A 54,097-nucleotide genomic window follows, 5' to 3' on the forward strand; every position below is an offset into this window, starting at 1 on the left:
CGACAGCTCCCCGACCGCGGCGGACACGCTTTCCTGACGTCCCGCGAGGCGTGGGGCGGGCCGGGGGGGGCGCCCCCGCCCGCCCCGCCGCCCCCCACGCCCCTGTCGTACGCTGTGCGGCTTTGCCGATCAGCCCTTCGGCCAGGCGTCGGCGAGCAACCGGCGGGTGTCGGCCAGAAGTTGCGGCAGCACCTTGGTGCGGCCGATGACCGGCATGAAGTTGCTGTCGCCGCCCCAACGGGGCACCACATGCTGGTGCAGATGGGCCGCGATCCCGGCCCCGGCGACGGTGCCCTGGTTGAGCCCGATGTTGAAACCGTGCGCACCCGAGGCGGTGCGCAGCGCGGTCATGGCGGTCTTGGTGAACTCCGCCAGCTCGATCGTTTCCTCGGCGTCCAGCTCGGTGTAGTCGGCGATGTGCCGGAACGGAACGATCATGAGGTGGCCGCCGGTGTACGGGTACAGATTGAGCACGGCGAAAACGCGCTCCCCCCGGGCGATGATCAAGCCGTCCTCATCGGACTTGTCCGGGATGGAGCAGAACGGACAGCCATCGCCCGCCCCCGGGCCGGTGGGCTTGTTCTCACCCTGGATGTACGCCATCCGGTGGGGCGTCCACAGGCGCTGGAACGCGTCCGGCGTTCCGACTCCGATCTGCTGCTCCGGCTCACTCGTCATGCGGGCCAGCATATTCGTCCGAGGCGGGTGAGGATGCTCCGAGGGGCGGCCCCGGTCGGGGCCGCCCCTCGGAGCCTTGGATCACACCTGGATCCGGCGCTCCACGGCGTCGACGATCTCGGCGATCGCCTCGGCGATCGGGATGCCGTTCTTCTGCGAGCCGTCGCGGTAACGGAAGCTGACCGCCCCGGCCGCCACGTCCTCGTCACCGGCGATGACCATGAACGGGACCTTGGACTTCTGGGCGTTGCGGATCTTCTTCTGCATCCGGTCGGACGACGAGTCGACCTCCACTCGCAGGCCCTTCGCCCTCGCCTGAGTGGCGAACTCCTCCAGGTACGGCACATGGCCGTCGCCGATCGGGATGCCGACCGCCTGGACCGGGGCGAGCCACGCCGGGAAGGCGCCCGCGTAGTGCTCCAGCAGGACCGCGAAGAAGCGCTCGATCGACCCGAAGAGCGCCCGGTGGAGCATGACGGGCTGCTGGCGCGAGCCGTCGGCCGCGGTGTACTCCAGGTTGAACCGGGCGGGCTGGTTGAAGTCGACCTGGATCGTCGACATCTGCCAGGTCCGGCCGATCGCGTCCCGCGCCTGGACCGAGATCTTCGGCCCATAGAAGGCCGCGCCGCCCGGGTCCATAACCAGCTCCAGGCCCTGCTTCTCGGCGGCCTTGCGCAGCTCCTCGGTGGCTTCCTCCCACTGCTGCGGCTCGCCCATGAACTTGTCGGAGTCGTCGCGGGTGGACAGCTCCAGGTAGAAGTCGTTCAGGCCGTAGTCGCGGAGCAGGTCCAGCACGAAGGTGAGCAGATTGTCCAGCTCATCGGCCATCTGCTCCTTGGTGCAGTAGATGTGCGAGTCGTCCTGGGTGAAGCCCCGGGCCCGGGTCAGGCCGTGGACGACGCCGGACTTCTCGTACCGGTAGACCGTGCCGAACTCGAACAGCCGCAGCGGCAGCTCACGGTAGGACCGCCCGCGCGCCCTGAAGATCAGGTTGTGCATCGGGCAGTTCATGGCCTTGAGGTAGTAGTCCTGCCCCTCGAACTCCATGGGCGGGAACATGCCCTCCATGTAGTGCGGCAGGTGGCCCGAGGTCTCGAAGAGCTTGGCCTTGGTGATGTGCGGAGTGTTGACGAACTCGTACCCCGACTCCTCGTGCCGCTTCCGCGAGTAGTCCTCCATCTCCTTGCGGATCACGCCACCGCGCGGGTGGAACACCGCCAGGCCCGAGCCCAGCTCGTCCGGGAAGGAGAACAGGTCCAGCTCGGCGCCCAGCTTGCGGTGGTCGCGCTTCTCGGCCTCCGCCAGGAATTCCAGGTACGCCTTCAGCTCGTCCTTGGTCGGCCAGGCGGTGCCGTAGATCCGTTGGAGCTGCGGGTTCTTCTCGCTGCCCCGCCAGTAGGCGGCGGCGCTGCGCATCAGCTTGAAGGCCGGGATGTTCCGGGTGGTCGGCAGGTGCGGACCACGACACAGATCGCGCCAGCACAGCTCGCCGGACTTCGCGTCGAGGTTGTCGTAGATGGTCAGCTCGCCCGCGCCGACCTCGGCGGAGGCGCCCTCGGCGGCGTCCGCGGCCGACCCCTTGAGCCCGATCAGCTCCAGCTTGTACGGCTCGGCGGCCAGTTCCTCACGGGCGGCCTCGTCGGTGACCGCACGGCGCGAGAACTTCTGGCCCCTCTTCTGGATCTCCTGCATCTTCTTCTCGATGCGCTTGAGATCGTCCGGCTGGAACGGGGTCTCGACGTCGAAGTCGTAGTAGAAGCCGTCCTTGATCGGCGGGCCGATGCCGAGCTTGGCCTCCGGGAACAGCTCCTGCACGGCCTGCGCCATCACATGCGCGGTCGAGTGCCGCAGGATGTCCAGACCGTCCTGGCTGGTGATCTCCACCGGCTCGATCTCTTCGCCGTCGGCGGGCTCGTACGCCAGGTCCTTCAGCTGCCCGCCCACGCGCGCGGCGACGATCGAGCGGTCGCCGGCGAAGAGGTCCGCCGCCGTAGTGCCCGTCGTCACCACGCGCTCTTCCCGCTCGGAATCGCGTTGGATGATCACACGGACGTCTGACACCGGTCTCTCCTGACTGAAGGATCGCTACCCGCGGCGAATGCCGCGCAGCGAGAATCGTACCGAGCCGACCCGCCCCACCGCGAAACGGTTGTCCGCCCGATCCACGACGACGGCGCCGCCCGGCGCGATCAGGGTTCGCCGCACGCCTCCTCGAAGAAGTCGAGGTTCTCGTGGAGCGACTTGAGCAGCCGGTCCCGCTCCGCGTCGTCCACCCGCACCGGGGCGACGCCGCCGGCTCCGCTCAGCCGCCGGAAGCCGCCGCGGCTCTCCAGCCGCCCGCTCACCCGGATCGGCAGCCCGACCAGATGGGCATGGCCCGCGATCCGGTAGTCGTCCTCGTCCAGCACGATCCGCAGCCGCGCCACATCCGCCCCGGCCAGCACCCGCAGCCGCACCGTCCCGGGGCCGCCCGGCCCGGCGCGGCCCAGGCGCACCACGGCGCCGGTGACCCGTACCGGCACGGACGGCTCGTCCCGTACGTAGCGCGCCCCGGCCTCGCGCAGCCCCGGCAGGTCACCGGGCGTGAACTCGACCGGTTCGGGCCGGGTGGAGAACCCCGGAGGCGGACCGGCGGCCGGTGACCACTCCAGGGCCATGCGGGCGCCCTCGGTGCCCTGGACGAGCGTGACGACGGCCTCGGTCAACTCGCGGCTCACCCCCGCCGCCACGGCCGCGTCGAACGCCTCCATACCGCCGGTGGCCCGCTGGTAGTCGACGGCGTCCCGCAGCGCGTACAGGGCGCGCAGCAGGGTGGCGGTGGTGGCCCGGCCGTCCTCGACGGGGACGAAGACGGTCAGCTGATGGCCGCCGGACGCGGCGCCCGCCGGGCCGGTCAGCACGCGCTCCAGGGACGCCTCGGCCGCCCGGCGGTGCCGCGCGCCGTAATAACCGGCCCTGGCCCGGGAGGCGAGCGCCCCGGCCAGCAGGGTGGCCCGGGCGGCAGCGCGCAGCCGCTCCTGCGCGGGCCAGGCGGCGGGGCCGCCCCGGGACTCGGGCACCTCGCGCCACCAGCGGATCTCATCGCTGGGCACGGCGAGGCCGGTGAGCACCTCGCGGGCGGAGGACGCGGAGCTGCGGGCCAGGGCGAGCAGTGCCTCGCCGAGGAGGTCGACGCTGTCGGGGAAGTCGCGGCTCTCGGGCACGAGCAGGCTGGTGCCCGGCAGCTCGCCCGGGGGCGTCCAGCGTGCGTACCGCCCCCGGGCGCCGCCGCGGCGGCGCCAGCCGTGCCGCGCGAGCAGGGCGCCCAGGACGGCGGGGTCCACCTGGTCGGGGCGGGGCACGGGCTCAGGCTCGTCGGGTCGGGGCGCTTCCGGGCGGGGCGTACGGTCGCGGTCCATCAGGGTCTCCCTCCCGCCCCGACCCGGTTCATGATCTCGCAGAGCGCGCGATCGTCGAAGATCCGCGAGGTCGGGATCCGCACGGTGGTCCGACGGCGGCCCGTCACCGGGTGGCCCGCCAGGTTGATCCAGTAGCAGCAGTGCCGCAGCGCCAGACGGTCGTGACCGGCCCGTATCCAGTCGTCCCGGCCGCGCGGCACGATCATCACCACGAGGATCTTGTGCACGGAGACCGGGCTGCGGGCGAGCTTGACCAGATGGTCGTTGTCGAGGGTGAAGGCGAAGGTCGGGCCGGGCGGATGCGGCGCCGGCTGGTACGTGGCCTTCAGCTGCACCTTGATCGTCACCTCGTCGTCCACGGCGTGGCCGGGCGCGCTGTGACTGACGTGCCAGTCGATGCCGTGGTCCGGGAAGGGCTGCGCGAGCGAGCAGCCCGCGGCCGCCGCGACCGCGTGCAGATAGCCGACCTGCAGCGTCTCCATGCAGGCGGTGGTGGCGATATGGCCGCGCGCGGGCGCGGTCCGCTCGGGCAGCAGACCGCTCGCCGACGGGGCCGGGTCGGGCTGCGCGAGCGCCATGTGCGTGACGCCTTCCGGTCGTCGCCGGTGTCCGTACATCTGTGTTGTCTCCCCGTCAGATGGCGTGCAAACAAGGGCGGTTCGGACATCCCCCTCCGGGTATCACCAGGTCGGGGCGGGATCTCGGAGGTCATGGGGCACATATGCACGAGGAGTTGAGACCATGTCGTCCTGGTTCGAGGGGCCGCTCGCCGCGTTCGACACGGAGACGACCGGCATCGACGTCGAGCACGACCGGATCGTGTCGGCCGCTCTCGTCGTCCAGCGCGGCGCGGGAAGTCTGCCGGAGGTGCGGCGCTGGCTGGTGAGCCCTGGCATACCGGTGCCGCGGGCCGCGACCGAGATACACGGGCTGACCGACACCCATCTGCAGCAGAACGGCCGGTGGCCCGCCCCGGTGATGGACGAGGTGGCGCGGGCGCTCGGCGAGCAGACGGCGCGGGGCACCCCGGTGGTGGTGATGAACGCGCCGTTCGATCTGACGCTGTTGGACCGCGAGTTGAAGCGGCATCGCAATGCCACCCTTGCGACCTATCTGTCGCTGCGTTCGCTGTGCGTCCTCGATCCCCGGGTGCTGGACAAGCACCTGGACCGCTATCGCAAGGGGCGCCGCACGCTCACCGATCTGTGCGCGCACTACGACGTGGAGCTGACGGGCGCGCACGACGCGGCGGCGGACGCGATGGCCTCCCTGGAGGTCGTACGGGCGGTGGGCCGGCGTTTCGCGTCACGGCTGGAGAAGCTGACACCCAGTGAGCTGCACGCCCGGCAGACGGTCTGGTACGCGGCCCAGGCCCGCGGCCTCCAGGCCTGGTTCGCGCTCAACGGCTCGGACGAGGTCTGCGATCCGGCGTGGCCGCTGCGTCCGGACCTTCCGGCGGCGGCGTAGCCGACGGAGCGGTCCGCTCAAGCGGGCGTGCGCAGCCGGAAGGGGTGCCCGGCCGGGTCGGAGTAGAGGCGGACGTCGTTCGGGCCGCCGTTGTCCTTGGTGTCCAGCGGCCGTCCCCCCAGGTCGACGACCTGGCGTTCGGCGGCGTCCATGTCGTCGACCAGGAGTTCCAGATGGGCCTGCTGGGAGTCGTCCGGCCGGGGCCAGCTCGGCGGGGCGTAGCCGTGGTCGCGGAGGAAGGACATGCGCGTCCCGCCGGGGGCGACGATGTCGATCCGGTCGAGGCTGGTCACCGGCGTGATCTCGGCTCCGAGCACGGTGGCGTAGAACTCGGCCAGCTCTTCGGGCTCGGCACAGTCCAGGGACAGGACGGCTGTGGTGGCGATGGCCATGGGTTCCTCCGAATCATCCGCGACGGGGCTCGCGGGTACCCATGTCCGGCGGTGACAAGCCCGGAGAACACCGGGGCCGGACCGCCTGCTGGCGGTCCGGCCCCGGGAAGGGTGGGCGATACTGGGTTCGAACCAGTGACCTCTTCGGTGTGAACGAAGCGCTCTCCCGCTGAGCTAATCGCCCGGGTGTTCTTCCGGTTTCTTCCCCGGTGGAACGACCTGAACAATACAGGTCGGGCGAGGTGCGGTTCAAACCGGATTCCGGCCGGGCTCCCCCGCGAGCATCCGGGCCCGCAGTCCCCGGCGCCCGGCGCGCATCATCAGGGCGTGGTTGACGCGGAACAGCGGCCGTCCGAGCACCGCGAAGCGGCGCAGCAGCGGCTTGCGCGCCACGACGTCCTGCTCGAACAGGGCGCGGGTGCCCGCGCCGCGCGCCGTGACCGTCCAGCGGGCCCAGCCCTCCAGGTCGCCGGAGAAGATGATCCGCAGCGTGCCGCGGTCCGGGTCCCGATCCGCCTCGGTGACGGTGAGGCGCAGGTCGTACGGGACGAGGGAACGGAAACGGGCGGTGCCGGTGCGGTCGTCCACGCGCCGCACCTCACGGACCTGGGGCCACCACCGCGGGTAGCCGTCGCCGTCCGCCAGCGCCGCGAAGACGGCGGCGGGCGGTGCGTCGAGGTCCCATCGGCTGTGGAAGCGGTAGTGGCACCAGTCCATGTCCTCAGTGTGCGGCAGTCAGCTCGGGACGGCCGCGGCTACCCGGGGAGTTTGTCGCCGAGCAGGGCCAGGTTCTGGATGGCGGCGAGCCCGTACTGCGCGGTGGCGTTGGTGCTCACCCAGGCCGCCTCGACGCCGGGCACCAGCGCGTCCGGGCCGTCGATCCTGGTCGTCTTCCAGCTGACGGAGGCGTCCGGGTAGCCGTCGCCCTCGTGGAATTCGGTGAACTTCTGCCAGGCGCGGGCGGCCAGCTTCTCGTCCTGCAGCTGTACGGCGGCGTAGGCGTCGAGCCGCGAGTGGCCCTGAAGCAGGATCAGCGAGCCGAAGTCGGTGCCGTAGCGGGCCTTCTGCTCGGCCTTGGTGGCGTTGAAGTAGCGGCAGTAGTCCAGCCATGCCTCCTTGAACTTCGGCATGTCGATCAGGTCGATGACCTCGGCGCACACCTCGACCAGGCCGAAGACGGCGGACAGGTGGGAGACGCTGACCTTGGGCTTGTCGTCGATGGCGTACTTGCCGGTGTCGAGGTCGTACAGCGCGGCGCCCTGGACGAAGCCGTTGGTCTGGGCGGCGATGGTCTCCATGGTGCTGCGCAGCCGGGCCTCGGCCTTCTCGGCCTGGGGGCCGCGCCGCTCCCATTCGGTGAGCCAGGCGCCGGCCAGTCCGCTCCAGTCGGTGCCGAAGCCGATGGACAGGGCGTGCCGGTCGGGCTTGTAGTCGGGGTCGGGGCGGACCTTGCGCTGCGGGTCGAGGACGAGGAAGGACTCGTCGGAGTCGACGAGGGCGTGCATGATGTCGCCGATCCGCTCGTCGGCGGTGAGGTAGTAGAGGTAGCGGCGGTAGACGGCGGTGGAGATGCGCTGCTGCTTGGCGCTGTCGGCGAAGTGCTGGACGCCGTGCCGGGTGCCGAGTCCGGTCCATTTGCCCAGGTGGTAGGCGTCGACCTCGCCGGTGTGCCGGGTCATGGCCTCGGCGAAGCGGTAGATGTCGGCGCGCCCGGAGCGCAGATACGCGAGCCAGAGCCACAGGTCGGTCGAGAGTTCCGAGTTGTCCCAGGCGTAGCCGCCGACGTCGTACCGCCACTGGTGCCGGTCCTCGTCGTACGTGTGCATGATGTCGCCGTAGTCCCAGAACCCGTACCAGCGGCGCTGTTCGACCTGGCCCTTGTGGTAGTCGAAGAGGAAGTCGAGACGGTCCTCGATCTTCGCCTTGGCGGAGGTGGAGCGGTCGACGGGGGCGAAGAGGCCGCCGAAGACCTTGGCGCGGACCAGGTCGGCGGGTCCGGCGACGAGTTGCGGCGGGGTGCGCAGGGCGGCTGCCTGCTGGACGAGGGTGTCGGCGCTCGGGGTGGCGGCGTTGGCCCAGAAGGTCAGCTCGCTGGTGCGGGCGATGCCGTACGGGGTGCCGAACTTCGGCTCGTAGTCCTCGTACGTGATGTTGAGGCCCTCCAGCTGCTCGGCGTAGGTGTCCTGGCCCAGGCCGTCGTGGTAGAAGCGCAGGTCCATGGGCTGGGCCTCGGGCGACCAGAGCCACAGGGTGACCTCGGCCTCGTCGCCCGCAGCGCCGCGGATGTCGAGCTGGGCGGGGAACTTCTCCCAGAAGTCGCGCAGTCCGAAGGAGAGCCCGCCGCTGACCCCGCCGACGTAGCCGAAGCCGGACGCCCGGCCGCCGCCGCCCGCGGGGATCCAGCCGTGGCCGGGCTTGGTGCGCTTGCGCAGGGTGAAGCCGTCGGCGGAGAGCTGGGAGAGGGTGTAGTCGCCCCAGGTGGGGATGAGGTGCAGCCGGCTGGTGACCCGCTGGTCCCAGGTGGCGGGGTCGGCCAGCTTCTCGCCCTTGACCTGGGCCTTGCGGACGCTCGCGCCGGGGTCGCGGCGCAGTCCGGTGATGCCCTTGACGGCCTCGGTGAGGAATCCCTTGCCCTCGCCCGCGATGCGGATGTGGCGGTCGTACGCCTCGTCGCGCATGGGGACCGAGAAGCGGACGCCGAGGCCGCGGATGAAGTCCCCTGACTCATGACCGGCGGTCTGATCGCCGTCGAAGGTGATGGTGTGCACCATGCGGAACGAGTCGGCGCCCGCGTAGAAGTAGAGGCGCACGCTGAAGGGGAGCCAGCTGCGGCCGCCCTTGCGGTGCTTGCCGTCGATGCGGACGACGGCGCGGACGGGGCCCTTCTGCTCGACTTTGGCACCGCTGATCTCGCCGTCGAACCGGTCCCACTTGGCGCTGCCGTGGTCGCCGTCGTCGATGTCGCCCTGGCGGAGCAGGACGAGGCGGCCGTCGCGGGCGATCTCGGTGCTGCCACGGGTGACGGAGCGTACGAGCTTCTCGCCGCCCCGGCCGATCACGGCCCTGATCACGCCGGTGTCGACGGTGATGCGGCCGCCCTTCTCGGTGACGGTGACCTTCTTGGCGGGTGCGGCTGGCTCGCCGGGGTCAAGCCGGTAGGCGGTGCCGTCGCCCAGCCCCTCCCCCGCCGCGTGCGCGGTCCACTTGAGCGAGCCGTCGGGCCAGTAGGCGGTGGCCCAGGTCTGGAGGGGCACGTCCTTGCCGTCGGCCGTGGTGAGCGCGAATGTCCGGTCGGCGGGATGGGCGCCTTGGGGCCAGGGGACGCCGAACGTGCTGCCGGCGGCGGCGCCGAGACCGCCCTCCTCCAGCCAGGTGATCTTCACGGGTTCGTCGGCGGCCTTGTCCTTGTCGGCGGCCCGGTCGGCGGCGGCCGCCTGTGGCGCGGCTTGCGCGAGCATCCAGGAGAACGGGACGGCGGCGCCAGTGGCGGCGGCGGCCTTGAGGAGGTTGCGCCGGGGGATCGGGGGCATGTCGCTCTCACCTTTCGTAGGGGCAGGTGCATGACATGAGTGGTGACGACGGCGGCGAGGTGGGGCCGCCGCCGGGTCAGACGCGGGCGCGGCGCTCGACCGCGACCGCACAGGCCGCGAGGGCGCCCACCGCCGGGGCGGCCAGCGGCAGCAGCTGCCAGGCGGCGACCGTGACCACCGCCAGCCCGCCGGCCAGCAGCAGCGATCCGCCGGGGTCGGCGGCCAGGCCGCGGCGTACGGCGGTACGGGCCACCGCGGCCCACCTCGCGCCGGGCCGCCACGCGGCGGCCGTCCGCAGCCCCAGGACGATCACCACGAGCGTGCCCGCCACGCTCACGGCGATCAGGGCGGGCCCGCCCGGCAGGGCCCCGGTGCGGGCCACGCGCAGATCGAAGGCGAGCAGCGCGAGCGCCGCCCACCACAGCAGCGAGAACCGCCAGCCGCTACGGGTCGCCTCCCGCACGCCGGAGACGAAGTCCCCCAGCGTGGAGCGCTCACCGTCCAGATGACGGCGCAGATGCGCGCATCCGGCGGCGAACGACGGGAGCAGGGTGAGGAGCGGCAACGCGGCGAGCACCACCCAGACCCCGGTCAGCAGGCACTCGGCGAACAGCGAGAAGCGCACCAGCCGCCGCACGGCCTCAGCCCTTCAGTCCGGAGGTCGAGGCGCCCTCGACCAGATAGCGCTGGAAGGCGAGGAAGAACAGCAGCACCGGCAGCAGGGCCACCAGCGACATGGCGACCATGCCGCCGTAGTCGGCGACGCTGTCCTGGTCGATGAAGAGCTTCAACCCCATCGAGACGGTGTACTTGTCGGGCTCGTTGAGATACAGCAGCGGGCCGATGAAGTCGTTCCAGGACCAGATGAAGGTGAAGATCGCGCTGGTGATCAGGGCCGGGCGGCACAGCGGCAGCACGATGCTCCAGTAGATGCGGAAGTGACCGCAGCCGTCCAGCCGCGCCGCCTCGTCCAGCTCGCGGGGCAGGCCCCGCATGAACTGCACCATCAGGAAGACGAAGAAGGCGTCCGCCGCCAGGTACTTGCCGAGCAGCAGCGGGACGTAGGTGTTGATCAGCTCCAGCTTCTGGAACAGGATGTACTGCGGAATGATCAACACCTGGAAGGGCAGCAGCAGGGTGGAGATCATGAGCGTGAACAGCGCGTTCCGCCCGGCGAAGCGGATCCTGGCGAAGGCGTACGCCGCCAGCGAGCAGGAGAACAGCACCCCGATCACCGAGCCGACCGCCAGGAACAGCGAGTTGGCGAAGAACGTCGTGACGGGGACGTCCGCGATGCCGTCGCCGAGCCTCCGGTAGTTCTCGGTGATCGGATCGGTGGGCAGCAGCTGAAGGCTGCCGATGATCTCGTTGCCGGGCTTGAACGAACCGCCGATCACCCACACCACGGGATAGAGGATCACGGCCAGCACGGCGAGCGCGCCCACGTGCCAGGCCACCGAGCGGATCCGCGCCCGGCCCGTGCCGGTCAGGGAGTTCGCGGGCGTCAGGGAGGTCGAGGGAGTGGTCACCGGGCGTCCTCCTCGTAGTGCACCCAGCCGCGCTGGGTCTTGAACAGCACCGCGGTCACCAGGCCGATGCCGAGCATCAGCATCCAGGCCATCGCGGCGGCGTAGCCCATGCGCAGGTTCCGGAAGCCCTGTTCGTACAGGTACCAGCCGTAGACCAGCAGCGAGTCGCCCGGGCCGCCGGTGTTGGTGCCGGAGCCCGCGAGCACGACCGCCGAGGTGAAGACCTGGAAGGAGTGGATGAGTTCCAGGAGCAGGTTGAAGAAGAGCACCGGGGAGATCATCGGCAGGGTGATGGAGCGGAAGCGCCGCCACGCCCCCGCGCCGTCCATCTGGGCCGCCTCGTACAGCTCGCGCGGCACCTGCTTCAGCCCGGCCAGGAAGATCACCATCGGGGCGCCGAACTGCCAGACGGTCAGCGTGATCAGCGTGGGCAGGGCCCAGTCCGGGTCCCCGATCCAGCCGCCGACGTCCCAGCCGAACAGACTCATCGACTTGTCGACGATCGCGTCGTCGTTGAAGATCGCCCGCCAGACGATGCCGATGCTGACGCTCGCGCCGATGAGCGAGGGCGCGTAGAACGCCGAGCGGTAGAAGCCCTGCCCCTTGCGCGGCTTGACCAGCAGCAGCGCCACACCGAGCGCGGCCAGCAGCTTCAGCGGGGTGCCGATCAGGACGTACTTCAGCGTCACCTCGACCGACGTCCACCACCGGTCGTCCCCGAACATCTCCTGGAAATTCTTGAACCCGACCCAGCGGGGCGAGTCGAAGAGGTTGTAGTCGGTGAACGCCAGATAGAGCGAGACCAGCATAGGCCCGAGGGTGAGCAGCAGGATCCCGATGCACCAGGGCGTCAGGAAGAGATAGCCCGCCAGGGTCTCCCGGCGGCCGGACCGCCGCCCGGCCGCCGCGCCAGAGGCATCCGGCGCGGGGCTCTTACCGGCCCCGGGCCGGGGCGCGGCGGCCGGGCGCTCCGTCCCCGTAGCCGCCGCGCGCGTCGTGGTTCGTGTCACGGAAGCTCTCCTCACGAGCCGAGCGCGGATTCCGCCTCGTCGAAGAACTGGTCCACGGCCTTGTCCACCGAGCTCTGGCCCAACGCGACATCGGTGTAGGTGCGCAGGAAGGCGGCCTCGGCGACATCGGTGCCGGCCGGGTGCGGAGTGATCGGCTCCAGCTTGTCGGCCACGCTCTTCTCGTACGCGGCGATCTTGGCGTCGGCGCCGGTCGGCTTGTACGCCTCGTTCTGCGCGGTGGTCGCCGGGATGCCGCGGTTGTAGCCCATGATCTTGCCGACCTGGGGATCGTGCGTCATGAAGTCGATGAGCTGGGCGACTTCCTTGGGGTGCTGGGTGCGGGCGGAGCCGCTGAGCATCAGCGAGGAGAGGTACTGCGCGGTCCTCTTGCCGTCCGTGGTCGGGAGCGGCCCGAGTTCGAGCGGGGTCTTGGTCTCGTCCGCGAAGCGGACCATGAAGTTGTCCCAGGTGAACTCGGCGGCCGACAGGTTGGCGCTGATCGTCGCCTTGGGCTTGGCCTGTTCGGTCTTCTTGCCCGGCACCAGCTCATCGGCCTTGGCGTGCTGCTGCCAGGTGTTCCACCACTGCTTGAGGTCGTCCTTGGTGAAGCCGAGCTTCTTGTCCGCCGTGAAGAACGCCTTGCCGTGCTGACGCAAGTACAGGTCGTACAGGTACATCACACCGGCGTTGTCGCCGGCGCCGTAGAGCGTGCCGTCGGACTTCCGCACCTTTTTGGCGGCGGCGAAGAAGTCGCCCCAGGTCCATCCGTCCTTGACGGTGACTCCCGCCTTCTTGAAGGCGGCCGGGTTGTAGAAGAAACCGAAGGTATTCGCGCCGACCGGCACGCCGTAGAGCTTTCCGTCGATGTCCCCGGATTTCTCCAGGCCGTCCCGGAATCCCTTCAGGCTGAGATTTCCCTCCTTGACCTGCTTGTCGAGATCGAGGAGAAGATTCTTCTCACCGTATTTGCGCAGGAAGGCGTACGAGTTCTGGAAGACGTCCGGCGCATTGCCGCCGGCGGCCTGGGTGTTGAACTTGCTCCAGAAGTCGGCGTATTCGGCGAAGTCCGTCTTCACCTTGATGTTCGGGTGCTTCCCCTCGAAGAGCTTCACCGTCTTCTTGATCATGACGGACCGGTCCTTGGCGCCCCACCAGGCGTAACGGATGGTCACCTTCCCGCCGGACGAGCTGCCGCCGTCGCCGCCACAGCCGGTGGCCAGCAGCCCCAGCGCGACCACCCCCGCCGCGGCCCCCCGTAACCCTCTCGCCCCTGCCGTCCATCGCCGAGCACTCATGACACGCCCCTCCCGGGCAGGTCTGTCCGACTGCCCCCAGAACCAAGCTTGAAACGTTTTAGGCAAGCGCTTGCCGGGACAAGTTAGAGAGCGGCGCCGTGTACGTCAACGGTTCGGACAGGATCGATACGGAAGCGCTTCAGCAGCGAGCAGGCAAACGCCGAGGGCCCGGAGGCATGAAGCCTCCGGGCCCTCGGTCCGGGGTGGGCGATACTGGGTTCGAACCAGTGACCTCTTCGGTGTGAACGAAGCGCTCTCCCGCTGAGCTAATCGCCCGGGCGCACGGCCAACATTAGCGCATGCCGGACCGTGCTCATGACCATCACACCCGGCCGGACGGCCGGGCTCGGCTCACTCCTCGATCTTCCAGGGCATCACGAGGCCGAACTTCCACACGTACACGCTCACCGCCACGGCACAGATCACCAGCCCGATCGTGGTCAGGATGATGTTCCGCTTGCGCACCTTGGGGTCCAGGGCGCGATGGGCGGCCTCGGTGACCTTGCGCTTCGTCCAGCGCAGCACCAGCTGCGCCCAGACGAACTCGGTCGCCCAGATCGCCATCCCGCCGAAGATCACCAGCCATCCGGGACCGGGCAGCGGCAGCATGATGATGCCCGCCACCACGACCGCGAGGCCCACGACGAAGACCCCGACCTGCCAGCTCAGGTGCAGCGTGCGCGACCGCTTGATGAACTGCGGCGCCCGGGAGCCGGGAACCGGCTCCTCCGACGCGCCATCCCCCGTGGCGACCTCGGGTGCCGGTGGTACGGCACCCGCGCGTCGCTCGTCACTCTCCGCATTCATGTGACCCAACCTACCCGATCGGCCGAAGTCACTGTAATGGCGGCGCCGACGGCCCCGCGGCTCCGCCGCTTGAGCTATCGGAAGACCCGCAAAACGGTCAGAGGGGTTTACAACGGCACCGTAGGTGGCATGTCGATTTCGCCGACGTGCGAATCCCCGAGCGCACACTGAGCGAAAGGCCCTGGCGCTTATGAACACCACGGTCAGCTGCGAGCTGCACCTGCGCCTCGTTGTGTCGAGCGAGTCCTCACTGCCTGTACCCGCGGGACTGCGGTATGACACGGCCGACCCTTACGCCGTGCACGCCACCTTCCACACCGGAGCCGAAGAGACGGTCGAATGGGTTTTCGCCCGCGACCTTCTCGCCGAGGGCCTGCACCGGCCCACCGGCACCGGCGACGTCAGAGTGTGGCCATCCCGTAGCCACGGCCAGGGCGTCGTCTGCATCGCCCTGAGCTCCCCGGAGGGAGAGGCTCTGCTCGAGGCCCCGGCGCGGGCCCTGGAGTCGTTCCTGAAGCGGACCGACGCCGCTGTGCCACCCGGCACCGAACACCGCCATTTCGACCTCGACACAGAGCTCTCCCACATCCTGGCGGAGAGCTGAGACCCGACGAGAGCTGAGCGCGGCCGTCCGACTCGGGGAGACGGCGCGAGCCGGAATGCGAGATTCCGGTAGTGAACATTCCGGCAGCCACATCCCGGCAGTGACATCCCAAGAAAATGGCAGAGGCAGGCGGCGGTGCCGCCGCCGTGGCACCGTCCGCGGCGGCGGCACCGCCGTGTCACGCTCCGGGCCCGGCGCCGCTAGAGTCGAGCGCATCGGAGGAGCCGTCGAGGAGCACCGCCGACCCAGCGGGCCAGGGAGCCAATCGTGCTGATCAACCACGACACCCGGTGCGCGCTCGACGCGGTCGTCGACCTGGTGAACACCGCGCCCGGGGGCGCGAGCGAGGACGGCCTCGCGGACGTCGCCGCGCTGCGCCGGTTCGTCGAGCGCAACGACATCAGCGACACCGGCACGCTCGGTGAGCGCGACCTGACCGCCGTGCGGTCCGTACGGGCCCGGTTCGCCGAGGTCTTCGCCACGGCCGGCAGCAGCCCCCGGCACACCGCCGAACTGCTCAACACCATGATCGCGGCGGCCGGGACCACGCCCCGGCTGACCGACCACGACGGCTACGACTGGCATGTGCACTACTTCGCCCCGGGAGCGTCCCTGGCCGACCATCTCGCGGCCGACGGCGGCATGGCGCTGGCGTTCCTCGTGGTGGCGGGCGAACACGAGCGGCTGCGGCGCTGTGAGGCCCCGGACTGCCGCTTCGCCTTCGTGGACCTGTCGCGCAACCGCTCCCGGCGCTACTGCGACAGCCGCACCTGCGGCAACCGGCTGCACGTCGCCGCGTATCGCGCGCGGCGCAAGGAAGCGGCGAGCTGAGCCGCCGCCGTCCGCCGCGTCACCACACGTCACCATCGGTAGAGGTCATGGAGCGCGGTACCGAAGAGCAGCATGCCTATGAAGGCGAGGAAAAGCATCAGCGGCGGCTGGGAGAGGGCGAACAGGCAGCCGCGCGGCTCGTCGCTCGGTGGAACAGGGGGTCCTTCGATAGGGGATTGCTCCCCGGGTGATTGCAGCATCTCGCGGGAGATCATGGCGCAGCCCGAAGCCCCGCTGCGACCGGCGAGCGTTTTTTGATCGGGAGGTTGTCAGATCCCGTGCTTTTTGAGAATGGCCTCGATATCTGAGAAATCTTCTGTACCGGAGCTGCCAGACCCGCCGGAGCGGCCGGGCTTCAGGGCGGGACCCGGGGCCCCCGGGGCGGGCACCCCGTCCCGCTCCGCGGTGGCCGCCGCGCGCCGTTCCTTACGGGTGCCGCCGGCCCGGCGCTCGGCCGCCCGGCTCACCATGAACAGCACCCAGGAGAGCCCGAGCACGCCGAAGCCCGCCCATACGGTCGGGTTGAAGACCAGATCGGCCAGCCAGTCCAGGATCCCGGTCATCGCCAGGCCCACCGGCAGCAGCGCGTAGGCCGCGATCCGCGCCGCCGTCCGGAAGCGCTTGCGGTACGCGGTCAGACCGGCGATGCCCAGACCGGCCGCGGACAGCGCCGCGCAGATGGTGTCGGTCAGCATCGGGTTCCTCCCGCCGATGATTGCGCAGTATGTCCATCGTGCACCCCGCGGGTCGGCGAGGGCCACATCCGGGGCCCGGGATCAGGGTCATCTCCGGGTTGGGGAACGTGGTGCGGAGGAATCCGTGGGGGCTGGAAGACTGGCCCCATGAGCGACACCGATCCCGCCCGCCCCGTACTCGACGTGTGGTGCGAACTCCAGTGCCCCGACTGCCGTACCGCGTTGACGGACGTGCGCGCCCTGCGCGAGCGCTTCAGCGACGCCCTGGAGATCCGGCTGCGGCACTTCCCGCTGGAGCGCCACCGGCACGCCCACGCGGCGGCGCAGGCCGCCGAGGAGGCCGTCACGCAGGGGCGGGGGTGGCCGTACGTCGAAGCGGTGCTGGAGCGCACCGAGGAGCTGGGCTCCCGGGGTGAGCTGCTGCTCGTCGACGTGGCACGGGAACTGGGCCTGGACGCCGAGGAGATGGACACCGCGCTGATCGACGGCCGGCACATCCTGATCGTCGACGCGGACCAGGCCGAGGGCAAGGCGATCGGGGTGACCGGCACCCCGACGTATGTGATCGGCGGGGAGCGGCTGGACGGCGGGAAGAGCCAGGAGGGGCTGCGGGAGCGGATCGAGGAGATCGCGGCCCGCCTGCTGGCCGACGGCGCCTAGCCGACGCGATCTAGAGCAGCTGCTTGATGAGGCGGTATTCCACCGGCTCGTAGCCCAGCGACTCGTACAGCCGCAGCGCGGGAGTGTTCCCGCCGAAGACGTGCAGGCCGAGGCTGTGCGCTCCCGCGTCCAGGCTGTCGCGCTCGGCGGCCAGCATCAGGGTCCGGCCGTGGCCGTGCCCGCGGTGCTCCTCCGCGACCTCGACCGAGAAGACGAACGCCTCGCCCCGTTCCTCGGCGTCCGGCTCCCCGGCGCGCAGCGCCAGCCAGAGGGTGCCCACGTCCGTGCCGTCGTGGGCGAGGACCCGCAGCACCGTGCCGGGGGTGGCGGGGCCGTGCGGCAGCAGCGTCGCGTAGTCGCTCTCCGCCTTGGCCTCGGCCTCGTCCCGGGTGAGCCCGCTGTCCAGCAGGCTGCGGGCGTACTCGGCGCGCCTGCGGGCGTGCCAGGCCGGGTAGTCGGCCTCCACCATGGCCCGCACGGCGCTGCCCGGCGGCAGCCCGGGCGGGTCCGTCAGCGGTTTGATCATGTCCCGGCCGCGCTCGCGGTAGCCGAGTGCGGCCGCGAGCCCCAGGGCGGTCGCCGCCCGGGCGGGGACGCCCACCACCAGCCGGGTGCAGTTCCAGCGGCGCAGCACCTCCTCGGCGGCGAGCGCGGCGACGGTGCCGCGGCCTCGGTGCCGGTCCGCGGCGTCGATGTGGAGGTGCTCGATCCGCCCGACGGTCGGGCCCAGCCGGGCGTCGGTGGTGAGCCGGACGCTGCCGACGGGACGGCCGTTGACGCACACCTCGTACGAGCGCGCGCGCCCGCCGTCGTCGGTGTGCCGCTCGGGCGTGGTGGGCCGCAGCGTGGTGGTCACGATGGTGTTGTACCGGGCGCCGGGGCGCACGTCACCAGGTTTACGGCGGAAGGCTTCCGTTCCGCTTCCCGCGGCCCGTGCGCGTCACGGGTCGACGTCGGAGGCGGCGCGCTCGGTGAAGATCCGCATGGCCTTGGCGGTGACCGGTCCGGGCGCGCCGGGCACGATCCGGTCGTCCACCTGCCGTACGGCCTGTACGTCCCGGGTCGTGGAGGTCAGGAAGACCTCGTCGGCCCGCTCCAGGACGTCGAACGGCAGCTCGGTCTCCCGGGCCCCCACCCACTCCAGGACGAGGGCGCGGGTGATGCCGGCGAGGCAGCCGGAGGCGAGCGGCGGGGTGTGGAGTTCGCCGTCGAGGACGACGAAGACGTTGGTGCCGGTGCCCTCGCAGAGGTCTCCGACGGTGTTCGCGAACAGGGCCTCGGTGGCGTCGTGTTCCCGGGCGCGGGCGAGCGCGATCACGTTTTCGCCGTACGAGGTGGTCTTGAGGCCGGCCAGCGCGCCGCGCTCGTTGCGGACCCAGGGGACGGTGACCACGGTCGTGGTGTCCGCCCTGCGGTGCGTCTCGACGAGCGCGACGACGAGCGTGGGGGCCGCCGTGCCCCGGTCGGAGCCGAGGGGCGAGACCCCTCCGGTGTAGGTGATCCGCAGCCGCCCCAGCGGCATGGGGTTGTCGGCGAGGACCGCCTCGCAGGCCCGCCGCACCTCGTCGAGGTCCGGTTCCGGCAGGCCCAGGCCGTGCGCGGAGCGGGCCAGCCGGTGGAGGTGGCGGGTGAGCGCGAAGGCGCGGCCGTCCACCGCCTTGACCGTCTCGAAGACGCCGTCGCCGACCGTCAGCCCATGGTCGAAGACCGACACCTGGGCGCTGTCGGCTTCGCGCAGGGATCCGTCGAGCCAGATCGTCACCGCATGGTCCTTCCCGTCGGCTGCTGTACTTCCGACGCTACCGCGAGCAGTCGCGCCGCCTTGAGTTCGGTTTCGTCCCATTCACGGTCCGGGTCGGAGCCCCAGGTGATCCCCGCGCCGGTGCCGAACCGCAGCACGGCGGCTCCGGGGGACGGCCGGTCGATCCAGAAGGTGCGTATCCCCACGGCCAGCTCGCCGGTGCCGCGGTCCGCGTCCACCCAGCCGATGCCGCCGCAGTACGGACCGCGGGGCGCGGTCTCCAGCTCCCCGATGATGCGCAGGGCGCTGGACTTGGGCGCCCCGGTCACCGACCCCGGCGGAAACGCCGCCGCGAACAGCTCCGCCCAGCCCGCCCCCGGCGCCAGCTCCCCGCGGACCGTGGAGACGAGGTGCACCAGGCCCGGGTGCGGCTCGACCGCGCAGAGGTCGGGGACCGTCACCGAGCCGGTGGCACAGACCCGCCCCAGGTCGTTGCGGACCAGGTCCACGATCATCACGTTCTCGGCGTGGTCCTTCTCCAGCAGGTCCTCGGCCCGGCGGCCGGTGCCCTTGATCGGCCCGGACTCGACGGTCCGGCCGGAGCGGCGCAGAAACAGCTCGGGCGAGGCCGTGGCGACCTCCACCCCGTGTTCCGGCAGCCGAACGGTGCCCGCGTACGGGGCCGGGTTGCCGCGGGCCAGCAGGGCGGTCAGCGCGTCCACGTCCGCCGCGTACGGGTCGGGCAGCGGTGCGGACAGCACGCGGCACAGATTGGCCTGGTAGACCTCGCCCTCCGCGATGTGACCGCGGACGCGGCGCACCCCCTCCGTGTACCCGGCCCGGTCCAGCGAGGAGGTCCAGTCGGTGGGCCGGGGCCCGCTCCAAGCGCCCGGCGCGGGCGCGGGCACCGGCTCGCGGCGTACGTCGCCGAAGCGTGCACAGACCACACGACCCTCGAAGTCCGCGACAACAGCCCAGAAACCCTCGGTGTCGAGGGCCGAGGGGTCGCTGGTCACATCGCGCAGATCGGTGGCGAGCAGGCCACCGAAGCGGGCGAGAGGGGGCAGGTCGTGCACGCTTGCGAGTCTATGGCGCCTGGTCACGGGGGCCGCGGGAGGGATCGCGGCGGGCGAGCAGGGCAGCACCCTGCGGAAACGGAATTTGAGCTGGCCCCGGAATCCGCTAGAGTTCAACACGTCGCCGGGACGCGGAAGCGCCCCGGGAAACGACACCTGCGGACGTGGCTCAGTTGGTAGAGCATCACCTTGCCAAGGTGAGGGTCGCGAGTTCGAATCTCGTCGTCCGCTCGGAGTGGGGGTTCACGCCCCTGCGTCTGGTGGAGTGGCCGAGAGGCGAGGCAACGGCCTGCAAAGCCGTCTACACGGGTTCAAATCCCGTCTCCACCTCGGACGATTAGCTCAGCGGGAGAGCGCTTCCCTGACACGGAAGAGGTCACTGGTTCAATCCCAGTATCGTCCACTCGGGTCCCTTGTGGTCCCACCCTCCGGGGTCCTCGCGGCCCCACACCCGCGCGATTAGCTCAGCGGGAGAGCGCTTCCCTGACACGGAAGAGGTCACTGGTTCAATCCCAGTATCGCGCACGCAGTTCCCGGGACGATTAGCTCAGCGGGAGAGCGCTTCCCTGACACGGAAGAGGTCACTGGTTCAATCCCAGTATCGTCCACACCGATCGGCGAAGGGCCGGAGCGAGAAGCTCCGGCCCTTCGCCGTATGCCGTGTTGGTCCACCAACGGCGCAAGCCCGGACAGCTCCCCAGCTGTCCGGGCTTCGTGCCGTCCGCCGCACCCCCGTCCCCACGGGGCTGATGGCCAGGAAGTCCCCGGCCCGGGCCGCTCTCCCGGGCCTGGGGCGCTCAGCGCCCCAGCATTCCCGCCACGGACGACGCCTGTGTGACGACGGCTTCCCAGCCGCCGAACGCGATGCTCAGCAGGACGGCCAGCGGCAGCACCATGGCCGCCGCGACCAGGGGATGGCGGGTGCCGGTCTGCGGGCTGCCGAACGCGTCGAGAGCCCTGCGCCCGCGCGCCCTGACGACCGTGCGTCCTACCGTGTCCGCCATCGTCCTTCCTCCGTCACATCTGGAGCGGCGAGCGTCTGACCTCGGGGGACGAGTGCTGCGCCCGCCGCTTGACCTCAACATTAGGCGCGCGCCCCGGTGCCCGGCGTCATGCCCTCGTACCGCTTGCCGGGCCTCCCGGAGGATGACGCCGGACCGGGCCTCGTACTCCCCTGGGTGGAGAAATCCGCCGGGGACTTGGGGTCTTCCCGGAGGGGTCCGCCGGAGCGGGCCCCTCCGGGGCCCTTCGGGGGGTCCTTGCGCAGCTCCTTCCAGGGGTGGAACGGCCCTACTCACGGTCCCCGTCCGCGCCCCGCGGCACCGGCTGCTCCACCAGGGCCAGGACCCGGTTCGCCATGAAGCGGGCCGTCCGCACCACGGACCCGTTTCGGGTGACTTCGCTCACTTCCACCACCCCGCGCCGCACCGCCGTCTCGACGCGCCGCCCCGCCCTCCCGGCCACCACTTCGTACGTCCGTGTCGTGTCGCCCGCGTCCACCACTATCTCCACACGATCACCCTTCACGGCCTCAATCCCCCTTCTGAGACGGTCTTTTGAGATCACGCACGCGCGGACCGGAGCACGGATTGCCACGATTCCGGCCCACTTCTCCAGGATCCCAGGCACCACTGACAATCCATAGGCCGACGCATGCGCGGCCTCTCAGCGCGCGGGGCCGTCAATCCGTAAGCTGTGCACGTCAGACGGACGGCAGTGGATCGGCAGCAGACGGCAGCGGATGGGGCTCCCCACCAAGGGGTAAGGGAAGGGCTCCCCACCGGAGGTAGGGGACGGACATGGCGATGATGCGGCTCCGGCGCGAGGACCCGCGTGTCGTCGGCTCCTTCCGGCTTCACCGGCGGCTCGGTGCGGGCGGTATGGGGGTCGTCTACCTCGGCTCCGACCGGCGCGGGCAGCGGGTGGCGCTGAAGGTCATCCGGCCGGATCTGGCGGAGGACCGGGAGTTCCGGTCGCGGTTCGCCCGCGAGGTTTCCGCCGCGCGGCGGATCCGCGGCGGCTGTACGGCGCGGCTGGTGGCCGCGGACCTGGAGGCCGACCGGCCGTGGTTCGCCACCCAGTACGTGCCCGGCCCCTCCCTGCACGACAAGGTGAACGAGGAGGGCCCGCTGCCGGCCGCGCACGTCGCGTCCATCGGGTCCGCGCTGGCCGAGGGGCTGTTGGCGGTGCACGAGGCGGGGGTCGTCCACCGTGACCTCAAGCCGTCGAACATCCTGCTCTCCCCCAAGGGCCCCCGCATCATCGACTTCGGCATCGCCTGGGCCACCGGCGCCAGCACGCTGACCCACGTCGGCACGGCCGTCGGCTCCCCCGGCTTCCTCGCGCCCGAGCAGGTCCGGGGCGCGACCGTCACCCCGGCGACGGACGTCTTCGCGCTGGGCGCCACACTCTCGTACGCCTCGACGGCGGATTCGCCGTTCGGGCACGGGAGTTCCGAGGTGATGCTGTACCGCGTCGTGCACGAGGAGCCGCAACTGCTCGGGGTGCCGGACGCGCTGGCTCCCCTGCTGCACGCGTGCCTCGCCAAGGACCCGGAGGACCGGCCGACGACGCTGCAGCTCTCGCTGCGGCTCAAGGAGATCGCGGCGCGGGAGGCGCACGGGCACGGGCACGGGGCGTCCCATGGGCATGCCCCGGACGGGCGTCCGGTGGGGCGGCGGGCCGACGCGTACGCCGACCAGCACACGGAGCGCCGCCCCGGCGGGGGTACGCCGCCCCGCGGTACGCCTTCCCGGGGTACGCCTTCCCGCGGGACGCCGCCCCGGGGCCCGGCGGCGGCGCGGGCGTCGTCGCCGCGGTCCGGGGCGCCCGGTGCGGGGGCGGCGCGTACGCCGGGGCGCACCCCCCCGGCGCGGCCCCCGGCCCCGCGCCGCGGCGCCCAGCGCCCCCCGGCCCGTACGGTCCGCACCTCCCCCAACGGCCGCCGCCCCACCGGCCCGGACCGGCTCCGGCTGCTGCGGCAGCGGCTGACGGTCTTCGTGGTGGTAACGCTACTGGTCGCCCTGGGCATCGCGGCGGCCCAGGGCTGCCAGGGTCCGTCCCGCGGCCTGGGCGTCCCGACGGCGCCGGGGGCGCCTGGAGCGGTTGAGGCAGGCCCCGAGAGCGGGCTCTGACCTGGCCGGGGGCGGGGTCGCAGGGGTGGGGTTCCGGACGCTGCCGTGTATTGGTGGCGCCAATCGCCCGACGTCCACACCACGTTTCCGGTCAACGGCGCCGTAAATATACGGTCCGGGACCCTGCCCCGGAGGCCCCGCACCGGCACCACCCACCGGACGCACCGCGCACCGGGGTCCGGGGCGGAGCCCCGGCGGGGGGTTTGGGGGGGGCGGAGCCCCTCTACGACTCGGGGCGGCCCGTTGTTACGGCGTAGAACGCCACGGCCGCCGCCGCGCCCACGTTGAGGGAGTCGACGCCGTGGGCCATGGGGATGCGGATCCACTCGTCGGCGGACATGAGGGCCTGGGTGGAGAGGCCGTCGCCCTCGGCGCCCAGCATGAGGGCGACGCGGTCCAGGCGGTGGGGGGCGGCGTCGTCGAGGGAGGTGGCCTTTTCGTCGGGGGTGAGGGCGAGGATCTTGAAGCCGGCGTGCCGGACCGCTTCGAGACCGCGCGGCCAGGTCTCCAGGCGGGCGTAGGGGACGGAGAAGACGGCGCCCATGGAGACCTTCACGGAGCGGCGGTAGAGGGGGTCGGCGCAGTCCGGGGAGAGGAGGACGGCGTCCATGCCGAGCGCGGCGGCGCTGCGGAAGATGGCGCCGATGTTGGTGTGGTCGTTGACGGACTCCATGATCACGACGCGTCGGGCGCCGGCCAGGAGTTCCTCGGCCTCGGGCAGCGGTTTGCGCTGCATGGAGGCGAGGGCGCCGCGGTGGACGTGGTAGCCCGTCACGCGCTCGGCCAGTTCGGGGCTGACGGCGTAGACGGGGGCGGGGACGTCCTCGATGACGTCGCGCATGACGTCGACCCACTTGGACGACAGCAGCATCGAGCGCATCTCGTAACCAGCGAGGCGGGCCCGCCGGATCACCTTCTCGCCCTCGGCGATGAACAAACCTTCGGCGGGCTCGCGCTTGCGCCGTAGCTCCACATCGGTCAGACCCGTGTAGTCGCGCAGCCGCGGGTCGTCGGGATCATCGACGGTGATGAGATCAGCCACTTAAGTGATACTGCCTTGTCCTGGATGCCGTGCCAATGCGGCGACGGGAGGAAGTTACCGGCGGTTACGCCGGACGGGAGCCGACGGAGACCACGTCGCCGATGACGATGACGGCCGGGGGCCGTACGCCCTCGGCGGCGACCACGTCGCCCACGGTGGCCAGGGTGGCGTCCACGCGGCGCTGGGCGGCGGTGGTGCCCTCCTGGATGACGGCGACGGGGGTGTCGGGGCGTCGGCCGTGGTGGACGAGGGCGGCGGCGATGGCGCCGATCTTCTCGACGGCCATCAGGAGGACGAGCGTGCCGCGCAGGCTGGCGAGCGCGGACCAGTCGACGAGGGAGCGCGGGTCGTCGGGGGCGACATGGCCGCTGACCACGGTGAACTCATGGGCGACCCCGCGGTGGGTGACGGGGATCCCGACGGCGGCGGGAACGCTGATGGAGCTGGAGATGCCGGGGACGACGGTGCAGGGGATGCCGGCCTCGGCGAGCGCCTCGGCCTCTTCCATACCGCGGCCGAAGACGAAGGGGTCGCCGCCCTTGAGCCGGACGACCGCCTTGCCCGCCTTGGCGTGTTCGATCAGCGCGTTGTTGATCGCCTCCTGGGCCATGAAGCGGCCGTACGGGATCTTCGCGGCGTCGATGACCTCGACGTGGGGCGGAAGTTCGTCGAGGAGGTCGCGGGGGCCGAGCCGGTCGGCCACCACGACGTCGGCCTCGGCGAGGAGGCGGCGGCCGCGGACGGTGATCAGGTCCGGGTCGCCGGGGCCGCCGCCCACCAGGGCGACGTGCGGGCCGCGGGTGCGGTGGCGGGGCGCGGCGAGGGTGCCGTCGCGCAGGCCCTCGACCACGGCGTCGCGCACGGCGGCGGAGCGGCGCGGGTCCTGCCCGGTGAGCACGGCGACGGTGACGCCCTCGCTGCGCCCGGTGGCCGGGGTCCAGGCGGAGGCGGCCTCGGCGTCGTCGCTGCGTACGCACCACACCCGGCGCGCCTCGGCCTCGGCGGAGGCGGCGGCGTTGGCGGCCGGGTCGTCGGTGGTGATCAGCGCGTACCAGGCGTCCTCGAAGTCGCCGTCCTGGTAGCGGCGGCGCTCCCAGCGCACCTCCCCCGCCTCGGCCATCGCCTCGACGGAGGGCGTCGCGGAGGGCGAGATCAGCAGGATGTCCGCGCCCGCGGCGATCAGCGCGGGCAGCCGCCGCTGGGCGACCTGGCCCGCCCCGAGGACGACGACGCGCCGCCCCGTGAGGCGCAGTCCGACCGGGTATGCGAAGTTCTCGGACATGGCGGTGCGGCTCTCCTCGTAAAGAATGCCTGCCGCTGCGGCGCTGGAGCGGCTGATCAGGTAGTGGGGCATGGCCCCCGCCGACACCCTACGTGGCGGGGGCGCACGTCAGTTCTTCTCCGTGACTCCCGCGGAGTCGAACGTGGCCACCTCGTGCATCGCCCGTGCGGCGCTCTGCACCACCGGGAGGGCGAGCAGGGCGCCCGTGCCCTCGCCGAGGCGCAGGTCCAGGTCGACCAGGGGGCGCAGGCCCAGCTTGTTGAGGGCCGCCACATGGCCCGGCTCGGCGCTGCGGTGGCCCGCGATGCACGCCGCCAGCACCTCGGGGGCGATGGCGCGGGCGACCAGGGCGGCGGCGCCCGCGCTGACCCCGTCCAGGATGACGGGGGTACGCAGGGAGGCGCCGCCCAGCAGCAGCCCGGCCATCGCGGCGTGCTCCAGGCCGCCGAAGGCGGAGAGGACGCCGATGGGGTCGGCGGGGTCGGGCTGGTGCAGCTCCAGACCGCGCCGTACGACGTCGATCTTGCGCGCGTGCATCTCGTCGTTGATGCCGGTGCCGCGGCCGGTCACCTCGGCCGGGTCGGCGCCGGTGTAGACGGCGACCAGGGCGGCCGACGTGGTGGTGTTGGCGATGCCCATCTCGCCGGTGAGCAGCGCCTTGTTCCCGGCGGCGACCAGGTCGCGGGCGGTCTCGATGCCCACTTCGAGGGCGCGCAGCACCTCTTCGCGGGTGAGGGCGGGGCCGGTGGTGAAGTCGCCGGTGCCCGCCCGGACCTTGCGCGGCAGCAGACCGGGGGTGGCGGGCAGTTCGCTCGTCACGCCCACGTCCACGACGCACACCTCGGCGCCCACCTGGCTCGCGAACGCGTTGCAGACCGCACCGCCGCCCAGGAAGTTGGCGACCATCTGGGACGTGACCTCCTGCGGCCACGCGGTGACGCCCTGGGCGTGCACCCCGTGGTCGCCCGCGAAGATCGCGACCGCGGCGGGCTCCGGAATCGGCGGCGGGCACTGCCGGGACAGCCCGCTGAGCTGCGCGGAGATGATCTCCAGCATGCCGAGCGCCCCGGACGGCTTGGTCATCCGCTTCTGCCGCTCCCACGCCTCGCCGAGCGCCTTGGCGTCCAGCGGACGGATGCCCTGGAGGGTTTCCGTCAGCAGGCTGTGCGGGTCCTCGCCGGGCAGCGCGCGCCGCCCGTACGTCTCCTCGTGGACGACCCAGGAGAGCGGGCGGCGCTTGGACCATCCGGCCCGCAGCAGCTCCGGCTCCTCCGGGAACTCGTCCACGTACCCGACGCACAGGTACGCCACGGCCTCCAGGTGATCGGGCAGCCCGAGCGTACGGACCATCTCGCGCTCGTCGAAGAAGCTGACCCAGCCGACGCCGAGCCCTTCGGCGCGGGCGGCGAGCCACAGGTTCTCCACGGCGAGCGCCGAGGAGTACGGCGCCATCTGCGGCTGGGTGTGCCGCCCGAGGGTGTGGCGGCCGCCGCGGGTCGGGTCGGCGGTGACGACGATGTTGATCGGCGTCTCGAGGATCGCCTCGATCTTCAGTTCCTTGAACTGCTTGGCCCGGCCCTTGGGGAGGGACTTGGCGTACGCGTCGCGCTGGCGCACCGCCAGCTCGTGCATGGTGCGCCGGGTCTCCTCGGAGCGGATGACGACGAAGTCCCACGGCTGGGACTGCCCCACGCTGGGCGCGGTGTGCGCGGCCTCCAGCACGCGCCGCAGCACCTCGTGCGGGATGGGGTCGGGCCGGAAGCCGTTACGGATGTCCCGGCGCTCGCGCATCACGCGGTGGACGGCGGCGCGCTCGGCGTCGTCGTATCCCGCGTCGGCGCGGGGGCCGAAGGGGATGGGTGCGGGCTCGGGGGCCGTGGCGTCGGTCTGTTCGCCCTGTTCGTCGCCTTCGGCGGTTGCCTCCGGCTGAAGGGATGCGTCGTCGTCGGGGGCCGGTTCGGTGGCTTCGTCCTGAGCCTCCGGCGCCTCGGCGGCGGCCGGTTCGGCCTCGTGCTCGGGAGCCGTCTCGGCCTCGGGGGCGTCAGGCGCGGCGGGCTCGCCATCCGGCTCCACGTCACCGGCGGCCACCGCAGCCTCGGTCCCGGCCTCGGCTTCGGCCTCGTCGTGGGGGGCGACTTCTTCGGCCGGGGCTTCTGCCTCGGGCACCTCGGCGGGGTCAGCCTGCGCCTCGGCCCCCGGCTCCGGAGATTCATCGGAGGCAGCCGGGTCGGCAGGGGTCTCCTGCGCCTCGGCGGCTGCCGGATCAGTGGTGTCCGGGGCTTCCGCCACGAACGGCTCGGCGGGGGCCGATTCGGCAGGCGCCTGCGCCTCGGCCTCCGGCACCGGAGCGTCGGCCGGGGCCTGTGCCTCGGCGGGCGCCACCTGGGCATCCGTCGTGGACGGCTCGGCAGGGGCCGACTCGGGCGCGACCTGCGCGTCAGCCTCGGACGCCGGAGCCTCGTCCGGAGCAGCCGGGTCGGCAGGGGCCTGCACCTCGGCGGACTCGGCCTCGTCCTCGGCGACAGCCTCTGGAGCCTCTTCGGGGGCAACGGTCTCGGCCGGGGCATCCGCCGCCGCCTGCGCGTCGGCCTCCGGCACCGGAGCCTCGTCGGGGGCGGCGGTCTCGGCGGCGGCCTGCACCTCTGCCGCAGGCAGCTCAGCGGAAGCGGGGGCAGCCTGGGCGTCGGCCTCCGACGCCGGAGCCTGTGCCTCAGCGGCAGCCGGATCGTCGGCGCCCGGGGCCTCAACCGCGGACGGCTCGGCGGGGGCGTCAGCCTCCGGCACCGGAGCCTCACCGGCGGCAGCCGGGTCGGTGACGCCCGGGGCCTGCACCTCGGCAGGCGCAGCCTCCGCATCCGCAGCAGCCGGATCGCCGGCGGCCGGGGCCTCAACCGCGGACGGCTCGGCGGGGGCGTCAGCCTCCGGCACCGGAGCCTCACCGGCGGCAGCCGGGTCGACCGGAGCCTGTGCCTCAGCAGCCGGATCGGCGGCGGCCGGGGCCTCTTCCACGAACGGCTCGGCGGGGGCCTGCGCGGGCGCGGCCTGCTCGTCAGCCTCAGGCACCGGAGCCTCGCCGGGGGCAGCCGGTTCGGCCGGGACCTGCACCTCGGCGGCAGCCGGGGCGTCGGCCGGGGCGTCGGCGACTATCGCGTGGCCCGGGTCGACCACGACCGGTTCGGCGTCCTCGTGGGGGATCTGGGCCGGGATGACGGCCTGGGGACCCGCGTGGAGCTGGTCCGGGGTGATGCCCGGCTGGATCTGGGCCGGGATGTCGACGGCCGGGTGCCCGGGCTCCGGGGCGGGCGCCCCGCCCTGGGGCGGGATGGTCGCGGCCGGGTCGGCGTACCCCGGGTCGGCATAGCCGGGATCGGCGTACCCCGGGTCCGCGTACCCCAGGTCCATCGCCGCCGGAGGCGCACCCTCCGGCGGCATCGGCTGGTCTCCGAGACCGACCGTTTCTGCTGGTGCGGGCATGGGCGGGGGCGGCTGGGGGTCCCAGGCGTCGCCGGGCGGCGGGGCGTCGCCGATCTGCGGGAGGTCGGCGAGCTGCGGGCCCGGGAGCTGACCGGGGTCCTCGGGCTGGGGCAGGTGCGGCTGGGTGGTGAAGTACTGCGGCCCGGCGGCGTACTCGGGGGCGCTGGCGTAGTCGACGCCACCGGTGTACTCGGGCTCGGGCGGGGCCGCCGACTGGGGCTGCTGGACGGGCGGCGCGCTGTGCCGGCCGGCGGCCGGGCCGCGATCGGCGAGCGAACGGACCACACCGCCGGAGGTGTCGGGAACGGGCGGGCCCATGTGCAGGGGGCGGCGGGGAGGCGCGGGAGGCGTGGGGGGCGCTGAGTGCGCGGCGGGGGCTTGGGGCGGCTGCGGGGCAGCGGGCTGTTCCGCGGCCGGGGGCGGAACCGGGCCGTCCGGGGCCTCGGCCACCGGCTGCGGCTCGGGCATCTGGGCGTCGGCGTACGCGGCCATGCCGGGGTCCAGCACCCCGCCCTCGTACAGCCCCTGGCCCTGCGCCTGCGGGTACGGCGGCTGCATCGGGGCCTGCATCTGGTGCTCGTACTGGGCCTGGTGCTCGTACTGGGCCTGCTGCTCGCTCCAGGCGCCCTGCGCGCCCGGCATCAGCAGCAGGTCGTCCTCCTCGCCGCCGGTGTCGGGGCCGTCGAGGAAGGTGTATCCGGCGCCGGGCGGAACACCGGGCTGCGGCTGTTCGGTGTAACCGGCGTCGGCAGGCGGGCCGTGGACATCCGCCGGGTGCGGTTGTCCGAGTCGTCCGCCTGCGTTCTCCGGCAGTCCCTCACCCGGGACCTGGCCGGTGTCGGTCATGCGTACCCCTCGCCCATCGCTAGTGCTCCTTCCAACCGCCTACCGCCGGGAGCAAGCCCCGTGAGCAAGAACGAGCGTGCGCCGTGCGCGGCACGTAGCACGCCCGAGGCTTGCCTACCGCAACCCGGTAAGAAAGGGGCACATTCCGGCCTTTGGCCGATAAAGCGCCGAACACCGGGCAGCGGTACAGGCAGTACAACGATCCGCCAGCCTACCCCGCGCGACGCTTCCGGAAGGTCACCGGGGCGAAGCTCGGGAGGAACGTCACAGCGACAAAATCACTGGTGCGGGCGGTGTCCGCAGAGGAGAAAGGCGACCGCGCGCTCGCGTTCGGCCCACACCCGGGTGTCCAACTCGACGGATTGCAGCAGCAGGCACTCGACCCCGTAGCCGCCGTCCTCCAGGGCGGCGCCGATGGCCTCCGCCTCGTCGCGGGTGGTGGCGTGGGTGATGATGCGCTCGGGGCGGCGGGCGGCGCACGCGGCGACGACGGGCGCGCCCCCGCCGCCGACGCGGACGACGTCCGGTTCGGGCAGGTCTTCGAGGACCGCGGGCGCGGCGCCGTGGACGACCTGGAGCTGGACGCCGAAGCGGCGGGCGAGGGTTTCGGTGCGTTCGCAGGCGTCCTGGTCGCGGTCGACGGCGATGACGGCGGCGCCGAAGCCGGCCGTTTCGACGGCGGCGGCGCCGCTGCCCGCGCCGATGTCCCAGACCAGGTCGCCGACGCGGGGGCCGATACGGGCGAGTTGGAAGGCACGCAGCTGCTGCGACTCGTTCTCGCCGAGCACGGTCGCGTACGCCGGGGCGGGCAGCGCCCAGCCGCGTACGGAGCCGGGGTAGCCGGGGTCGCGGCCGGCGATCCAGCCGCCGCTCTGGAGAGCACCGCGGGCGGCGCCGGTGGGTGCGCCGCTGCGGACCGCCGCGGCGCCGGAGCCGCCGATGACGATGACGACGTTGGGGTCGCGCCAGGTGTGGTCGGCGGCCTTGTCGGAGGTCAGCACGGTGACCTGCTCGCGTTCGGTGCCCAGGGCCTCGCAGATGACGAAGGTGCGGTGCACCGGGCCGAGGAGCAGGGCCAGTTCGGCGGGGCCGGCGCCCGGGGAGGTGAGGACGGCGACCTTGGTGTGGGCGCGGCAGACGTTGACGGCGCGCCGCAGGTCGCGGCTGTGGGCGACGACGACCTGGGCGTCGTCCCAGGGCATCCCGGCGCGGGCGAAGGCGGCGGCGACGGAGGAGACGGCGGGCACGACCTCGACCTCCAGGCCGTGCTCGGGGGCCCGGAGGGCGCGTACGACGCCGAAGAAGCCGGGGTCGCCGTCGGCCAGGACCACGGCGGAGCCGCGGTGCTGGGCGATGCGGCGGGCGGCGAGGTCCACGCTGCCGAGCCGGATGCGTTCGGCGCCGGGCGGGACTTCGGGCAGCGCCAGGTGGTGGGCGGCGCCGGCCACGAGGGTGGCCGCGCCGAGGGCGGATCGGGCCACGTCCATGAGCGGGGAGCCGTCCCAACCGATCACCGTGACGCGGTCGGCCATCGTCCTCTGTCTCCCAAATGTGTCGCAGGTCGGTCGCGGGTGGTGCGCACGGTCGCGATGCGTGGTGCGCGCGGGCGGTGCCGCGGGTGGCGTGCCACGGCTGGCGTGCCGCGGTGGCCGCGGCGGGTGCGCCGCGCGTGCCGTGGACGCGTATTCCGGCTGTGGGCGGGCCGGCCCGCGGGGTGCTCAGCCCGGAGAGGTTACCCCGCCTGGTCCGGACCGGAGGACCGGGGGCAGGGGCGGAGGTGGTGCATCGGGGGCTCGCGGGAGGCGCGGCGCGCCGGGTTCATCGCCCGTCCGTGCCCGTCAGCGCCTGTCAACGGCCGTCGGCGCGTCAGCGCGTCAGCGCCCGTCGATGTATTCGGAGTACGTGGGGAAGATGCCGAAGCCCTCGGTCTCGTCCCGCTGCTCGGGCGCGCCCTCCAGATCGCCCTCCAGGTCCTCGGGGAGCAGGCTCCAGACGATGAGGTCGGTGCGCAGGTCGGTCCAGCCGCCGTCCTCCATCTGGGTGCGCGCTATGCAGGCGTTGCGGAGTACTCCTTCGCTGATACAGCCGACCTTCTGGGCGACCTGCTGACCGGCGGTGTTGCCCGCGGCGGTACGCAGCTCCATCCGCTCGAACTTCTGGTCCTGGAACAGCCAGCGGGCGACGGCCAGCACCGACTCCACGGCATAGCCCTCGCCACGCGCCCACGGGGCGGTGATATAGCTGATCTCGGTGCCCAGGACCTTCCAGTCGGTGTTGCGCAGATGGACGATTCCGACGAGCCGCTGGGTGAGGAATTCGGCGACCGCGAAGACGATTCCGCGCCCCGTGGTGCGTTCGGCGGGGGCGAGCCGCATCGCCTGGTCGCGCGCGTCGCGGGGGGTGTACGGGTAGGGGGCCCGGCTCCAGGTGATGACGAGTTCGTCGTTCATCATGTCCGTGAGCGCGGGCAGGTCCGCTTCCTCGAACGGGCGCAGCACCAGCCGTTCCGTGCTGATGGAGATGTCCGGGAAAGTGGATGTCATGCGCCGCTCCGTAACCGGGTCGTATCAAAGTCGTGGCGAAGAGCCCAGCATGCAGCATCGCTCCAGCTAAATGCAGCACGGGGTGCGGAAACGGAAGGCTCCGCATCCGATTGTCGCCCGGATGCGGAGCCTTGCGTGTTCAGCCGGTCCTTTTTCGGAATGGTAGGTGTCAGAACGACGCGAGGACGGATCCGTCGTACTTGTCCTTGATGAACTTCTTCACCTGCGGCGAGGTGAGGAGCTTGGCCAGCTTCTTGACCCGCGGGTCGTCCTCGTTGCCCTTCTTCACGGCGAGGAAGTTGCCGTAGGGGCTGTTGTCCGGGGACTCCAGGATCAGCGCCTCCTTGGCGGGGTTGAGCTTTGCCTGGATGGCGTAATTGCCGTTGATGACGGCGGCGTCCACATCGTCCAGGGACCGCGGCAGCTGGGGCGCCTCCAGCTCCTTGAACTTCAGGTCCTTGGGATTGTCCGCGATGTCCTTGGGGGTGGCCTCGGTGCCGGCGCCCTTCTTGAGCTTGATGACGCCGTGCGTGTCCAGCAGCTTGAGCGCCCGGGCCTCGTTCACCGCGTCGTTGGGCACGGCCACGGTGGCGCCCTTCTTGAGGTCGTCGGCCTTCTTCGCCTTGTGCGAGAAGAGGCCGAGCGGCTCCAGGTGCACGGTGACCACGGGCACGATGTCGCCGCCGCGCTTCTTCTCGTAGTCGTCGAGGAACGGCTTGTTCTGGAAGTAGTTGGCGTCCACCGAGCCGTCCTGGGTGGCGGGGTTCAGCGAGTTGTAGTCGGTGAACTCCTTGACCTCCAGCTTGAGCCCCGCCTTCTTCGCCAGGTGGTCCTTGACGTAGTTCAGTATCTCGGCGTGCGGGACGGGGTTCGCGCCGACGAGCAGCGGGCCGTTCTTGTCGGTGCCGCCCTTGCTGGGCGGGGCGCAGGCGGACGCACCGGCGGCGAGCGCGGCGGCGGCGAGCAGGGTGGTGGCGGTCTTGATGACGTTACGCACGAAAAGTGCCTTTCAGGAGATGGGGTGTCAGGAGGTCTTGGCGGCGAGGCCGCGGTGGGAGAGCGCGCGGGCGGCGAGGTCACCCGCGAACTGGATGACGGAGATCACCACCGCGAGGATGGCCACGGTGACCCACATCAGCTGGGTCTCGAACCGCTGGTAGCCGTAGCGGACGGCGAGGTCGCCCAGCCCGCCCGCGCCGACCGTGCCGGCCATCGCCGAGTAGCCGATGAGCGCGACGATCGTCGTGGTCGCGCTGGAGATCAGCGACGGCAGCGACTCGGGCAGCAGGACCTTGCGTACGACGGTCCAGGTGGAGCCGCCCATCGCCTGCACGGCCTCCACCAGCCCGGCGTCGACCTCGCGCACCGCGGTCTCCACGAGCCGGGCGAAGAAGGGGATGGCGCCGATCGCGAGCGGCACGATCGCGGCCGCGGGGCCGATGGTGGTGCCCACGATCGCGCGGGTGAAGGAGATCAGCGCGACCATGAGGATGATGAACGGCATCGAGCGCGCGACGTTGACCACCTGGCCGACGACCTTGTTCACGACCACGTTCGGCAGCACGCCGCCCCGGTCGGTGAGCACCAGCAGCACACCGAGCGGCAGCCCGCCGATGATCGCGATGGCGGCCGACCAGCCGACCATCCAGAGCGTCTCCAGACAGGCCTGCTGCAACAGGGGCTGCATCTCGGACCAGGTCACTTGGCGCCCTCCTTGAGCACGGCGGTCTTCGCCGCATCCACATCGGCCACGTCTGCTACATCAACGTGAAGGCCCTGCTCCCGCAGGAAGCCGATCGGCACGACGTTCTCCTCGAAGGGGCCGGGCAGCTCGATGCGCATTCGGCCGACCTGGTTGCCGCTGACGGTGTCCATCGCGGCGCCGAGGATCGAGATGTCGATGTTGTACGTACGGGACAGCTGGGAGATCACCGGCTTGGTCGCCGCCTCGCCCTGGAACGTCACGTCCACGACCGTGCGGTCCTCGGCCGAGGGCACCCCGCCGACCGGGAACAGCTCCTGCGCCAGCCGGGAGCCGGGGGTGGCCAGCAGGTCGGTGACCTTGCCGGACTCCACGATCCGGCCGTCGCTCATCAGCGCGGCCGAGTCGCAGATCGTCTTGACGACGTCCATCTCGTGCGTGATCAGCAGCACGGTCAGGCCCAGCTGCCGGTTGAGGTCGCGCAGCAGCTGGAGGATCGAGCGGGTGGTCTCGGGGTCGAGCGCGGAGGTCGCCTCGTCGGACAGCAGCACCTTCGGGTCGCCCGCGAGCGCGCGGGCGATGCCGACGCGCTGCTTCTGACCGCCGGACAGCTGCGCCGGGTACGCCTTGGCCTTGTCGGCGAGGCCGACCAGGTCCAGCAGATCCAGGGCCTTGCGGGTGCGCTCCTTGCCGGAGACGCCGAGGATCTCCAGCGGCAGCTCGACGTTGTCGCGCACCGTGCGCGAGGAGAGCAGGTTGAAGTGCTGGAACACCATGCCGATCCGGCTGCGCGCCTGGCGCAGCGCGGACCCGGCACTCCCCCAGCTACCGCTGGGAGGTGCCCCCCGCCCCCGGCCCGCCAGTGCGGTGAGGTCCTGGCCGGCCACGGTGACCGTGCCGGAGGTGGGGCGCTCCAGGAGGTTGACGCAGCGGATGAGGGTGGACTTCCCGGCGCCGCTCTGACCGACGACGCCGTACACCTCACCCTCGCGGACATGCAGATCGACGCCGTCGAGGGCGGTGACCTCGCGGCCTCGTGAGCGGTAGACCTTTGTCAGGTCCGTAGTGGTGATCACAGGGTTTCCGTCACTGTTGAGTGCAGGCGGTTGTGCCGCCGGGCACGGTTCATTCCTTACGGAAGCGGCGCGGGCGGGCCGAGGGCGGGCGCGCGGTGGTGGGGCGCGGCGCGGCTCGGGGTCCGGTGACGCGGGGCAGGCCGGGTCCGCGCGCATGGGCGCGCGGACATGGCTCAGCGGGTCTCGCTTCGGGGCGCGAGGCTCGGGCAGGGGCCCTCAGCGGTCACACATTCGACACCGACAACGAGCACCGGGCGTCGTCATCGCCTCGGTCGCAGGGGTGCGGCAGCTCGTCGTGGTCATGGCCGCCAGTAAACCAGAGACCCTGACGAGCCGATCAACGATGTCCGCATGGCGGACATAAATGACCACCTCGTGGACAGATGTGGATTGTTTCCGTTCAAGGTCACTCCCCCGCGACGATCTCCACTCCCCCGTCGACGGCCCGTGCCGACACGGCCGACAGGTCCTCCACCACGATGTCGGGGTTCAGCTCCGCCAGCTCGTCCCGGCTGGTCGTTGTGGTCAACGCCACGGTCCGCATCCCGGCGGCCCGAGCGGCGGCGAGCCCGGCCGGGGCGTCCTCGAACACCACACAGCGGGCCGGATCGGCGCCCAGCTTCCCGGCGGCCAGCAGGAACGGCTCGGGGTCCGGCTTGCCGCGGGTGATGTCGTCCGCGGTGATCAGCAGCCCCGGGCGTATCCCGGCCTCGGCGAGCCGCGCCTCGGCCAGCGCGCGGCCCGCGGAGGTCACCACGGCCCAGCGCTCCTCGGGCAGCCCGGCCAGCAGATCGAGGGTGCCGGGCAGCAGCCGCACCCCGCCCGGGACGTCCTCGACCTCCAGCTCGTCGATGCGCCGGCGGGCCTCCGCGACGCGGTCGGCGGGGAGCAGATCGCCGATGATGTCGGTCGCCGGGCGGCCGTGCAGCTCGACCCGGGCGAACTCCTCCGTCACGCCGTACTCCGCGGCCCAGCGGGTCCAGCAGCGGACCACGGACTCCATGGAGGAGACGAGGGTTCCGTCGTTGTCGAACAGGAGGGCGTCAGCGGTGATCTTCATGAGGCGCAGCGTACGGGGCCGATCGCAACGCGGTCATTCGGGCCGATTACAGTCGTCCCATGCTTGTCACCCCCTGTGTGCGGGACCGCACCGCGCGGCGGCTCCGCTGGCGGAGGTCCCGTTGATCGACCTGCTCACCGCCGTGCTCGGTGCGGCCGCGCTCGCGCTCGCCGCGTGGTGCGGTTTCGCCGCCTACCGCGACCAGCCCACCAAGGACTGGCACTTCATCGGCATGGCCGTGGTGTCCCTGCTGGCGATCGTCCAGCTGGTCATCGGCATCGTGCGGCTGGCCCGGGGCGACGACCCCGAGCAGGGCGTGGCGATCTTCCTCGCCTATCTGGTCGGCTCGGCGCTGGCCGTGCCGATCGCGGCGTTCATGTCGCTGGCGGAGCGGACCCGCTGGGGCTCGGCGACGGTCGCGGCGGCGGCCGTGGTGCTGGCGGTGCTGGAGGTACGGCTGTACGACATCTGGGGAGGCGTGGGTGGCTGAGTCGGCGGAACGTGGGCGTACGGGGCTCGGGCAGGGGCCGGGGCGGCTGCTGGTGATGCTCTACGGGGTGTTCACGGTGGCCGCGGCGTCGCGCTCGCTCTACCAGCTGATCGCGCAGTTCGACGAGGCGCCGCTCGCGTACATCCTCTCGGCGGTCTCCGCCGTGGTGTACGCCTTCATCACGGTCTCGTTGGTGCGGGGCGGGGAGGGTGCGCGTAAGGCGGCCATGGTGTGCTGCGGGGCGGAGCTGCTGGGTGTGCTGACGGTCGGCACCTGGACCCTGGCCGACCCCTCGGCCTTTCCCGACCAGACGGTGTGGTCGGACTACGGGATGGGCTACCTCTTCATCCCGATCTTCCTGCCGGTGACGGGCCTGCTGTGGCTGCGCCGCGCGCGCAGGGACGGTTGATTCCCCACCCCGCCCCTTCCCGAACCATGGGCAAGCCCTGGACCCGCCGGGGCTCCGCCCCGGACCCCGTTCCGGGGGCTTCGCCCCCCGGCCCCCTCCCGGGCGCGCCGGGAATCCAGCCCGTCCGGCGTTTGAGGACCGGGGTCCGGGGCGGAGCCCCGGTGGGGGGCCCGGGGCGGAGCCCCCGGGTTCGGGAAGGGGCGGGGTAGGGGCTCCGCTCTCCGCAGGCGTTACGCGCTCGCGGCGAAGGCCGACCTGGAGGCGTCCTTCTCCAGGGTGACCACGCTCAGGCGGCGGTTGACCTCTTCGGTGCCGACCTGCGCGTACCCGTACTTGCGGTACAGCCGCAGGTTGCCGTCACTGCGGTGGCCCGTCGCCAGCCGGTAGCGCTTGGCGGCGCGCCCCTCCGCCAGCTGCGCCTCGATCGCCGCGAGCAGGCGCCCGCCGAGCCCGTGCCGCTGCATCCGCGGGTGGACGATGAGCTTGCCGATGGCGGCCGTGCCCTTGTCGTCGACGGCGCCCCGGACCGAGCCGACGACCTCCTCGCCGAGCCGGGCCACCAGCACACAGCCCTCGCCCAGTTCGGCGCGCAGGTCGTCGAGCGTCTGCGTCAGCGGCTCGATGGAGTAGTCCCCGTAGAGCTCGGCCTCACCCTGATAACACAGGTACTGCAGCTTGAGGATCTGCTCGGCGTCGTCCGCGGTCGCCGCGGAGATGGTCACGCTCATGCCCATGTGCGCATGCCTCCCCTTTTCTCGGTCCGCCGGCCGCCTGAGGGTAGGGGCGACCGGGGTTCATTGCCTGGATAGGAGGCGCCACGTGGTTGTGGCCGCCTCCTGGGCGCCGATTGTCTAACGCTCCTTTCCCCACGGTTCAGGAGCCGCAACCTCCGCGGTGAGCATTCTGCGCAGGCAACCCAGACATCGGGAACGTACCGGGCCGAGACTGCCCTGTGAGATACCCAACTCACCCGCGATCTCGCGATATGTCAGATCGGAGCGGGACAGCATCGCCCCGAGCAGCCTCGGACAGCGGCCGGGCAGCCGACGCACCGCGGCGCGCAGCACGCGCCCGGTCTCGGCGGTGAGCGCGGCGTGCTCGGCGGGGCGGGGTTCGGGTCCGCTGGGCGGGCCGTCGCCCACCGGGTCGTACGGAACCTCACGGCGCGCCCGGCGCCGGGCGCCGCGCACCTCGGCCCGGACCGCGTGGCGCAGCCAGCGCGCGGGCTGGGGCGGCGGGCCGCTGTCGCGGGTGCGCTCCAGCAGCCGCAGCCAGACGGCCTGCTCCAGCTCGGCGGGCTCGACGCCCGCGCCGTACGCCTCGGCCGCCGCCTCGGCGGCGAGCAGCGGACGCAGTTGCTCCACAAGCTCCATGCCGGGCGGGACGTGGCGCGCTCGGCGGCGGTTGCCGGGCCGCGGGTCTCTCACCCGACCGGGGAGGTGGGGGGCCGTGCCTTGACGCGGCCCACCGCCTTCCGTCACCTCATTACTTGCGGAAGTCCGCCGCCGCGAGCAGGGCGGTGTCCGGGTTGTCGGAGAAGATCCCGTCGATGCCGGTGTCGAGGTACGCCTTGAAGGCGCCGAAGGCGTCCCCGTACGCGTTGGCGTCGGTGCCGCGCCGGAAGTCGGCCGGCAGGAAGGAGTTCTCGTTGCGCATGGTGTACGGGTGCAGGACGAGCCCGGCCGCGTGCGCGTCCTTGACCACGCTGGTCGGGGTGCCGAGCTTGCCGTCGGACGTGCGCGGGATGATCACCGACAGGTCGGGGCCGATGCCCTGGGCGTAGCTCGCGATCCACTTCAGGCCCTCGGGCTTGACGAGGTCCGCGACCGTCCGCGGGTCGTTCGCCTCGACGAAGTCCCAGGGACGGCTGGTGATGGTGGACAGCAGCACGACCGCCGGGGTGCCGACCAGCTTGCGCAGCCGCTGGATGCTGCTCGGCTCGAAGGACTGGAGGAAGAGCGCGGCGTCCTTCGTGTGGCGTCCGTAACGGCGGAGCAGCTTGGCGACCCGCTCCTCCAGGCCGAGGCCCAGCTTGCGGAAGTAGGTGGGGTGCTTGGTCTCGACGTACAGCCAGACCTTGCGGCCCCGCTTGCGGCCCTCGCGGTCGGCCCACTGGAGCACCTCTTCGAAGGTGGGCACCTCCCAGCGGCCGTCGTAGAGGGTGTTGCGCTGGCGGGTGCCGGGGATGCGCTCCTTGGCGCGCAGCGTCTTCAGCTCGGCCAGCGTGAAGTCCTCGGTGAACCAGCCGGTCAGCTTGGTGCCGTCGACCGTCTTGGTGGTCTTGCGGTCGGCGAACTCCGGGTGGGCGGAGACGTCGGTGGTGGCCGTGATGTCGTTCTCGTGACGGCACACCAGATGCCCGTCCTTGGTGGGGACGAGGTCCTGCTCGACGATGTCCGCGCCCATGTCCAGTGCGAGCTGGTACGAGCCGAGCGTGTGCTCGGGGCGGTAGCCGGACGCGCCGCGGTGGCCGATCACGGTCGGCACCGGCAGCCCGCGCACCGGCCCGTTCGCCGTCGCGGTGCCCGTCTCGGCGGCGGCTGCCGTGCCCGCGCCGCCCAGGGCCACCGCTCCCGCGCCGAGGGCCGCGGCCCCCAGAAGGGCGCGCCGCCCGGGCTTCTGCTCGCGCTGTTCGCGCTCCATGAGCACTCCTCGCTCTGGTGTCCAGCACCGTCAATTCCTGTCAGAGGACGGGCTGATGGTAGGTGGGTACGCCTTATCTACGGGAGACCTGCGGCGAAACGCGTGGGAAACGGGTGTCAACACTGCGTATCAGGTGGGTGAATCCGGTGTGCGTCGCGACATGACCGGCGAGTATTGTCCTCATCGGCGTATGCATGCGGTACCTGGTTGACGGGCCGTACGGCGAGCGCCCCCGACCTTGACCCCGACCGGAGGGCCCGTTGTCCCGTTTCGTGTTCCTGAAGGCAGTACTCGGTCCGCTGATGCGCCTCATGTTCCGTCCACGGGTCGAGGGCGCGGAGCGCATTCCCGGCTCCGGTCCGGTGATCCTCGCCGGGAACCACCTCACCTTCATCGACTCCGTGATCCTGCCGCTCGTCTGTGACCGTCAGGTCTTCTTCATCGGCAAGGACGAGTACGTGACCGGCAAGGGCCTCAAGGGCCGCCTGATGGCCTGGTTCTTCACCGGCGTCGGCATGATCCCGGTCGACCGGGACGGCGGGCACGGCGGCGTCGCCGCGCTGATGACCGGCCGCCGGGTGCTGGAGGAGGGCAGGGTCTTCGGCATCTACCCCGAGGGCACCCGCTCCCCCGACGGCCGCCTCTACCGCGGCCGCACCGGCATCGCCCGGCTCACGTTGATGACCGGCGCGCCGGTGGTGCCGTTCGCGATGATCGGCACCGACCGGCTCCAGCCGGGCGGCAAGGGGCTGCCGCGGCCCGGGCGGGTGGCGGTGCGGTTCGGTGAACCGCTGGAGTTCACCCGCTACGAGGGCATGGACCGCGACCGGTATGTGCTGCGGGCGGTGACCGACGAGGTCATGAGCGAGGTCATGCGGCTGTCCGGTCAGGAGTACGTGGACATCTACGCCACGAAGGCGAAAGCCGCGGCCTGAGGTCCCAGACGAGCGTGAAGCGGGCGGAAGCCGACATCGGAGTGTCAGCTTCCGCCCTCTTTCTTGCTGTTCCGGTCATTGTCCTGTCACCGTCGGTAGGGCGCCCCGGCACACTGGTCTCACGCCGGGGACGGCCACTACCGTGCCGCGGGTGACGACAACGACCGTGCCTTCCCCCGACTTCGTCTCGCTGCGCGGTCGGCGGTTCGCCCTCACCGACTTCGGCGGGCCGGGAACCCCGGTCCTCGCCCTGCACGGGCACTTCGGCCGCGGCCGGATGTACGCGCCGCTGGCCGCCGCCCTGGCCCCCGCGTACCGGGTGATAGCGCTCGACCAGCGCGGACACGGGCTGACCGGGGGCGGGGGGCCGTTCACCCTGGACGAGTACGTCGCCGACGCCGCCGCGCTGCTGGACGAGCTGCGCCCCGGCCCGGTGCCGGTCGTCGCCCACTCCACGGGCGCGGTCGCCGCGTACGCCCTCGCCGCGCGCCACCCGGAGCTGGTGAGCGCCCTCGTCATCGAGGACATCGGCGCCGTAACGGACCGTCCGGTGGTCGCCCACCCCGTGCTCGACGTCACCGGCTGGCCGACCTGGGCCGCCGACCGCGAGTCCCTGCGCACCCAGATCGAGTCCCGGGGCATCCCGGACGCCTCGCACTTCCTCGAGAGCGCGGAGCGGGACCGGGCGACGGGCGGGTGGCGACTGCTGTTCGAACCGGCCCACATGATGGCCTCCCAGGAGGCGATGCGGGGCGACTTCTGGTCGGAGTGGCTCGGGTCCGTGTGTCCGGCATTGCTGATGCACGGCGAACACAGCTCCCTGCTGCCTCCCGGCCACGCCCGGGAGATGGCGCGGCGGCGGCCGCACACCACGCTGCGGGAGTTTGCCGGGTGCGGGCACTGGATCCACGACGAAGCGCCGAAGGAGTACGCGTGGGCGGTGGGCCGCTTCCTTGGCCAGCTGCCGCCGCCGGACGACGCGTAGCGGCTGCGCCGGACCTTCCCCCCACCCCCGCCCCTTCCTCCCGAACCGGGGCTCCGCCCCGGCCCCCGCTGGGGCTCCGCCCCAGACCCGAGTGCGGCCCGGTGGCCGGGTCCGGGCTGGGGCGTTGCCCCCTGGGGTTTCATGGCCGGGTGCGGGCCGGTGGCCGGGTTGTGCCCACCCGTTCCTCCCCCAGCTACCGCTGGGAGGTGCCCCCTCGCGGAACGATTGCCCACAACGGGTCATAATCCAGCCCCTCCGGCGTTTGAGGAGCGGGGTCCGGGGCGGAGCCCCGGCGGGGGCCGGGGGCTTGCCCCCGGTTTCGGGAAGGGGCGGGGTGGGGGACTAGACCCCGGTCAGGACCAGGGGAGGGACGAGCGGCGCCGCCAGTACGCTTCCGGAGGCTCCGCCAGATCGTCGAGCGCAGGCAGACGGAGCGACGCCGCGGCCAGGTTGGAGCGGAGCTGGGCCTCCGTCGCCGCGCCCGACAGGGCCACGGTCACCCACGGGTGCCGCAACACGGCCGCGAGGGCGATGGCGTCCGGCGTGGCGCCGGTCTCCTCCACCGCCCGGCGGAGCGACGGCGGGGCCTGGTCGAGCGCGGCCAGGCGGCCATTGGCCATGGCCTCCTTGACGATCACGGTCCGCCCCGCCGCGTGCGCCTCCGCCAGCGCCGCCCCGGCCGACGGCTCCAGCAGGTTGTACGTGCTCTGCACCGTACGGAACAGCGGAAGCCCATCGGCCTCCACCTCCAGCGCCGCCCGGATCGCGTCACCCTGCGCCGGGCCGCTGGTGGAGATGCCGACCGTGACGCCCTCGGCCGCGAGCCGGGCCAGCCGGGCGTGGAGGGCGGGGTCGGTGAGGGCGGGGCTGTCCGGGGTCACGGAGTGGATCTGGTAGAGGTGCAGGTGGTCGCCGAGGAGCGCTTGGCTCTCCTCGCGCTGGCGCTCGTACGTCGCCACCGAGTGGTCCTTGACCTCATGGGTCTCGGCGTCCATGCGCCAGTCGGCCACATACGTGTAGCCCCACTTGCTGCCGACCACCACGTCCCCCGCCGCGTCCGGCCGGGCGCGCAGCCAGTCGGCGAGGAACTCCTCGGCCCGCCCGTAGGAGCGGGCCGCGTCCAGGTAGCGCACGCCCGCCGCGTAGGCGGCGTCCAGCAGGTCGTGCGAGCGGCGCCGCATCGCCTCGACGGTGCGCTCGGCCGGGAGGTCCCGGTCCCGGCCGAGATTGATGTAGCCGGGGCGGCCGACCGCCGCCAGGCCGAGCCCGATACGGGACACCGGCGTGGCGGTGGCCGCCTCGGTGAGGGAGCCGGACATCAGCGCTTCGCTTCCGCCCACGCGCGCTGCGCGGCCAGGTCCGTCTTGACCTCGGCCAGCTGCGCGGCCACGGCCTCCGGGGCCGTACCGCCGCGCCCGCTGCGCGAGGCCAGCGCGCCCGGCACGTTCAGCACGCCACGCACCTCTGGGGTCAGATGCGGGGAGATCTTCGCGAACTGCTCGTCGGTCAGCTGATCCAGCTCGATCCCGGTCAGCTCGCACTCCTTGACGCAGGCGCCCGCGACCTCGTGCGCCACCCGGAAGGGCACGCCCTGCCGGACCAGCCACTCGGCGATGTCCGTCGCCAGCGAGAACCCGGCGGGGGCCAGCTCCTCCATCCGCTCCCGGTTGACGGTCAGCGTCGCCATCATCCCGGTGAAGGCCGGAAGCAGGACCTCCAGCTGGTCGCAGGAGTCGAAGACCGGCTCCTTGTCCTCCTGGAGGTCGCGGTTGTACGCGAGCGGCAGGGCCTTCAGCGTGGCCAGCAGCCCGGTGAGGTTGCCGATGAGCCGACCCGACTTGCCGCGGGCCAGCTCGGCGATGTCCGGGTTCTTCTTCTGCGGCATGATCGACGAGCCGGTGGAGAAGGCGTCGTGGAGGGTCACGAAGGAGAACTCCTTCGTGTTCCAGATGATGATCTCCTCGGCGATCCGCGACAGGTCGATGCCGATCATCGCGGTGATGAAGCCGAACTCGGCGGCGAAGTCGCGGGCCGCCGTGCCGTCGAGCGAGTTGGCGGCCGAGCCGCCCTCGAAGCCCAGGTCGGCGGCGACGGCCTGAGGGTCGAGGCCGAGCGAGGACCCGGCCAGCGCGCCCGATCCGTACGGCGAGACGGCCGTCCGCTCGTCCCACTGCCGCAGCCGCTCCGCGTTCCGCGACATCGCCTGGACATGGGCGAGGACGTGGTGGGCGAAGAGCACCGGCTGGGCGTGCTGGAGGTGGGTGCGGCCCGGCATCGCGACGTCCGGGTGCGCCTCGGCGAGCCCGACCAGGGCCTCCTGGAGGTCGGCGATCAGGCCGCCGATGATCCGGGCGTGGTCGCGCAGGTACATCCGGAAGAGGGTGGCGATCTGGTCGTTCCGGGACCGCCCGGCGCGCAGCTTGCCGCCGAGGTCGGGGCCGAGCCGCTCCAGCAGTCCGCGCTCCAGCGCGGTGTGCACGTCCTCGTCGGCGATGGTGCCGGTGAAGTCGCCGGAGGCGACGTCGGCCTCCAGCCGGTCGAGCCCGGCCAGCATCCGCTCCAGCTCGTCGGCGGTCAGCAGGTCGGCCGCGTGGAGCACCCGGGCGTGGGCGCGGGAGCCGGCGATGTCGTACGGCGCCAGACGCCAGTCGAAGTGCACCGACGCGCTGAGCTTCTCCAGTGCCTCGGCCGGCCCGTCGGCGAAGCGGCCGCCCCAGAGCCGGACGTCGCCGCTGTTGCCGTTGCTCACGCTGTTGCTCCTCAAGGCTGTGGTGGTGAGTGTTAAACCACCGCCTTCCCGCCACGGGGGCGGGAAGGCGGTGTGGTGCTGTGTGACTACGCAGACTACTGCGGCCTACTGCTGCAGGTCGCGCTTCGCGGCGATCTTGCTGGACATCCCGAACAGCTCGATGAAGCCCTTGGACAGCGACTGGTCGAAGGTGTCGCCCGTGTCGTAGGTCGCCAGGTTGAAGTCGTACAGCGACTGCTCCGACTTCCGGCCGGTGACGACGGCCCGGCCGCCGTGGAGGGTCATCCGGATCTCGCCGGTGACGTGCTCGTTCGCCTCGGCGATGAAGCCGTCAAGCGCCCGCTTGAGGGGCGAGAACCACAGACCGTCGTAGACCAGCTCGCTCCACCGCTGCTCGACCTGCCGCTTGTAGCGGGCCAGCTCGCGCTCGACGGTGACGTTCTCCAGCTCCTGGTGGGCGGTGATCAGCGCGATGGCGCCGGGGGCCTCGTAGATCTCCCGGGACTTGATGCCGACCAGCCGGTCCTCGACCATGTCGATCCGCCCGATGCCCTGCGCGCCGGCCCGCTCGTTGAGCTGCTGGATGGCCTGCAGGACGGTCACGGGCTGGCCGTCGATGGCCACCGGGACGCCGGCCTTGAAGGTGATGATGACCTCGTCGGCGTCCCGCTGGGTGGCCGGGTTCGAGGTGTACTCGTACACGTCCTCGATCGGCGCGTTCCAGATGTCCTCCAGGAAGCCGGTCTCGACGGCCCGCCCGAAGACGTTCTGGTCGATCGAGTACGGGGACTTCTTGGTGGTCGCGATCGGCAGGCTCTTCGCCTCGCAGAATGCGATGGCCTTGTCCCGCGTCATGGCGTAGTCACGGACCGGGGCGATGCACTTCAGGTCGGGCGCGAGGGAGGAGATGCCCGCCTCGAACCGCACCTGGTCGTTGCCCTTGCCGGTGCAGCCGTGGGCGACGGTCGTGGCGCCGTGCTTCTTGGCGGCGGCGACGAGGTGCTTGACGATGGTGGGCCGGGAGAGCGCCGAGACCAGCGGGTAGCGGTCCATGTACAGAGCGTTCGCCTTGATCGCCGGGAGGCAGTACTCGTCGGCGAATTCGTCCTTGGCGTCCGCGACCTCCGCCTCGACCGCCCCACAGGCGAGCGCGCGCTTGCGGATGACGTCCAGGTCCTCACCGCCCTGGCCGACATCCACGGCGACGGCGATGACCTCGGCGCCCGCCTCCTCGGCGATCCAGCCGATGGCGACGGAGGTGTCCAGGCCGCCGGAGTAGGCGAGTACGACGCGCTCGGTCACGGGTATCTCCTTACGGTTCATGCACTGACTGGCATAAGTATGCACTGGCCCGTATGTTTCGTCAACGCGACGGCCCGGACCGCCGCCACCGACCCGTCGGTGTTGATCACGCCGACCTTCAGCTTCTCCTCGGCCAGATCGCCCTCGGCGTTGCCCACCGCGTGGGTGGCGACCTCTTCCTTGGGGGCGATCACGGCCGAGGGAACGGCGAGTCGTCGCCGCGAACCGGCTGGCCGTGCTCCTGTGCCCCTTCTTCGCCGTGGGCCACAACCCGCTGCGGGCCGCCTTCCTCGAACCCGAGATGCGCAGCCTGTACCCGCAGTGGGACGACATGACCGCCCAGGCCGTCTCCGGCCTGCGCGCCGTGATCGACGTCGACGACGCCGACCCGGAGCTGCTGGAGACCATCGGCGAACTCACCGTCGCCAGCGAGCGGTTCAGCACCCTGTGGACCCGCCGCGAGGTCCGCCGCCGCGACACCGGCCACACCCGGCTCAACCACCCGCTCGTCGGCGAACTCGACCTGCGCTACGAGAAGATGGTGCGCCCGCAAGTCCGCCAGCTGATCGTCGTCTACTACGCCGACCAGGGCTCCACCAGCGCCGAGCGCCTGACACTCCTCAGCAGCCTCTGACACCGCACGGCGTCGAGCGTTTCCTCCTCCAGCTCTGGCCGGATCCCTCGGGCGAACCGAGCCCGCTTTAAGACGTGTCACCGTCGTCGCTGCCGCCACCCCGCTATGCCGTGCCGTGCCGTCCGAGTGCCGACGCGCCCGGGCAAGACGACGATCCTGCGGGTCCGGAGCGGATTGATAGCGTGACTGCCATGGCGGATACGGAGGGCACGAACTATCCGGGCATACGCCAGCTGCGGCTCTTCCTGTTACTGGCAGAGGAGTTGCATTTCGGCCACGCGGCACGGCGCGCCTACCTGGCCCAGCCGACGTTCTCACGCCACATCCAGGCGCTGGAGCGTCAGTTGGGAGCGGAGCTGGTCGCCCGCACCACCCGCAGGACGGAACTCACCGACGTCGGACGGACTCTGCTGCCCCGGATACGTGAGGTCGTGGACGCGGCCGAGCGGCTGCACAGCTCGGCGCGGCATCAGGCCGCCGCCGGGCGGATGGTGATCGGCTCCTTCGAGGCCGTCACCTCCATGGCCCCCATCCCCGCCATCATGGACGAACTCCACAGGCTCATACCGGAGGTGGACGTTCAGGTCCTGCGGACCGGCTTCGACTCCCCCGCCGCGATCTTCCGCGGCGATGTGGACGCGTCGTTCGTCTTCCTCCCCGTACCCGAGGGCATCCAGACCTACCCCCTGGCCCACGGTGCGCGGTGCGCGGCGATGTCCAGCAGCGACCCGCTGGCGTCCGAAGGGCCGCTGCGCCTCTCCGACCTGTCCGATCACGAGCACATCGGCTGGAGTCCGGACATCCCCGCGGTGTGGCGCGACTTCTGGTCGGTCGACCCCCGCCCCGAAGGCATCGCCGTGCGCTACACGCCCGACGCGGTGACCGACTACGAGAGCGCGCTGATACTGATCGCACCCTGGGGAAGGGCATCCAGCTCCCGCCGGAGAGCGCCCGCCGACTCTACCCACGCGCAGGCGTCGCCTATGTCGATGTCGTCGACCTCGAGCCGTGGCGGACGGCCCTCGCCTGGCTGCCCAAGAATCGCGACAAGCCGACCGTCGCCGCGCTCAGGCAAGCCACGCGCACAGTCCTGCACCAGCAGTCCGGCTTATGCCCGCCGAACTTTTCCGGGCCTGGTCGGCGCAGGTGCGGTGGTGTCACCATGACTGTGGGCGGGGGTGGCTCATCTGCGGACCGAAGGGGAGTCGGTGGCGGACAAGAAGAACCAGATGCTGGTGTTCGGCGTGGTCGTGGTGGGCGTCCTCTGGATCAACGGCCACAACGACGGCGACGACAAGGGCAACGGGAAGTCGCCCACGCCGCACCAGACGGGGCGGTACCCCGTTCACTTCCAGAAGGACGACGCGAAGAAGGACGCCAAGAAGAAGGGCACCAAGAAGCCGGTGCCGCGCTCCACGGTCTCCTATCCGATCAAGTTCCACCACGGCAAATGAGGTCGATCTCCGCCCACACCGTCTTGCCCGGACCCCGCCGCTCCGCCACGCCCCAGCGCGCGGCGAAGCCCGCGACGAGCAGCAGGCCACGGCCGGTCTCGGAGTCCGGCGGGGGCGCGACCGGTGCGCCATCGACCGGCGGCCGGTCCTCGGTACGGGTGTCCGCCACCTCGACGCGGAGGGTGGTAGCGGTGCGTGTCAGCCGGACCTCGAAGTCCCGGCCCGGGACGCGGCCGTGGGTGACTGCGTTGGCCGCCAGTTCGGCGACGATCGCGGCGATGAGGTCGGACGGCTCGCTGCGGTAGGGAAATCCCCATGCGTCGAGTTGCTGGAGCACGAGCAGCCGGGCGAGCCGGGCGCCACGGCGGGTGGAGCTGAAGCGGTGGGTGAACCGGTCGGAAGTCGTGCGTGGATGCGCTGGGATTGACATGGCGTCACCGTTGCGGTTCGCCGAATGACCAGACCAGATCAGCTTCTCGTACGCTGCGTCACTGTACGAGCACAGGTGGTGGACTGTACGAATAACGGACCGTGACCATGGCCGAGTTGGGCCGATAGTCAGGTTCAGTACGGATGGCACCACCGGAGGTGGCCGCAGATGGCGGACAACGCGGGCAGCAACAACGAGCCGGAGTCCACGGACAGCCTCAAGATGTTCGGGGCGATCGTCAAGGTCTTCCGAGAACGCGCGGGGTACACGCAGGAGCAACTGGCCCCGTTGCTCGGGTACTCGGTCCAGACCCTGGCCTCGATCGAACAGGGGCGGCGGTTCCCCCAGCGGGAGTACGTCGATCGGGCGGAGGACGTGCTCGACGCGTTCGGGGCTCTGCGGGCGGCGGCGAAGTATTTGGCGCGGAAGCCGGGGCTGGCGGCGTGGTTCAAGCAGTGGGCCGCGCTGGAGGAGTTGGCGATCAGCCTGTGTACGTACGAGTGCCGGTTGATTCCTGGTCTGTTGCAGAACGAGGCATACGAAGAAGCGGTGTTTCATAGCACGGTCCCGCCGCTGACGGACGATGAGATCGAGACGCGGCTCGCCGCGCGCCGAGAACGTCAACGCCTGCTCTGGGACAGGCCGAACACCGCGTTCAGCTTCATCTTCGAGCAGGCGTTACTGGAACGGCACACGGGCGGCGCCGAGGTGACGAAGGCGCTTATCGACCACTTACTGAAGTGCTCTGAGCTGCGAAACGTCGAGATTCAGATCATCCCGCTCGTGCAAGAGGCGCACGCGTCGCTCGAAGGTCCCATGCAGCTACTGGAAACCCCTGACAACCAGTGGTTCGGCTACTTGGAAGGTCAGCGAAGCGGTCAGTTGATCACTGGCCCGAAAGAGGTCAGCGTTCTCCAGATGCGGTATGCCAAACTGCGCTCACAGGCTCTTACGCCTGAAGACTCCGTGAGCTTGCTGAGGCAGATCCGAGGAGCGCTATGAGCACCGAGCTTGCCTGGTTCAAGAGCAGCTACTCCACTGGCGACGGCGACAGCTGCGTCGAGGTCGCCCTCTCCTGGCACAAGTCCACGCGCAGCGCAAACGGCAGCGGCTGCGTCGAGGTCGCCGCCTGCCCGGACACCATCCACATCCGGGACTCCAAGGACAAGCAGGGGCCTCAGCTCGCCTTCTCCCCCACCGCATGGACGGCGTTCGTCGCCCACACGACGGCGGATCAGGGCGTGTCGTAAAGGCGCCCGCGGGCAAAAAGTGGTGGCTCAGACCTGGGCGGTGGGGCGGACGACGATGTCTCCCACGTCGACACCGTCCGGCTGCTCGATGGCGAACGCGATGGCGCGGGCCACCGCGTCCGGCGAGAGCCCGATCTCGTCCATCTTCGCGACGATCTGAGTCCTCACCTCCGAGGGCATCGGGTCCGCGAAGTCCGTACGGACGAAGCCGGGCGACACGACGGTGACCCGCAGGCCGTCGCCGGCCTCCTGCCGCAGCCCCTCGGAAACGGCGCGGACGGCGTTCTTCGTGCCGGCGTATACCGACATCAACGGTTTGATGGTCAGTCCCGCCACGGACAGTGTGTTGACGAAGTGGCCGGACCCCTGCGCGCGGAATACGGGGAGCGCGGCCGCGATCCCGTACAGCACGCCCTTCAGGTTGACGTCGATCATCTCCTCCCAGTCCTCGACGCGGAGTTCGTCGAGGGGGGAGATCAAACCGACGCCCGCATTGCTGACGAGGACGTCGAGCCTTCCGAAGCGTTCGCGCGCCACGCGGACGAGGCCGTCCAGGTCTTCGCGCCGCTTCACGTCCGTGCGGACCCAGGCGGCCTCGCCACCGGCCGCGTTGATGCGGGCGGCCAAGGCTTCGAGGCGGTCCGGACGACGCGCTCCCAGGACGACTTTGGCACCGCGTTCGGCGAGCAGGAGCGCGGTGGCTTCACCGATACCGCTGCCCGCGCCCGTGATGGCGACGACTTTGCCCGCTGTTCCCGACATGATGGAAGGTCCTTCCGGAAGAGGGCAGCGATACGTGTGCCCCAGAATGGAAGTGGAGGCGCCCCCACTTAAGGCTCAACGTAAGTGGGGACGCCTCCACTTGGCAAGTGGCAACGAAGGGACGGCCGTTGATGGATCGAGGCTCAGGACGCCCGCTGCGGGCTGACGCGCAGCGCAACCGGGACAAGATCCTGGCCGCCGCGGTGCGCGTCTTCACGGAAGAGGGGCTGGACGCCCACTTCGAGCGCATCGCCAAGGAGGCGGGCGTCGGGAGTGGCACTCTCTACCGCAACTTCCCCACGCGTGAGGCCCTCATCGAGGCGGCTTACCGCAATGAACTGGCCCAGTTGTGCGATGCCGCCCCCGCCCTGCTGGCGGCCATGCCGCCACATGAGGCCCTGCGTGCGTGGACACGGCACTTCATGGATTACGCCACGGCCAAATTCGGCATGGCCGACGCCCTCCAGGCCGTCGTCGGTTCGGGCGCCAACCCGTACGCCGAGAGCCACCGGATGATCCAGACCGCCCTTACCTCCCTCATGGACGCCGCCACTGCGGCCGGTACGATCCGGCCCGACATCAACCCGACCGACATGTTCGCCGCACTCACCGGTATCGCCCTCACCTCGGCCAAGCCTGAGCAGCGGGATCAGGCCGAACGTCTCCTCGACCTCACCCTGGACGGACTGAGAGGTGGCGCCGAGCAGACGGGCCGTGGCTGTTAGGGTGACCGCCATGTCCAGTCCCGAGGCATCCAGGCTCTAGCCACCGGTCGTTCGGTGGCGCCTTCACCCATGCCGCGTTGAGGCGTTGATGCCCCAACCGCCACCACCGGGCTTGCCGGTCATCGGTCCTTCCTTTCTCATGCGGTAACCGATGCGTGGAGCCTTCGTGCCTTATGCCATCTATGTCCTCGGACTGGCGGTCTTCGCCCAGGGGACATCCGAATTCATGCTGTCCGGCCTGGTGCCGGACATCGCAACCGATCTGCATGTGTCCATCCCCTCGGCGGGCGCGCTGACGTCGGCGTTCGCCGTGGGGATGATCGTGGGGGCGCCCCTGATGGCGCTCCTCAGCATGCGTTGGCCGCAGCGCCGCACGCTGCTGGTGTTTCTGACGGCCTTCATGGCCGTCCATGTCGTCGGCGCGCTCACCACGAGCTTTGCCGTGCTGCTGGCCACCCGGGTGCTGGGGGCGCTGGCCAATGCCGGGTTCCTGGCCGTGGGGCTCGCCACGGCGACCAGGATGGTCGAGCCCAGTGAAAAGGGGCGGGCCACGTCCGCGCTGCTGGGCGGGGTGACGCTCGCGTGTGTCGCCGGGGTTCCGGCCGGTGCGCTGCTGGGGCAGGTCTGGGGGTGGCGTTCGGCGTTCTGGGCGGTGGCGCTCGTCTCCGTACCGGCCCTGTTCGCCATCGTGCGGTCGGTTCCGGCGGTTCCGCGTTCCGAAGCGGTAGAGGCGCCCAGCGCACGCGGTGAGCTGCGGGCGCTGCGCAGCCCCCGGCTGCTGGTGACGCTGGGGCTGGGGATGCTGGTGAACGCCGCGACCTTCTGCACGTTCACCTATCTGACGCCGCTCATCACGAACGTGAGCGGCCTCGGGGACGCCTGGGTACCGGCCGTGCTGGCGCTCTTCGGGCTCGGGTCGTTCGCCGGGGTGACCGTCGCCGGGCGGTGGTCCGACGCGCGGCCGATGCTGGTGCTGGTGCCGGGCGGGTCGGCGCTGCTCGGCGGCTGGCTGCTGCTGTCGGCGGGCGCGGACCGTCCGGCGGTGGCGGTGGCGGTGGTCCTCGTACAGGGGATGTTGTCGTTCGGCGTCGGGTCCACGCTGATCACGCGGGCGCTCTACGCGGCGGCCGAAGCGCCCGCGCTGGGCGGTTCGTTCGCGACCGCCGCCCTCAACGTGGGGGCGGCGGTCGGTCCGGCCCTGGGCGGGCTCACCCTGGGCGCGGGCCTGGGCTACCGTTCGCCGGTCTGGGTGAGCGCGCTGCTGGTGGCCCTGGCCTTCGCCGTGGCGGGTCTGGCGCTGGCGCGTCAGGCGTTGGCTAGCCGCCTCGGACGATGAGGAACAGGAACCAGAGGATGGGCAGCAGCGCGACGTAGGACGCCGGGCGCTCAAGCACGGACTTTCCGGGGTCGGGGCGCGCCACGTGCGTGGCGGGTCCCGGCTCCGGGAGTTTGTTGAGCTTCCCGCGGACCACCAGGTTGTTGATGATCGTGTACGGGTTGAAGATGAAAAGGGAGAACGGGCTCCACCAGCCCTGCCACAGCGTGTTGGTCGTCGAGGTGCGGCGCAGCGCCGTACCGCACGTCTTGCAGAACGGCCCCTCCCACTTCTGGAACCGCATCATCAGCAGCATGCCGATGTGTCCGCGGATGGTGACCTCGGCCGCCGGGTACGCCGTGCAGATGCGGCAGGTGGGCGGCTGCGGCACCCCGCCCATCGGCTGGCCGTGAGCGCCGTAACCGGGCATCGGGTGTGGCTGGTTGTGGCCGGGTGCCGGCTGCGGATATCCGTACGGAGCCTGGGGCGGGGCGGCGGCGTACGGATTCCCCTGGGGCGGCGCGGAAGCGTACGGGTTCCCCTGCGGCGGGGGCGGCATGGACATGCGATTCCTTACAACGAAAGGCGTGGTCAGCGATCATACGATTCCGGCCAGTCGGCACTGACGCCGCACGTGAGCGAGATCATCGCGCGCAGCGGTCGATCCCGGGAGCCTGCTGCCGTCACCCCACTACCGTTGCCGCGCTGCGATGCCTCACCGCGTCGGTCCACCTGTGATCAATACCGCAAACTTGTGAATCTCATCGGCCTTTGAGTCATCCCCCGCTCCCAGCCGTACCCCTGTGCACCGGAGCCCATAGGAAGGGGACGGGCCGTGACGACGCTATTGAACAGCCGGGCCGGTCGACGGCTGGCCTTGCGCCAGATTCGGCCGCGGCGGTCCCCCGCCGTGCCGCTGGTGCTGTTGAGCTGGGCAGGGGCGGCCGCGGTGCTGTCGTTGTGGTGGATGAACACCCCGAACGTCACCGGCAACGCCGCCTGGCTGAACGGCGCCGGTCGGCTCAGCGGGCTGCTCGCCGGGTACGTCCTGGCTCTGGTGGTGCTCCAGATGGCGCGGGTGCCCGCGCTGGAGCGGCGCGTGGGGTCGGACCGGGTGTCGCGGTGGCACGCGATGAGCGGGCGGTACGCGCTGTGCCTGATCCTCGCCCATGTGGGCCTGATCATCGCGGGGTACGCGACCCAGGCCGGGGTCTCGTTCGTCGCGCAGACCGAGACCATGGTGCTCACCTTCCCCGACATGCTCGAAGCGACGGTCGGCACGGTCACGCTCGTGCTGATCGGGCTGATCTCGGCCGGGATGGTGCGCCGGAGGATTCCGTACGAGGTCTGGTACTACCTGCATCTGCTCACCTACGGGGCCGTCTTCCTGGTCTTCTGGCACCAGCTCAGCAACGGCGCGGAGTTCGTGGGCGACATGACGGCCCAGACCGCGTGGTACGTGCTGTACGGCGCGGTCAGCGCGCTGGCGATCTGGTACCGGCTGCTGGTGCCGCTGCGGCTGAACCTGCGGCACCGGATGCGGGTGGAGGCGGTCGTCCAGGAGGCGCCCGGGATCGTCTCGGTACTCATCAAGGGGCGCAAGCTGCACCGGATCGGCGCGGAGGCGGGGCAGTTCTTCCGGTGGCGGTTCCTGGCCCCGGGGCTGCGGTGGGGTTCGCATCCGTACTCGCTGTCCGCCCCTCCCCGGCCCAATCTGCTGCGGATCACGGTGAAGGCGGTGGGCGGGCACAGCACGGGGCTCGCCGACCTGAAGCCGGGGACCAGGGTGTGGGCCGAGGGGCCGTACGGGGCGATGACCGCGTCCCGCCGTAGCCAGGGCAAGGTGCTGATGATCGCCGGTGGAGCGGGCATCACCCCGATCCGGGCCCTGTTCGAGACGCTGCCCGGCAAGCGCGGCGACCTGACCCTGCTCTACCGCGCCCGGACCGTCGAGGACCTGGCGCTGTGGGGCGAGCTGAAGCAGATCGCGACCGAGCGGGACGCCCGGCTGCTGTACGCCGTCAACGGCCCGGACGGGGCCCGCCCGGAGATCAGCGCGGAGCGGCTGCGGGCACTGCTGCCCGACATCGACGAGCACGACGTCTATCTGTGCGGGCCCCCTGGCCTGACCGAGCACGCGTA

55 protein-coding genes and 7 tRNA genes (1 of these 62 only partly in view) are annotated in these 54,097 nt (G+C 71.4%); 22 read left to right on the forward strand and 40 right to left on the reverse strand.

Annotation, left to right across the window (positions count from 1 at the left end):
- Positions 1 to 129: 129 nt before the first annotated feature.
- From ACH4SI_RS05840 to ACH4SI_RS05855, 4 genes are all read right to left on the reverse strand, one after another.
- The gene (locus ACH4SI_RS05840) at positions 130 to 690 is read right to left on the reverse strand and encodes an HIT family protein (RefSeq protein ID WP_398293015.1); all 561 of its coding nucleotides are present in this window, start codon (positions 688 to 690) and stop codon (positions 130 to 132) included.
- A gap of 69 nt (positions 691 to 759) precedes the next feature.
- A complete protein-coding gene (thrS, locus tag ACH4SI_RS05845; protein WP_398293017.1) occupies positions 760 to 2,739 on the reverse strand; it encodes a threonine--tRNA ligase in 1,980 nt (659 codons plus the stop codon).
- A gap of 128 nt (positions 2,740 to 2,867) precedes the next feature.
- Positions 2,868 to 4,076: a hypothetical protein gene (locus ACH4SI_RS05850; RefSeq protein ID WP_398293019.1), complete on the reverse strand. Its 1,209-nt coding sequence runs from the start codon at positions 4,074 to 4,076 to the stop codon at positions 2,868 to 2,870.
- Positions 4,076 to 4,654: a DUF4365 domain-containing protein gene (locus tag ACH4SI_RS05855; protein WP_398293021.1), complete on the reverse strand. Its 579-nt coding sequence runs from the start codon at positions 4,652 to 4,654 to the stop codon at positions 4,076 to 4,078. Before ACH4SI_RS05855 ends, ACH4SI_RS05850 begins: the two co-directional genes overlap by 1 nt.
- Before the next feature lie 163 nt (positions 4,655 to 4,817).
- On the opposite strand from ACH4SI_RS05855, the gene ACH4SI_RS05860 reads away from it, so the two are divergent.
- Positions 4,818 to 5,543, forward strand: coding sequence for a 3'-5' exonuclease (locus ACH4SI_RS05860; protein WP_398293023.1), 726 nt, complete (start codon positions 4,818 to 4,820; stop codon positions 5,541 to 5,543).
- Positions 5,544 to 5,560: 17 nt separating this feature from the next.
- Here the strand turns inward: ACH4SI_RS05860 and ACH4SI_RS05865 are convergent, their stop codons facing one another.
- The 10 genes from ACH4SI_RS05865 to ACH4SI_RS05910 all read right to left on the reverse strand — a co-directional run bounded on the left by ACH4SI_RS05865 (position 5,561) and on the right by ACH4SI_RS05910 (position 14,106).
- Positions 5,561 to 5,935, reverse strand: coding sequence for a VOC family protein (locus ACH4SI_RS05865; RefSeq protein WP_398293025.1), 375 nt, complete (start codon positions 5,933 to 5,935; stop codon positions 5,561 to 5,563).
- Positions 5,936 to 6,047: 112 nt separating this feature from the next.
- Positions 6,048 to 6,119, reverse strand: a tRNA-Val gene (locus ACH4SI_RS05870).
- A gap of 65 nt (positions 6,120 to 6,184) precedes the next feature.
- A complete protein-coding gene (locus ACH4SI_RS05875; RefSeq protein ID WP_398293027.1) occupies positions 6,185 to 6,652 on the reverse strand; it encodes an SRPBCC family protein in 468 nt (155 codons plus the stop codon).
- 38 nt (positions 6,653 to 6,690) lie between these two features.
- Positions 6,691 to 9,465: a Tat pathway signal sequence domain protein gene (locus ACH4SI_RS05880; protein ID WP_398293029.1), complete on the reverse strand. Its 2,775-nt coding sequence runs from the start codon at positions 9,463 to 9,465 to the stop codon at positions 6,691 to 6,693.
- 76 nt (positions 9,466 to 9,541) lie between these two features.
- Positions 9,542 to 10,102 (reverse strand): hypothetical protein, encoded by a 561-nt coding sequence (locus ACH4SI_RS05885; protein WP_398293031.1) that lies wholly within the window; start codon positions 10,100 to 10,102, stop codon positions 9,542 to 9,544.
- A 4-nt stretch (positions 10,103 to 10,106) separates the two neighbouring features.
- Complete coding sequence (locus ACH4SI_RS05890; RefSeq protein ID WP_398293910.1) at positions 10,107 to 10,973, reverse strand: carbohydrate ABC transporter permease; 867 nt, start codon at positions 10,971 to 10,973, stop codon at positions 10,107 to 10,109.
- Positions 10,974 to 10,990: 17 nt separating this feature from the next.
- Positions 10,991 to 12,004 (reverse strand): carbohydrate ABC transporter permease, encoded by a 1,014-nt coding sequence (locus tag ACH4SI_RS05895; RefSeq protein ID WP_398293033.1) that lies wholly within the window; start codon positions 12,002 to 12,004, stop codon positions 10,991 to 10,993.
- Positions 12,005 to 12,015: 11 nt separating this feature from the next.
- On the reverse strand, positions 12,016 to 13,299 hold the full coding sequence (locus ACH4SI_RS05900) for an ABC transporter substrate-binding protein (RefSeq protein WP_398293035.1): 1,284 nt from the start codon (positions 13,297 to 13,299) through the stop codon (positions 12,016 to 12,018).
- Positions 13,300 to 13,503: 204 nt separating this feature from the next.
- A tRNA-Val gene (locus tag ACH4SI_RS05905) sits at positions 13,504 to 13,575 on the reverse strand.
- A gap of 75 nt (positions 13,576 to 13,650) precedes the next feature.
- Complete coding sequence (locus tag ACH4SI_RS05910) at positions 13,651 to 14,106, reverse strand: TIGR02611 family protein (RefSeq protein ID WP_398293037.1); 456 nt, start codon at positions 14,104 to 14,106, stop codon at positions 13,651 to 13,653.
- A gap of 190 nt (positions 14,107 to 14,296) precedes the next feature.
- Between ACH4SI_RS05910 and ACH4SI_RS05915 the strand changes: the two genes are divergently transcribed.
- Together ACH4SI_RS05915 and ACH4SI_RS05920 are read left to right on the forward strand one after the other, a co-directional pair.
- Positions 14,297 to 14,710, forward strand: a complete 414-nt coding sequence (locus ACH4SI_RS05915; protein ID WP_003959770.1) for an SsgA family sporulation/cell division regulator — start codon at positions 14,297 to 14,299, stop codon at positions 14,708 to 14,710.
- Between the two features lie 267 nt (positions 14,711 to 14,977).
- Complete coding sequence (locus tag ACH4SI_RS05920; protein WP_398293039.1) at positions 14,978 to 15,541, forward strand: CGNR zinc finger domain-containing protein; 564 nt, start codon at positions 14,978 to 14,980, stop codon at positions 15,539 to 15,541.
- 29 nt (positions 15,542 to 15,570) lie between these two features.
- Here the strand turns inward: ACH4SI_RS05920 and ACH4SI_RS05925 are convergent, their stop codons facing one another.
- Positions 15,571 to 15,741 carry a hypothetical protein gene (locus tag ACH4SI_RS05925; protein WP_167542472.1) on the reverse strand — a complete coding sequence of 57 codons (171 nt, stop codon included), beginning with the start codon at positions 15,739 to 15,741 and terminating at the stop codon, positions 15,571 to 15,573.
- A gap of 69 nt (positions 15,742 to 15,810) precedes the next feature.
- Entirely contained in the window at positions 15,811 to 16,236 is a 426-nt protein-coding gene (locus ACH4SI_RS05930; protein WP_398293042.1) for a hypothetical protein, read from the reverse strand.
- Positions 16,237 to 16,383: 147 nt separating this feature from the next.
- On the opposite strand from ACH4SI_RS05930, the gene ACH4SI_RS05935 reads away from it, so the two are divergent.
- Positions 16,384 to 16,896 (forward strand): DsbA family protein, encoded by a 513-nt coding sequence (locus tag ACH4SI_RS05935; protein WP_398293044.1) that lies wholly within the window; start codon positions 16,384 to 16,386, stop codon positions 16,894 to 16,896.
- 10 nt (positions 16,897 to 16,906) lie between these two features.
- Here the strand turns inward: ACH4SI_RS05935 and ACH4SI_RS05940 are convergent, their stop codons facing one another.
- From ACH4SI_RS05940 to ACH4SI_RS05950, 3 genes are all read right to left on the reverse strand, one after another.
- The gene (locus ACH4SI_RS05940) at positions 16,907 to 17,752 is read right to left on the reverse strand and encodes a GNAT family N-acetyltransferase (protein ID WP_398293046.1); all 846 of its coding nucleotides are present in this window, start codon (positions 17,750 to 17,752) and stop codon (positions 16,907 to 16,909) included.
- 84 nt (positions 17,753 to 17,836) lie between these two features.
- Positions 17,837 to 18,658 carry an aminotransferase class IV gene (locus ACH4SI_RS05945; protein ID WP_398293048.1) on the reverse strand — a complete coding sequence of 274 codons (822 nt, stop codon included), beginning with the start codon at positions 18,656 to 18,658 and terminating at the stop codon, positions 17,837 to 17,839.
- Positions 18,655 to 19,713 (reverse strand): chorismate-binding protein, encoded by a 1,059-nt coding sequence (locus ACH4SI_RS05950; RefSeq protein ID WP_398293050.1) that lies wholly within the window; start codon positions 19,711 to 19,713, stop codon positions 18,655 to 18,657. Before ACH4SI_RS05950 ends, ACH4SI_RS05945 begins: the two co-directional genes overlap by 4 nt.
- Before the next feature lie 158 nt (positions 19,714 to 19,871).
- On the opposite strand from ACH4SI_RS05950, the gene ACH4SI_RS05955 reads away from it, so the two are divergent.
- The 5 genes from ACH4SI_RS05955 to ACH4SI_RS05975 all read left to right on the forward strand — a co-directional run bounded on the left by ACH4SI_RS05955 (position 19,872) and on the right by ACH4SI_RS05975 (position 20,321).
- Positions 19,872 to 19,944, forward strand: a tRNA-Gly gene (locus ACH4SI_RS05955).
- Positions 19,945 to 19,972: 28 nt separating this feature from the next.
- A tRNA-Cys gene (locus ACH4SI_RS05960) sits at positions 19,973 to 20,043 on the forward strand.
- A 1-nt stretch (position 20,044) separates the two neighbouring features.
- A tRNA-Val gene (locus ACH4SI_RS05965) sits at positions 20,045 to 20,116 on the forward strand.
- A 50-nt stretch (positions 20,117 to 20,166) separates the two neighbouring features.
- Positions 20,167 to 20,238: transfer RNA gene (locus tag ACH4SI_RS05970), tRNA-Val, on the forward strand.
- 11 nt (positions 20,239 to 20,249) lie between these two features.
- Positions 20,250 to 20,321: transfer RNA gene (locus tag ACH4SI_RS05975), tRNA-Val, on the forward strand.
- Between the two features lie 189 nt (positions 20,322 to 20,510).
- Here ACH4SI_RS05975 and ACH4SI_RS05980 read toward each other — a convergent pair.
- Positions 20,511 to 20,717, reverse strand: a complete 207-nt coding sequence (locus ACH4SI_RS05980) for a hypothetical protein (RefSeq protein WP_398293052.1) — start codon at positions 20,715 to 20,717, stop codon at positions 20,511 to 20,513.
- A gap of 286 nt (positions 20,718 to 21,003) precedes the next feature.
- On the reverse strand, positions 21,004 to 21,240 hold the full coding sequence (locus tag ACH4SI_RS05985; protein ID WP_055557600.1) for a hypothetical protein: 237 nt from the start codon (positions 21,238 to 21,240) through the stop codon (positions 21,004 to 21,006).
- A gap of 272 nt (positions 21,241 to 21,512) precedes the next feature.
- On the opposite strand from ACH4SI_RS05985, the gene ACH4SI_RS05990 reads away from it, so the two are divergent.
- Entirely contained in the window at positions 21,513 to 22,847 is a 1,335-nt protein-coding gene (locus tag ACH4SI_RS05990; protein ID WP_398293055.1) for a serine/threonine-protein kinase, read from the forward strand.
- A 223-nt stretch (positions 22,848 to 23,070) separates the two neighbouring features.
- Here the strand turns inward: ACH4SI_RS05990 and ACH4SI_RS05995 are convergent, their stop codons facing one another.
- The 9 genes from ACH4SI_RS05995 to ACH4SI_RS06035 form a co-directional block, all read right to left on the reverse strand.
- Entirely contained in the window at positions 23,071 to 23,889 is an 819-nt protein-coding gene (locus tag ACH4SI_RS05995; protein WP_398293058.1) for a TrmH family RNA methyltransferase, read from the reverse strand.
- Positions 23,890 to 23,953: 64 nt separating this feature from the next.
- Positions 23,954 to 25,171 carry a uroporphyrinogen-III C-methyltransferase gene (cobA, locus tag ACH4SI_RS06000; RefSeq protein WP_398293912.1) on the reverse strand — a complete coding sequence of 406 codons (1,218 nt, stop codon included), beginning with the start codon at positions 25,169 to 25,171 and terminating at the stop codon, positions 23,954 to 23,956.
- A gap of 108 nt (positions 25,172 to 25,279) precedes the next feature.
- A complete protein-coding gene (gene cobT, locus ACH4SI_RS06005) occupies positions 25,280 to 29,491 on the reverse strand; it encodes a nicotinate-nucleotide--dimethylbenzimidazole phosphoribosyltransferase (protein ID WP_398293060.1) in 4,212 nt (1,403 codons plus the stop codon).
- Between the two features lie 278 nt (positions 29,492 to 29,769).
- Positions 29,770 to 31,023 carry a precorrin-6y C5,15-methyltransferase (decarboxylating) subunit CbiE gene (cbiE, locus tag ACH4SI_RS06010; protein ID WP_398293062.1) on the reverse strand — a complete coding sequence of 418 codons (1,254 nt, stop codon included), beginning with the start codon at positions 31,021 to 31,023 and terminating at the stop codon, positions 29,770 to 29,772.
- Between the two features lie 342 nt (positions 31,024 to 31,365).
- Positions 31,366 to 32,034, reverse strand: coding sequence for a GNAT family N-acetyltransferase (locus ACH4SI_RS06015; RefSeq protein WP_398293064.1), 669 nt, complete (start codon positions 32,032 to 32,034; stop codon positions 31,366 to 31,368).
- A 169-nt stretch (positions 32,035 to 32,203) separates the two neighbouring features.
- A complete protein-coding gene (locus ACH4SI_RS06020) occupies positions 32,204 to 33,031 on the reverse strand; it encodes a MetQ/NlpA family ABC transporter substrate-binding protein (protein ID WP_398293066.1) in 828 nt (275 codons plus the stop codon).
- Between the two features lie 27 nt (positions 33,032 to 33,058).
- The gene (locus tag ACH4SI_RS06025; RefSeq protein WP_398293068.1) at positions 33,059 to 33,736 is read right to left on the reverse strand and encodes a methionine ABC transporter permease; all 678 of its coding nucleotides are present in this window, start codon (positions 33,734 to 33,736) and stop codon (positions 33,059 to 33,061) included.
- Positions 33,733 to 34,812 (reverse strand): methionine ABC transporter ATP-binding protein, encoded by a 1,080-nt coding sequence (locus tag ACH4SI_RS06030; protein ID WP_398293071.1) that lies wholly within the window; start codon positions 34,810 to 34,812, stop codon positions 33,733 to 33,735. The genes ACH4SI_RS06025 and ACH4SI_RS06030 overlap by 4 nt, the downstream gene beginning before the upstream one ends.
- A gap of 406 nt (positions 34,813 to 35,218) precedes the next feature.
- Complete coding sequence (locus ACH4SI_RS06035; protein WP_398293073.1) at positions 35,219 to 35,872, reverse strand: HAD-IA family hydrolase; 654 nt, start codon at positions 35,870 to 35,872, stop codon at positions 35,219 to 35,221.
- 121 nt (positions 35,873 to 35,993) lie between these two features.
- Between ACH4SI_RS06035 and ACH4SI_RS06040 the strand changes: the two genes are divergently transcribed.
- Together ACH4SI_RS06040 and ACH4SI_RS06045 are read left to right on the forward strand one after the other, a co-directional pair.
- Positions 35,994 to 36,362 carry a hypothetical protein gene (locus ACH4SI_RS06040; protein ID WP_398293075.1) on the forward strand — a complete coding sequence of 123 codons (369 nt, stop codon included), beginning with the start codon at positions 35,994 to 35,996 and terminating at the stop codon, positions 36,360 to 36,362.
- The gene (locus ACH4SI_RS06045) at positions 36,355 to 36,771 is read left to right on the forward strand and encodes a hypothetical protein (RefSeq protein WP_398293078.1); all 417 of its coding nucleotides are present in this window, start codon (positions 36,355 to 36,357) and stop codon (positions 36,769 to 36,771) included. The genes ACH4SI_RS06040 and ACH4SI_RS06045 overlap by 8 nt, the downstream gene beginning before the upstream one ends.
- Before the next feature lie 230 nt (positions 36,772 to 37,001).
- Here the strand turns inward: ACH4SI_RS06045 and ACH4SI_RS06050 are convergent, their stop codons facing one another.
- The 3 genes from ACH4SI_RS06050 to ACH4SI_RS06060 all read right to left on the reverse strand — a co-directional run bounded on the left by ACH4SI_RS06050 (position 37,002) and on the right by ACH4SI_RS06060 (position 39,414).
- The gene (locus ACH4SI_RS06050) at positions 37,002 to 37,505 is read right to left on the reverse strand and encodes a GNAT family N-acetyltransferase (RefSeq protein WP_398293080.1); all 504 of its coding nucleotides are present in this window, start codon (positions 37,503 to 37,505) and stop codon (positions 37,002 to 37,004) included.
- Positions 37,506 to 37,622: 117 nt separating this feature from the next.
- The gene (locus tag ACH4SI_RS06055; protein WP_398293084.1) at positions 37,623 to 38,144 is read right to left on the reverse strand and encodes a sigma-70 family RNA polymerase sigma factor; all 522 of its coding nucleotides are present in this window, start codon (positions 38,142 to 38,144) and stop codon (positions 37,623 to 37,625) included.
- Between the two features lie 112 nt (positions 38,145 to 38,256).
- The gene (locus ACH4SI_RS06060) at positions 38,257 to 39,414 is read right to left on the reverse strand and encodes a glycerophosphodiester phosphodiesterase (RefSeq protein WP_398293086.1); all 1,158 of its coding nucleotides are present in this window, start codon (positions 39,412 to 39,414) and stop codon (positions 38,257 to 38,259) included.
- 260 nt (positions 39,415 to 39,674) lie between these two features.
- Here ACH4SI_RS06060 and ACH4SI_RS06065 point away from each other — a divergent pair, with 260 nt between their 5' ends.
- A complete protein-coding gene (locus tag ACH4SI_RS06065; protein WP_398293088.1) occupies positions 39,675 to 40,349 on the forward strand; it encodes a lysophospholipid acyltransferase family protein in 675 nt (224 codons plus the stop codon).
- Positions 40,350 to 40,500: 151 nt separating this feature from the next.
- Positions 40,501 to 41,334 carry an alpha/beta fold hydrolase gene (locus tag ACH4SI_RS06070; protein ID WP_398293090.1) on the forward strand — a complete coding sequence of 278 codons (834 nt, stop codon included), beginning with the start codon at positions 40,501 to 40,503 and terminating at the stop codon, positions 41,332 to 41,334.
- A 353-nt stretch (positions 41,335 to 41,687) separates the two neighbouring features.
- On the opposite strand, the gene ACH4SI_RS06075 is transcribed toward ACH4SI_RS06070, so the two are convergent.
- The 4 genes from ACH4SI_RS06075 to ACH4SI_RS06090 all read right to left on the reverse strand — a co-directional run bounded on the left by ACH4SI_RS06075 (position 41,688) and on the right by ACH4SI_RS06090 (position 45,579).
- Positions 41,688 to 42,653, reverse strand: coding sequence for an aldo/keto reductase (locus ACH4SI_RS06075; protein WP_398293092.1), 966 nt, complete (start codon positions 42,651 to 42,653; stop codon positions 41,688 to 41,690).
- A complete protein-coding gene (gene argH, locus ACH4SI_RS06080) occupies positions 42,653 to 44,083 on the reverse strand; it encodes an argininosuccinate lyase (protein ID WP_398293094.1) in 1,431 nt (476 codons plus the stop codon). Before argH ends, ACH4SI_RS06075 begins: the two co-directional genes overlap by 1 nt.
- A 105-nt stretch (positions 44,084 to 44,188) precedes the next feature.
- On the reverse strand, positions 44,189 to 45,385 hold the full coding sequence (locus tag ACH4SI_RS06085) for an argininosuccinate synthase (protein WP_398293097.1): 1,197 nt from the start codon (positions 45,383 to 45,385) through the stop codon (positions 44,189 to 44,191).
- 17 nt (positions 45,386 to 45,402) lie between these two features.
- Positions 45,403 to 45,579: a hypothetical protein gene (locus tag ACH4SI_RS06090; protein WP_398293099.1), complete on the reverse strand. Its 177-nt coding sequence runs from the start codon at positions 45,577 to 45,579 to the stop codon at positions 45,403 to 45,405.
- A gap of 41 nt (positions 45,580 to 45,620) precedes the next feature.
- Here ACH4SI_RS06090 and ACH4SI_RS06095 point away from each other — a divergent pair, with 41 nt between their 5' ends.
- From ACH4SI_RS06095 to ACH4SI_RS06105, 3 genes are all read left to right on the forward strand, one after another.
- A complete protein-coding gene (locus tag ACH4SI_RS06095) occupies positions 45,621 to 46,019 on the forward strand; it encodes a hypothetical protein (RefSeq protein WP_398293101.1) in 399 nt (132 codons plus the stop codon).
- Positions 46,020 to 46,210: 191 nt separating this feature from the next.
- The gene (locus ACH4SI_RS06100) at positions 46,211 to 47,185 is read left to right on the forward strand and encodes a LysR family transcriptional regulator (protein ID WP_398293103.1); all 975 of its coding nucleotides are present in this window, start codon (positions 46,211 to 46,213) and stop codon (positions 47,183 to 47,185) included.
- A 12-nt stretch (positions 47,186 to 47,197) separates the two neighbouring features.
- Positions 47,198 to 47,473, forward strand: a complete 276-nt coding sequence (locus tag ACH4SI_RS06105) for a hypothetical protein (protein ID WP_398293105.1) — start codon at positions 47,198 to 47,200, stop codon at positions 47,471 to 47,473.
- Here the strand turns inward: ACH4SI_RS06105 and ACH4SI_RS06110 are convergent.
- Positions 47,451 to 47,903, reverse strand: a complete 453-nt coding sequence (locus ACH4SI_RS06110; RefSeq protein ID WP_398293107.1) for an ATP-binding protein — start codon at positions 47,901 to 47,903, stop codon at positions 47,451 to 47,453. The genes ACH4SI_RS06105 and ACH4SI_RS06110 overlap by 23 nt on opposite strands.
- 168 nt (positions 47,904 to 48,071) lie before the next feature.
- Here ACH4SI_RS06110 and ACH4SI_RS06115 point away from each other — a divergent pair, with 168 nt between their 5' ends.
- Both ACH4SI_RS06115 and ACH4SI_RS06120 read left to right on the forward strand, forming a co-directional pair.
- Positions 48,072 to 48,905, forward strand: coding sequence for a Scr1 family TA system antitoxin-like transcriptional regulator (locus ACH4SI_RS06115; RefSeq protein ID WP_398293109.1), 834 nt, complete (start codon positions 48,072 to 48,074; stop codon positions 48,903 to 48,905).
- Positions 48,902 to 49,153: a DUF397 domain-containing protein gene (locus tag ACH4SI_RS06120; protein ID WP_398293111.1), complete on the forward strand. Its 252-nt coding sequence runs from the start codon at positions 48,902 to 48,904 to the stop codon at positions 49,151 to 49,153. Before ACH4SI_RS06115 ends, ACH4SI_RS06120 begins: the two co-directional genes overlap by 4 nt.
- A gap of 27 nt (positions 49,154 to 49,180) precedes the next feature.
- Here the strand turns inward: ACH4SI_RS06120 and ACH4SI_RS06125 are convergent, their stop codons facing one another.
- Complete coding sequence (locus ACH4SI_RS06125) at positions 49,181 to 49,915, reverse strand: SDR family oxidoreductase (RefSeq protein ID WP_398293113.1); 735 nt, start codon at positions 49,913 to 49,915, stop codon at positions 49,181 to 49,183.
- Between the two features lie 131 nt (positions 49,916 to 50,046).
- Here ACH4SI_RS06125 and ACH4SI_RS06130 point away from each other — a divergent pair, with 131 nt between their 5' ends.
- Together ACH4SI_RS06130 and ACH4SI_RS06135 are read left to right on the forward strand one after the other, a co-directional pair.
- The gene (locus tag ACH4SI_RS06130) at positions 50,047 to 50,640 is read left to right on the forward strand and encodes a TetR/AcrR family transcriptional regulator (RefSeq protein WP_398293115.1); all 594 of its coding nucleotides are present in this window, start codon (positions 50,047 to 50,049) and stop codon (positions 50,638 to 50,640) included.
- Positions 50,641 to 50,806: 166 nt separating this feature from the next.
- Positions 50,807 to 51,976: a Cmx/CmrA family chloramphenicol efflux MFS transporter gene (locus ACH4SI_RS06135; protein ID WP_398293117.1), complete on the forward strand. Its 1,170-nt coding sequence runs from the start codon at positions 50,807 to 50,809 to the stop codon at positions 51,974 to 51,976.
- On the opposite strand, the gene ACH4SI_RS06140 is transcribed toward ACH4SI_RS06135, so the two are convergent.
- Positions 51,957 to 52,520, reverse strand: coding sequence for a hypothetical protein (locus ACH4SI_RS06140; protein ID WP_398293119.1), 564 nt, complete (start codon positions 52,518 to 52,520; stop codon positions 51,957 to 51,959). The two genes, ACH4SI_RS06135 and ACH4SI_RS06140, sit on opposite strands and share 20 nt — an antisense overlap.
- 270 nt (positions 52,521 to 52,790) lie before the next feature.
- Between ACH4SI_RS06140 and ACH4SI_RS06145 the strand changes: the two genes are divergently transcribed.
- Positions 52,791 to 54,097 carry the 5' portion of a ferric reductase-like transmembrane domain-containing protein gene (locus ACH4SI_RS06145; RefSeq protein WP_398293121.1) on the forward strand. 64 nt of this gene lie beyond the right edge of the window, so 1,307 of the gene's 1,371 nt are visible here — the first part of the coding sequence; the start codon lies at positions 52,791 to 52,793; its stop codon lies beyond the right edge, outside the window.

The organism is Streptomyces sp. NPDC021212, from assembly GCF_044332925.1.
GTDB lineage: Bacteria > Actinomycetota > Actinomycetes > Streptomycetales > Streptomycetaceae > Streptomyces.

Coding starts and splice junctions, on each gene's coding strand:
- ACH4SI_RS06115 (WP_398293109.1), top strand. CDS start 48,072: ATGGCGGACAACGCGGGCAGCAACAACGAGCCGGAGTCCACGGACAGC.
- ACH4SI_RS06110 (WP_398293107.1), bottom strand. CDS start 47,903: ATGTCAATCCCAGCGCATCCACGCACGACTTCCGACCGGTTCACCCAC.
- ACH4SI_RS05840 (WP_398293015.1), bottom strand. CDS start 690: ATGCTGGCCCGCATGACGAGTGAGCCGGAGCAGCAGATCGGAGTCGGA.
- ACH4SI_RS05915 (WP_003959770.1), top strand. CDS start 14,297: ATGAACACCACGGTCAGCTGCGAGCTGCACCTGCGCCTCGTTGTGTCG.
- ACH4SI_RS05930 (WP_398293042.1), bottom strand. CDS start 16,236: ATGCTGACCGACACCATCTGCGCGGCGCTGTCCGCGGCCGGTCTGGGC.
- ACH4SI_RS06035 (WP_398293073.1), bottom strand. CDS start 35,872: ATGAAGATCACCGCTGACGCCCTCCTGTTCGACAACGACGGAACCCTC.
- ACH4SI_RS05900 (WP_398293035.1), bottom strand. CDS start 13,299: ATGAGTGCTCGGCGATGGACGGCAGGGGCGAGAGGGTTACGGGGGGCC.
- ACH4SI_RS06060 (WP_398293086.1), bottom strand. CDS start 39,414: ATGGAGCGCGAACAGCGCGAGCAGAAGCCCGGGCGGCGCGCCCTTCTG.
- ACH4SI_RS05925 (WP_167542472.1), bottom strand. CDS start 15,741: ATGCTGCAATCACCCGGGGAGCAATCCCCTATCGAAGGACCCCCTGTT.
- ACH4SI_RS06120 (WP_398293111.1), top strand. CDS start 48,902: ATGAGCACCGAGCTTGCCTGGTTCAAGAGCAGCTACTCCACTGGCGAC.
- ACH4SI_RS06050 (WP_398293080.1), bottom strand. CDS start 37,505: ATGGGCATGAGCGTGACCATCTCCGCGGCGACCGCGGACGACGCCGAG.
- ACH4SI_RS05910 (WP_398293037.1), bottom strand. CDS start 14,106: ATGAATGCGGAGAGTGACGAGCGACGCGCGGGTGCCGTACCACCGGCA.
- cobA (WP_398293912.1), bottom strand. CDS start 25,171: ATGTCCGAGAACTTCGCATACCCGGTCGGACTGCGCCTCACGGGGCGG.
- ACH4SI_RS05935 (WP_398293044.1), top strand. CDS start 16,384: ATGAGCGACACCGATCCCGCCCGCCCCGTACTCGACGTGTGGTGCGAA.
- ACH4SI_RS05860 (WP_398293023.1), top strand. CDS start 4,818: ATGTCGTCCTGGTTCGAGGGGCCGCTCGCCGCGTTCGACACGGAGACG.
- ACH4SI_RS06130 (WP_398293115.1), top strand. CDS start 50,047: ATGGATCGAGGCTCAGGACGCCCGCTGCGGGCTGACGCGCAGCGCAAC.
- ACH4SI_RS05875 (WP_398293027.1), bottom strand. CDS start 6,652: ATGGACTGGTGCCACTACCGCTTCCACAGCCGATGGGACCTCGACGCA.
- cbiE (WP_398293062.1), bottom strand. CDS start 31,023: ATGGCCGACCGCGTCACGGTGATCGGTTGGGACGGCTCCCCGCTCATG.
- ACH4SI_RS05855 (WP_398293021.1), bottom strand. CDS start 4,654: ATGGCGCTCGCGCAGCCCGACCCGGCCCCGTCGGCGAGCGGTCTGCTG.
- ACH4SI_RS05990 (WP_398293055.1), top strand. CDS start 21,513: ATGGCGATGATGCGGCTCCGGCGCGAGGACCCGCGTGTCGTCGGCTCC.
- cobT (WP_398293060.1), bottom strand. CDS start 29,491: ATGACCGACACCGGCCAGGTCCCGGGTGAGGGACTGCCGGAGAACGCA.
- ACH4SI_RS06100 (WP_398293103.1), top strand. CDS start 46,211: ATGGCGGATACGGAGGGCACGAACTATCCGGGCATACGCCAGCTGCGG.
- ACH4SI_RS06140 (WP_398293119.1), bottom strand. CDS start 52,520: ATGTCCATGCCGCCCCCGCCGCAGGGGAACCCGTACGCTTCCGCGCCG.
- ACH4SI_RS05865 (WP_398293025.1), bottom strand. CDS start 5,935: ATGGCCATCGCCACCACAGCCGTCCTGTCCCTGGACTGTGCCGAGCCC.
- ACH4SI_RS06125 (WP_398293113.1), bottom strand. CDS start 49,915: ATGTCGGGAACAGCGGGCAAAGTCGTCGCCATCACGGGCGCGGGCAGC.
- ACH4SI_RS06055 (WP_398293084.1), bottom strand. CDS start 38,144: ATGGAGCTTGTGGAGCAACTGCGTCCGCTGCTCGCCGCCGAGGCGGCG.
- ACH4SI_RS05880 (WP_398293029.1), bottom strand. CDS start 9,465: ATGCCCCCGATCCCCCGGCGCAACCTCCTCAAGGCCGCCGCCGCCACT.
- ACH4SI_RS05850 (WP_398293019.1), bottom strand. CDS start 4,076: ATGGACCGCGACCGTACGCCCCGCCCGGAAGCGCCCCGACCCGACGAG.
- ACH4SI_RS06075 (WP_398293092.1), bottom strand. CDS start 42,653: ATGTCCGGCTCCCTCACCGAGGCGGCCACCGCCACGCCGGTGTCCCGT.
- ACH4SI_RS05980 (WP_398293052.1), bottom strand. CDS start 20,717: ATGGCGGACACGGTAGGACGCACGGTCGTCAGGGCGCGCGGGCGCAGG.
- ACH4SI_RS06015 (WP_398293064.1), bottom strand. CDS start 32,034: ATGACATCCACTTTCCCGGACATCTCCATCAGCACGGAACGGCTGGTG.